Source organism: Absicoccus intestinalis, assembly GCF_033971885.1.
Classification (GTDB): domain Bacteria; phylum Bacillota_I; class Bacilli_A; order Erysipelotrichales; family Erysipelotrichaceae; genus Absicoccus; species Absicoccus intestinalis.
This window is the reverse complement of sequence record NZ_JALBUS010000007.1, coordinates 1-56,016: the sequence shown is the minus strand read 5'-3', so window position 1 is coordinate 56,016 and position 56,016 is coordinate 1. Positions and strand designations below refer to the sequence as shown.

Sequence of the window (56,016 nt, the reverse complement as noted above, 5' to 3'; positions counted from 1 at the left end):
TCGAATCAAGGACGTATACGAAGGCATGAACGTCAAGCCTGACAACCTGGAGAACATCGTGACATTGAACTTGAGAGGTATCAGCAGACCGCTTGATAAGCTTGCACCGATACTGGTCAATCGTATCAAGAAAACAAAAGTAGATATGGTCATACTTGACCCTATTTACAAGGTCATCACAGGTGATGAAAACAGTGCATCGGATATGGCCAATTTCTGCAACCAGTTTGACTATATCTGCAACGAAACAGGTGTATCCATGGTGTACTGTCACCACCATTCAAAGGGAAACAAATCCAATATGAATGCCATGGACAGAGCAAGCGGAAGCGGTGTATTTGCCCGTGACCCGGATGCGATACTGGACCTTTTAGAAGTCAAGACACCACTTGATGTATATATCAACGATCCACAAACGACCGCATGGAAATTGGAATTTACGCTTCGTGAGTTCGCAAAACCTCAACCTACATATATGTATTTCACGTATCCAGTACATATTATCGATACAGAAAATACCATCGTACAGGCAAACGAAAAACCGGAAAAAGATAAGAAATCCAAGGGTGAAAAGAAGCTTGAAGAGTTCGAAAGTTACGTGATGATGTGTGGTGATGAGGCCCCAACGGCAAGAGAAGCAGGTGACTGTTTCGGGGTAGACCCAAGGACAATTTACCGGTGGGCAAGCAAATCTGAAAGCATCGAAGTTGAGGATGGCAAGCTGATATATGTCATGAAATAGTGCTTGTGACACCTTTGACATCTGCGACGACATCAAAAATGTCACTGCGACATTCTTGACAAAATAGAAAATGTCAATGTCAAAAAGCTGCGACAAAAGTTGCGACATTCTTGACATTTTGTCAAAAAAAGTGTCCGACGACATGACATTTTCGCTTATATATATAAATGTCATGTCGCTCGCGTGGGTGTGTTGTGTACGACATGGGGTCGGAGGCTCCCCATGATCGTTACAACAACAACGCCAAACACCGGAGGAGGGTGTCTTTCATTGATGACAAATTAAAAATGTCACAATGTAACATAAATGGTTACATCAAACAAAAATGTCATGGAGATAAAAATGAGAACTTACGATGAAACAGAAAACTATGAACGTGGTATTAGAACCATACTGTGATGGATGTCCGAAATGGAACCCATCGCGAAATAAGGTTGTTGCAGCTGATGTATTTGTTGATGATGAATTAGCTGGAGACGAAATTGTGATAGCTGAATTTTTAGAATGTGACAATCGCGATCTATGCAAAGAGCTATACAAGCAGATAGAAAAATATCTAAAAAAGAAAGAGGAGAACAATAATGGAAATCAAAGACCCAATGTATAAACCGGATGATTATGTTGTAAATGGACAAGGAGCTACAGGTTTTGTCGTAAGAGTAAGAGATTATAACTTCGATGATAATGAATATACTTACATCGTTAAATTGGATGATGACTTTATCGGTGAGGAACCCTTTATCATTGAGTTTGAATATAATTTAGAACCATGCCAAGAACCACCTAAAGAGGGTGATGAATGCTTTTTCATCACTGCTATTGGAAATGTCTTCTCTAGAAAATGGGACGGTACTTATTACGATATAAGAAACATGGAAACAGGGAATGTATTCTTAACAAAAGAAGAAGCGTTAGTAGATTTAGAACGGCGCAAGGTTGAGACGGAAATGTTACGTCTCGGAGGAAGAAGAACATTCAAAAAAGGAGAAAATAATTGGTTTATTTATTACAATGACGGCTTAAACGTAACGGTTCTTAATGAATCCGCTCAAGGCGCAATCTATTTTGATTTAGAGAATGAAGCGTATAAAGCTATTAAAATAATCGGAGAAAGTAGAATCAAGAGATATCTCTTAGGGGTGAATAAATGATTTTCGATAAGTGCGGAAACTGTAAGTATTACCAGCCATTGGTAACAAAGTATAAATCTATTTTCTCAAAAAAGCCAAAACTGAAATCGTATCGAGGAATATGTAAATTGTTGCGTGATGAGCACCGTGTTCAAGATACAACAATAAAATTAGATTGGTGTGAAAAATACGAGAGGAAAGAAGAACGGAGGACGAAAAATGAATTTTCTGATTGAGTTTTCGGTATTTGGATTATTTCTTGTGTTGGATTATATCGTTGGAGACAAAAGAGCAAAAGAATTAAAAGAGCAGAACGAAAAATTGTGGAATATGTTGGAGAATTTGAGCGGAGTGAATAAACAAATTTTACAGAAGTATACTGTGAAGTTAGTTGAAATCATGAACGAAAATGAAAGAGGCTAAAAATATGAAAGAAGAAAGTAGCGAATTTGTGGTTAATTACACATGCCCGGTATGCCACGAGATCTTGAGCAATAACGAGGACTGTAATTATTGCCCGGCTTGCGGTACGAAATTAGATTGGAGCCAGAACGAAAAATGACAACACAAGATATTCTATTCTGGATGGACTTTCAAGATGAACTGGAAAAGTTTATGCCAGCAGATACGGCTAATGAGATCACGAGAAAACTTATCGAACGGGAAGATAAAAAACAAGGCGATATCGAAAGCCTAAAATGGTTGAACGATGACCTTGATGATGAATTGCAAGAATACAAAGACATGATCGACGAAATAAGGAGAATCGTGTAATGAAATTATACATGATCGAGGAGGATGAAAATGATCGATAGAAAAAAGACATGGCAATATAAACATATTTTGGAAGTCCTAAATAAATACTGGATCAATGAACCGGATGAAAAAAAGGTCATTGTTGATATGAGCTTTGAAAAAGAAAATGGAGAAACACAACACAAACACATCGTATGGACAAAGGAGCTTCCAAAAAGAAAAATCAATTTTGACTATGCCTGTCCGGCATCGACGCTTATTGAAAATTTCTCCATTTCCAAACAAAACCGGAATGAATGGATCAGCGTTAATGACCGATTACCGTCGCGAAAAGGCAAATATCTGGTACACGACGCGGGTGTAGATGGTGTAGATATCGTTGAATTTGACCCGAATGAAGATGGATGGGATCCATACTATGAAGAAGCCATCACGCACTGGATGGAATTACCGAAAGGACCGTACGAAGATGAAGATTAACGAACTTAACAAAGATATAAAAGAACTTGTCGAAGTATTGTTATCATGCGACTACGAGAAAGTGGAGGAGTTCTACGATAAAGTCGGTAGAGATGTACCTACGAGCCAATACGCGTTGTGGACAGACGTGGAACAGGCACTGACGATGTGCTACCTGCTAAGCTTCGCCACTCAACAGGCTGGCATCGATACCATAAGTATCAGTGATGAAGATTACTGGAGAGCGATCAATAAGATGCGCCAGATGGAAGATGAAGAGATCCGTTTCATGGTTGCATTGGGTGGAAATATGAATTGATCGAAGGAAAAAAGCAATGGAAACAAAAGAATTGAAAGAAAGCCTTGACTGGCTCATTGGAGATGATGAAGATGATTAATCAAGAAACACCACTAAGAACATTGTTAGACGATAAGCATCAGCTTAAGGTGCTTGATTACTACGGTATCGAGCATCAAAGTCTGATTGCTATGGAAGAACTGTCTGAACTGCAAAAAGCAATCAGCAAGGCGGCACGGTATGTGACGCTATATGATATACACGATCCGTATCTTCGCAATATGGCCGAAGAAATTGCAGATGTGTTGATATGCATCCGGCAGATGGAACTCTATTACGGTCTGCCTGATGATCTGATCCAGTATTTTGTTCACAAAAAAGTCGAACGAAACAGGGCAAGGCTTGAGGAAAAAATAGAAGAAATATATGCAGAATGTGGGGATAGTGGATTTGGAAGTACAGGAAAATAAACTACCAAAAATATATTTATGTGATCCATCAAAAAATAAAGATTGCAAAAAAACAGGTTGCTATTGGAATGGTGGCGATTGCCGACATACAAAAAAAGAAGAATATAAGGCAGAATACAATTTTGAAAAAGTTTGCGATAACTTAGATTGGCTCAAACGTATGGCCGACCGTTGGACCATGCATCAGAATGAATACTACAATGAAAAGACGGAAGAAGCATATAGAACATTGCTTGACTTCCTGGAACATCAGAAAGGGTGATACCGATGCACTTTTTCCTGCACCTGGAACCGCCGAGAACGACGGCACAGGAACATAAAGTAACCGTACGCAATGGGAAGCCCTGCTTCTACGATCCACCGGCCGTGGCACGTGCAAAAGCGTTGCTCACGGCCAACCTGGCCAGATACATACCGTCCGAACCCTATGAACATGGTGTCCGCCTGGTGGTAAAGTGGTGCTTCCCACGCGGCAAGCATAAAGATGGTGAATACAAAGAAACCAAGCCAGACACCGACAATCTGCAGAAAATGCTCAAGGACTGCATGACAAGGCTTCATTACTGGAAAGATGATGCCCTTGTCGTGTCCGAGATCGTTGAAAAGTTTTGGGCAGAGGTGCCGGGCATCTACATCGAAATAGAGGAGATATCATGAAAGAAGCTTTTGAAGGCAAGATGATCGGTACGAATGAGATCGTTAGAGGCGAACTGATCATCAATGGATTGATTTACTGGATACGTTCGGATCTTGGCTACGGTACATCTACCGTTGCCGTGTATCCGGATTCTGTTAGAAAGGTTGATACAGATGGCTTATGTAAAATCAACCGGCACGATTAAATACAACACGGCCATGGCCACACAGAAAAAGGTACAGAAACTTGGTATCTTATGCGCACAGAACGATATCAGTGAGTCGGACATCGAACGTATGACACGTGTCAAAAGATTCGGCAAGGAAGAAATCCTTGATTTCATTCTGGACCACGGGATGAAACTGAAAGACTGCGAAGAAGTTTTTCACAGATACGACATTCTTAATCTGAACATGCGAAGGAGAGCTCGATGAAGGACTACCTGGACACGAAAACAGACATCGTATGGTGTCGCTTCATGGACCGCTATAAATACATGCAGCATTGCGACACCATAAAAAAAGAACTGGAAAGTTTACGACAGAAAAAGAAGGACCTTGCCGATCCCAAGTCACCGAACCTGGAGAAGGTGGCACCGACAACTTCGTCCGGAAATGGGACCGAGAAGCAGATGCTCATGATCCTTTCAAAAGAGAGGGACCTGGAAGAGGAGCTTCACAAAACGGAGATCAAGATCATCGAAACAGACCGCTATCTGGACATGATGAAAAATTTTCCCAGTGAGTACTGCATGTGCGATTACAAGTTCAAGAAGCATCACACCTGGTACGAAACTGAAGAAAAGTTTTATCTTTCAAGGCGTGCCATGGAAAAGCGTATCAAAAAAGTTTTGAAGAAGCTTTTACAAGATACATCTGTATAGCTCAGAAATTAGGCGACAAGAGACGTAAACGATTAAACGCATATAAATACACGTGAAATAAATTTTACGTCTTAAATCGCTTAAAAAGTGCTATTTATGATATGATATAAAAAAGAGGTGTTATCATGGCTAAAGATGATTATCATGTGATCGTGTACAACATTCTGGCGTACCTGTATCAGTGTTTGAAACACGGCGAGAAGCCCGATGAGTCAAAGCTCAGATGCAACGGAAAGTTTTTGGATATCAATGAAACGTACTGGAAATACATATTTAAGAATCTTTATGAATACGGTTTTATCACCGGTATCATCATTGATGAAAATGACGATGGATATGATATTTACCGTCTCGATCTGGCGCAGATCACGCCAACCGGTATCGAGTATCTGACGGAAAACTCCACCATGCAGAAAGCCAAAAAGTTTTTCAAGGATACCGCGGAAGTTTTGATACCGCTAATAGAATGAGCACAAAAAAATGGCCCATGCTACTTGTTTGCAGCACGGGCTTTTTCTATGCGTTCGTTTTCGATATCTTCTTTTATGAGACGGCGGATATATTTTGACATAGGTTTTTGTCTTGCCAAATATTCATTTACTTTTGTGTCTGATTTAGGGATATAAAAAATTGTCCATCGGTAATTTTCTTTTCTATAATTTTTATCATATTCATATTTATCTTTCTTGTTTCGCATTATTTTTCTCCATGTCTTTTTTTATGAGATTGTAAATATATTCGCTTGCATTTACAGAATCTAATTTTTTAATCATTTCTTCATCGTCTTTTCTGATCATCACAACATGACGATTAAAATTTTCTTTTTGATACTTGTATATATACTTTGATCCGACTTTCTTTTCCTTTTCCATGTTCTTTTTTCCTCCAGGACCATTATAACAAAAAGGGCGGCGCCATGATGGCGCCAATTTCAAAAGTTTTAAAGTTTTCAACTAGGAATAAGTTAGTGTTTTGAGTGTTATCGCTTCACTCTTGATTGATAGGTTAGCCAATTTTTTTATTTAATATTATGCGCGTCCATAAACTCAATCACTTCCTCGATATGTTTTTTAATTTTATTTACTTTTTCTTCATCTTTTATAACTTGTTGTTTATCATCGCTACCACCGAAAAGTTCAAAGCACTTTTTACTATCTGATAATCTTTTTTCTGCTTTTCTTAATTGTTCATTCCACTGCATTAAAGTAATTTCTCGTTTTGTCCCTCTTAAAATCTGCATTTTTTCCTCCTTTGATCACATAATTTGGGTTTTCTCTATTAAATACTTTTTCTAATTTTCCAAAAAACTATATAGATCTTCCAATTCAATGGGATCTAAAGTATTTGCGTAATAATAAATTTTACCAAATTCATCTAATTGAACTTTGGCAATGGTTTTATCATAAGATCCGGAAAAAATATCCGGATCTGTTGTGGTTAGAACTTTTTGCCCTAACCACTTAGATAATTTTTTTAAATTCATTTTTTTTGGCCCTTAAGCAATCAACTCAAAATCGCTTTTTCTAGGTTTTAAGATACCTTTTTTGCCATAGCGCAAATGGATATTGAATAGTGGCTTTCCATCTTTTTTAACAATAAGTTTGTTCCAATCCACACGGACTTTGTTATCCGATGCATACAGCATTAAGCTATTTGGCATGTAAGAATTGTTGAAAAGCATACCGTAATTGTCCCGGTTGCGGCAGTTATCACAAGTTTCCAGGACATATTCCCAAAACAGGGAATCAAATTTATTTTTCATAATTCATTCTCCTTTAAAAATTCTTTTCCAATAAACTTTTTTCCTTCATTTGAAAGTTTTCCAGATCCACGTAAATGTAAACAATATTCTTTTATGAAATGGTATCGACCACCAAACCAGCAACTTTTACATTGCGGATCGGTAGCGATTGAATAAGTTTGATCATTGTATAGGTAGTAGTCCCAATTTCCATTGGTGTGCATTAAGAGCACACCATTTTGGATAATTTTATTTTTTTCTTGTAACTCCATATCTTTTTTTATAAGATCATATATGTAAGAATTTATAGAATCAACTGAATCAAGTTTTTTCATCATTTCTTTATCTTCCTTTTTTATCAATGCAATATAACGTCTATATTTTTTTTGCCTATAATTGTATATATATTCGGATGTGTGGCTTCTCGGTACTTTCTTTTCTTTTTCCATTTTTCTTTTCCTCCTAATCTCTAAGCCCATCCAACTTCAAAGCCATCTTTTTCGATATATCGTTGCAACATGGCATCTTTCAAGTTACATAACGTCATATGGATGATTGACGAATAGTAGTTTGGAATTTCACATGACTGATACTCGAAACTTTCAATGCATCCGAGAATTAATCCAGTATCAATTTTGCCGTTTTTCACGATCACTGGATCAATATATTGAAATTTATATTTACCCGATTCATTGTAACGATAATTATAGCTTGCGCAGTTGATATCAAGCAGAGCTTGACCCATTGCGCAGCGCATTTTATTTACGTCACGAATGGCGCCTAATGTTTTTTTGAAACATTCTGCTCGAAATTCAACTTGGTAAATCTCAAAAGCTTTTACGATAACACTTAAACTTTCATTTCCTAAAACATAACAAGACATAATTTTTTTCTCCTTTTCTTTTTCATTTAATAAGGCGTACTTTTTAGCACGCCTAAATTTCTTTAAAAGTTCCACAACTTTTAAAGCATTGATTTTATGCACCATTCTTCATAGCTAACAAAGCGGCGCGCCTCTTTGATAGTCGGGAACTTTAATAGATCCCAATTCAATTCATTGAAACATAAGTTATACGATCCATCTTTCATGACTTCTTGGATCATATATTTGTTTCCGTCTGTCTGATCTTGTTTTGGAAGATCAGCGACGTGAAATTCTCTATTGTGGAAGGAAAAGTTCCTTCCACTTGTAATTTTTAGGTATTCCATTTTATGCCTCCTTTAATCCGGCGCGGCGTTCAACTTCTGTTAAAAGCTTTTCCAGGTTTTCTGGCGTAACTTCCAACATCCAATCGAAGTTTACTTTTCCAGCTTTTTCAGTCGGGTTATATTTTCCGTGACATAAACCGCTTGGATCTGTCACGTAAACCATTAGATGGATCCAAGTTTCTAGTTCATGATCCATCCAGCCGTTTTTCTTCCATAACTTTGGAAGTGCATATTTACTTCCATCGTTTTCACAAATGGAAACTTCTACAAGAATGTTTTCGTCTAGGTGATTGTTACCTAAATCGATGTAATAGCGAATATTTGGCGCCATTTCTTCAACTTTTCCATGGCGTGCCATGACTTTTTCAAGATTTAACATTTTCTTTTTCCTCCTACTTTTTTTACTTTTTAAAGTTGTTTCCAGACTTTTTCTGGAAGACTTTTTTTAATGCTGCGCATTTGATCATCAATTTTTTCATACTCTTTTTTGATGATCGCTTTTTCTTCTTTATTAGCTTTTGAGTACTGATCCAATAAGGCATCCTTTTTATTTCTTAATGTTAAATATTTATCTATCATGATGTTTTTCCTCCTGTATTTGATTTAACTAATGCAATACCAAATGATGATCACGATGATCATCAGATTGATGATTGCGATGATCACTTGAATAATTAATTCAATGATCAATTCAATGATTTTCTGTTTCTTTTCTTTGTTCATATATGTTTCGACATGCTACAATAAAAGAGGCTTTATAATAAAGCCTCAATAATTTTAATGATCATGGCTATATATAAAACCATGATTATTAACTCTTTTAAGAGCTTGTTGATTAGTTTAGCCACTTTAACAAGCTCTTTTAATTTATCCATGTCGTTCACCTCCTTCTAGCACTGTTAACCGGTGCCGGTCAATACTCTTTCACAAGTCCATAGGTGTTACACTCTCAAGCTAGAAGCTCGATACTCTGAGGCCTAATCCCTTGTGTGCGCTAACGAGTGGACCCGCGCGCCATCCAAAGAGTATTTGATTTTCAAATATCCCAATCGATTAAGTCAATAGTTTAACTTAATTGATTGGCCTCTTTCTTGAGGCACTTTCAATGTACACCATCTAATTTATTAAGTCAATAGTTTTTTTGATTTTTTTTAAAATCTTTTTTTTGTTTGGTTTTTTTGCGCGATTTATTGAAACGCGTACGCGCGTATAGCACAACACAAATTACAAGTCAATAGCCAATTTGGTACCGGGTCATGGCAGGATATGAATAAGCATACGAAATCATATATTTTCGACCTTACAACGTGAACGGGTGGGTCATCGAATGACACACTGAAAGCCGTTGCCATACAAAGCCACGGTTCCGGGCGTGTCGAAATGACGAAAAACGGCGGATCACCCCCTATATTTCGTTGGAAATCCAACGTCTAAGGAACGGCTGCCCCAGTTTAGATTTACCGAACATTGAAAAATACGAGGGGGGATACCCTTTAAATAAGGCATATTTCAGTAATGACTCGCTAAAAAGTCGCAATCGGACCATTTTACCCGTGATATGATGTATACGTGGAGAATTGAAGAGAGACCTTTCTCCACGTGGGACTCTTCTTGTTTGGTTTTTTCGTTCTCTTTTTCTGGATGACTCGTTTTTATGACGGGTCATTTTTATATAGATATCACCAACCTTTTTTTCCATGTCTCTTTTTTCACTTTCTTTGCACGATACTTTTTTTGATTGGTGGTATCTATATGAAAAAATATTTTGGCGAAAAGATAACGAAGACAGGGGCAAGGAATTTTGCCCGTAAGTTCTACTCTAGCAAGACATGGACACAGAGAAGCATGGTATATCGAAAAATGCATCCGTGGTGTGAACGTTGCTTGAAACGTGGGATCTATAAACCGGCAGACTGTGTCCATCACAAGATCCATATCGACAAGACAAATTATATGGATGTGAAGATACTTCTCGATGATTCAAACCTGGAATCGTTATGTGACGACTGCCACGCAAAGGAACACGCAAAGAAAGAAACGATCTACTATGATTTTGATGAAAACGGAAGGCTCATAGATTATACGAAAGAGAGTGAATGAAATGGCAAAAAGAAAAGGCAGGAGCAAGACGGCGTACAAAAACTTCATTATTGAACAAATGATGTCTCTTGGCACCTATAAGGAAGAATATGACGTTCTTATCGATACGCTTGCAGAAACGTGTGCTTTACGTGATAAGAATCTTAGCGAATGGAACAAATGGACGAAAAAGACAGGGTATTCCATGGTGTTTCCATACACCAACAAGAATGGAAGCACGAACCTTACGCCGGTTCCTTTCTATACCAACAACATCAAGTTCAACGATACTATCCTTAAATACGGAAAAGAGCTCGGGCTTTCGCCATTATCCATCAAGAAATCGATGCTAAACGGCGAAGAAGACGATGAGCTTGATGCGTTCCTTAAAGAGTCGTCGAGCAATGATGCTTGATGCGATATCTTGATGAATATAAGGCCAGGATAGAGGAAGGAACAGATGTTGTAGGTAAATGGGTAAAGAAAAATATCGCTATGGTCGAAAATGGTTTGGCTAATGGCGATTTTTATTATGACGAAGCAAGAGCAGATCGCGCAATAAGGTTTATTGAGCATTTCTGCCACCACTATGAAGGAAGGACAGACCTTATCACGCTTGAACCATGGCAGAAATATTTTGTTGCCTGCATGTTCGGTTTGGTGGATAAGGACGGCACGAGACATTTTCGTGAACTTGTATTGATCATCGCTCGTAAACAGGGAAAATCACTGCTTGCGGCGGCGATACAGGTATATATATTGTTTTGCGACCGAGAGCCTGGTATGCAGATATATAACCTGGCGCCGAAATTGAAACAGAGCAAGATCATCTTTCAGGGTGCATTTAACATGATCGACCAGGTGCCATCGCTTTCCAAACGAGTAAGGAAACGTCGGGACGATGTATATTACCCAAAAACGAAAGGTGTCATGGCTCCATTGGCGTTCAATGGAAAGAAATCCGATGGTTTCAACCCTCATTTCTGCACATTCGATGAATTTGCAGCATGGGAAGGTGAACAAGGACTGAAGATGGCAGAGGTCATGCTTAGTGCGGTGGGTGCGAGAAGGCAACCCATTTTTTTATATACATCTACGGCCAATTACATTGATAACGGGCTTTATGACGAGATCATGAACCGTTCAACAGCTGTATTGCAAGGCACATCCGATGAAACACGGTTGTTGCCTTTTATTTATGCCATAGACGATGAAAACAAATGGGATGATATCGAGGAATTAAGAAAAGCGATGCCAAATCTTGGCGTTTCTGTTACTGAAAAATTCCTAGAAGATGAAATAGCGAAAGCACATGGGTCTCCAGTACACAAGTCGGAGTTTTTAACCAAATACTGCAATATCAAACAGAATGCAGTATCTGCATGGTTATCAAAGAAAGACATTCTTTCAATGACTGGAGATCCATTGCATATAGAAGATTTTGCACATATGTATGGTGTAGGCGGTGTAGACTTGTCGCAAACGACCGATTTGACAGCCGCTACCATACTTATACGAGTTGATGGACAGGATTATATATTTACGCATTTCTGGCTTCCTGCCAATCGTATAAAGGAAGCGGAAGAACGCGACATGATTCCTTATACAAGATTCATGCAGCTTGGATATTTGAGCCCAAGTGGAGAGAATTATGTTCAGTATTCCGATGTAACACAATGGTTCCTTGATATCAGAAAAAAATACAAGATTCATTGTTTGATCGTTGGATATGACCGTTATTCTGCACAGTATTTTGTTGATGAGATGAATAAATACGGATTTGAAACAGATGACGTTATACAGGGGACGAATCTTACACCAGTCATTTATGAGTTTGAAGGACTTGTGAAGGACGGAATCGTCCATACAGGATCAAATGGGCTTTTGCAGACACATTTTTCAAGTGTCGCTATACAGAAAGTCGCCGAAGATAATCGTGTAAGGATGCGCAAAATCGATGAAAGAAAACATATAGATGGCGCTGCAAGTGTAATTGATGCTTACACGGTACGTCAGAAATGGTACGACAAATACAAATACAGGCTTGAGAACAAGTCAAAAAAAGGAGGTGTGTAGAATGGGATTCCTAAACAGCGGATTATTTAAGCATTTTTTCGGGAAACCATCCAAAAAGGATACACACATGATTCAGAAGTATTTCACTCTCTTAAGCGGATATACACCTAGCCATACGAGCTATCAAGGGGCACTATATGAGATTGATTTAGTGCGTGCATGCGTGAACCGTATCGCATCTGAATGTGCGAAAACAACAGCCGTATTAGTCAATGATGATGATAAGATAAAGAATTTTATCATTTCACAATATCCGAATGACACTATGACGGCCTATCAATTCTATTATCGTCTGGCAACGATCTATCAGATGGAAAACAACGCATATATCGTTCCAGTGTACGCAGAAAAGGATAAATCAGGCGGAATCATTGGATTGATACCGATACAGCCACATTTTACCGAAGTGATTGAAGATGAAGAAGGCGATATGTGTTACCGTTTTACATTCAACGATGAAATCAAGGTATTTAAGTCATGGGAAGTCGGACATATCAAGCGAATGCAATACAAGAATGACCTTTTTGGCGATTCAAACGATGCTTTCACAAATACGGCAGATCTATTGGTCGCTCAGGAAAAAAGTTCTGCAAGTACGATCAAATCAAACAGTATTCTTCGCTTCATGGCAAAACTGAATACACCTATCGATGATGATGAAGATTATGAGCGTCAACAAAAGATGTTCATGAAGAACAACCTTGAGAACAATGAAAGCGGTGTATTGCTTTATGATCCGCGTTTTGAAGATGTAAAGCCAATCGAATCTAAACCGTTGATGATCGATGCAGACCAGAAAAAAGCCATTGAGAACAGTGTTTATACATACTGGGGAATCAATGAAGATATACTTCAGAACAAATACAGTGAAGATACGTGGAATGCATTTTATGAAAGCGCCATTGAAACGTTCTTTATTCAGGTACAGGAAGTAATTTCCAAACTGCTGTTTTCACGTGAAGAACTGATGGCCGGAAAATCAGTCAAGCTGACATCTGACCGTCTTGGATATGCTTCCAATAAAACGAAGATATCAGTGGCCACACAGTTTGTTGATCGTGGCATGGTTACGATCAATCAGGCATTAGATATCTTGAATATGCCGCCATTACCGGATGATGAAGGAAATGTACGTGTGATCCGGTCAGAATATATCAATGCCAAAGATGTTGGCAGTACATTGGCGGGGAAGGAGGTGAAAGGTGATGGCAAAAACGGATATTCCTCAAACAAGGATGATGGCATTCCAAATGAACCAGGACACGGAACAGAAAAGAATCGAGAGTGATTTTTATGTAGAAGGATATGCTACGACATTTGAACCGTATGTTCTGTTCCATGATGACAATGGAAACCCGATCTATGAACGCATTTCACCTCAAGCATTTGATGGGGCGAGAATGGATGATGTCATTCTTCAATATGACCATGAAGGACGCGTGTTCGCACGGCAGAGCAACGGGACTTTAGGTCTTGAAGTAAATGACAAAGGACTGTTTGTTTGGGCGGACCTGTCAAAGACAGAGGGAGCCAGACAGCTTTATGAAGACATTCGGTCGGGAATGGTAAACAAGATGTCATGGAGATTCCTTATCGCACCGAATGGAGATACGTTTGACGCATCAAGCCGAACATTTGTTGTCAACAAAGTAAGCGATGTATTCGATGTATCGGCAGTTTCCATTCCGGCAAACAATCAGACGTCTATCAGTGCAAGGAAAAAGAATATTGAAGAATTGGAAGCCAAAGTAAAGAAAGCCCAAGAGCTAAAACGAAAGAAGCTTGAACTGAAATTAAAACTAGGAGGACTATAAGATGAATATCGAAGATATCGTAAAAGAAATGAATCTTTCACAAATCAAACAACGTCGTAAAGAAATCTCCGCCGAATTGGAAAAAGAAGGTGCAGATATCGATGCATTAACAAAAGAAGTTGATTTGTTAGAAGCACGTGAAAAAGAAATCAATGAACAAATCGAAAAACAAGAACAATTACGTAAGAAATTGTCTAAAAAACGTTCTATCATTCAACAACCTGGAATGAATACACCAGAACTGACGGACGAAGAAAAGGCTTTAGAATCTCGTAAATCTATGGAATATCGTAAAGCGTTCCGTAAATATGTACAAACTGGTGTAAAATCTGATGTATTGCAATTTGAAGAACGTGCAGGAACAGCTGGTGTTGCATCTGACCTTGGTGTATTGTTGCCAGAAACGATCGTTCAACAAATCATTGAAGAATTAAAAGGAAAATACGGACAATTATATAACAAGGTATCGAAATGGAATTTCCAAGGTGGTGTAAAGGTACCAATCGGTTCTTTCGGTGCTACTTTCAAACGTATCGGTGAAAATGCCGTATCTGATCGTCAAAAAGCCGGTTCCGTTACCGGTTATGTACAATTCTCATACAATATTGGTGAGATCCGTATCGCACGTACCTTGTTACAGGATGTATTATCTGTTGATGCATTTGAACAAAAAGTGGCATCTGTTATTGTCGAAGCTTATGTAAAAGCCATGGACGTCGAATCATGACTGGAAAAGCAGAAAACAATGAATGCGAAGGTATCTTGACCGAAGCCGCTAAATCAAACAGTCGTATCAAAGCAGACCATATCATTGAATTTACAGCCGATGAGATGAAAGACTGGAAGACATGGCAAACTAAATTGTTTGCTAAGATTCCATTGGCAATGCGAGGAGAAAATCCAGAATTTGTCATGACGGCAAATACATATGAAGCCAATATCAAGACTTTGACAGATGCCAATAATCGTCCAGTATATACGGAAACATATAATCCAGTAGACGGTACTGAAGAATCCCGTTTTAAAGGCCATACTGTTACTTTCGTTGAAGACACGATCGTTAAGAACTTCAACGATGCATCAAATGGTGAATACTTCGGTATGTACTGGGTTCCAACAAAAGCATACGCAATTAATACAAATATGCAGTTTGCAGTAGTTCATTACTTTGATCAGGAAACAAACCAATATGTTGATAAAGCTTTGGTAATCAACGATGGTAAGGTCTTGGATCCACAATACTTGTACTTGTTAAAGAAAAAGGTATCTGGATAATTAGATGAAACTGAAAGTCATTTCAGAGTTCTTTGATAAATATACCGATGAATTGTATTCCATCGGTAAGGAAATCGAAGTAGATGAAAAAAGAGGGAAGGAAATATTATCCAACCCTCTTTCTTTGGTTGAGGAAATCAAAGAAACAAAGCCTAAAAGAACAAGTACAAAGAAAACTGCAACCAAATAGGAGGTTTTGATATGTCAAATAAATTACTGGATGCCGTAAGAAATGCAGAACGTATCCGCAGTACGGCATATGATCAGGAATTGCAGATATATATCAACTCCGCCTTATATGATATGAAACGTTTGAAAATCGTATTCAACGAGGAAGAACCAGAAGATGAAGTTATTTCTGCTGTTATCTGTTTCGTCAAGGCAAACATGGGAACATCAGATGTAAAGAACAAAGAACATTTTAAGGTGATGTATAACGATTTTATTGACCGATTGCGTTTGGATTCGTCAAAAGTGAAAGCTGGTGATTGATCATGGCATATGAATATACACGTGAGAATAATCTTCGCGACAGTGTATGCACATTGATCAAAAAAAATGTAGCCTTAGATGATGATGGTGTTCCAGTAGAAAATGAGCCAACAAAAACTGAAGTATTTTGCCGTGTCGGTTCCATCTATGAAAAAGAGTTCTATGATGCGATGCAGGCGGGCATTAAGGCACAATACAAGGTCGTTGTATTTGCCGGAGATTATCACGATGAAAAAGTTGTCGAGATGGAAGGTAATACATACTCCGTCTATCGACGGTATTACACTGGCGACAATATCGAACTATATCTTAGATCGGATGTGGAAACATGGAACTAAAAAGAAAGCAATTCGTAAGCGGAATGGTCAAGCTATTAGGCAATGGGCATTTTCGTTATGGCGCTTACAAATCGCAGCCTACAACACCGTATGGAATGTATATGCGTACAGGTAGCGACAATTTCACGTTGGATGACAAAGTATGTGTCAAGATTGATGATTACGAGATTCGTTTAGTAACGGATGAAAAGAATTTTGAGCTCGAATCCAAGATAGAAGCCATCCTCGATTCGCTTGAGATTCCATATGACGTGATCATGGAAGAAGATATCCAGTCTGAAAAGGTGCATGTCGTCGAATGGGCAGTGAGGTTTGGATATGAACGTTGATGACGTGATCATCGATCCCGATGAACTAGGCGAGACCATTATTCAGATGATGGAAGAATACGGTGTTGAGACGCGTGACAGGGTGGACAAAGCAACCACAGAGGTCACAAAATCATCAAAAGATACCGTAAAAGCAAACGCGAATATTGAACATCCGGACAAGAACGGACGTATCCGCCATCCAAATCGTATTGGAAAATACAAGAAATCCATCACTTATAAGATGGAACATCAATCATTGGTGACCATTGGACATGTCTATGCCAAAGGTCATGAATATTCATTGACCCATCTGTTAGAGAATGGACATAAAGTATGGAACGCGCCAGGTGTAAGGACGCGACCGTTCAAACATTGGAAATATGGAGAAGATAAAGCCGAGCATATGTTGATTCCCACAATGAAAAAATATCTCTCTAAATAGGAGGTCAATATGGCTGATAACAAAGTACAATATGGATTAAAAAACATCTATTATTCAAAAATCACAAAAACAGAATCCGGATTGGAATACGCAAAACCCGTAGCATGGCCAGGTGCTAAGAGCTTGAAAATTGATCCATCAGGAGATACGAATACATTCTATGCAGATGATATGGCTTATTTTACGACAAGCTCTGCTAATGGCTATTCCGGTACATTAGAAGTTGCCGAAATTCCAGAATCTGTGTTGATCGATGTGTTCGGATATGAAAAATCGGAAAATGGAATGACCGTTGAAGTATCAAATGCACAAACAGCAGATATTGCTTTGCTTTTTGAATGCCAAGGAGATGTAAAGGCAAGACGTCACATTTTCTTCCAGGTAACATTAGGGCGCCCTGGGTTTGAAGCAAATACAAAAGAAGATAAGACAGATCCCGACACAAAATCTTTGGATATCACTGTTACACCTATCAAAGTTGATGACAGAGAGATCACAAAAGCGGCGGCAAGCAAAGGCGATCCCGCTTATGATACATTCTTTACAACTGCACCAACGGCGCCTACCTTTAAAGCAGCTGCTGGTGCCGGTGCATAATCATATAACTGATTCAAGGTCAATCATTTCGATTGGCCTTTTTTGATTAAATGAGAGGAGAAATTATGGAAAAGACCGTAAAAATTGATGGTAAGCAATATACATTGGTTTACAAAGGAAAAACAGAACGTATCTATAGAGAGCAGTTCCATAGTGATATGACAGCTGATATTGCGGAGATTCAGTGGACACAGAACCAGATCATGGAGCGGACAAAGAAAGAACTGCCGAATGCAGATAATGAAATGATTGGTATCTTGCTTACTAGAAACATGCCTTCAGAGACATTGGAAAGAGTCATGTGGGCATCTATCAAGGCAAGCAATAAGAACAAGAAAGTAAAACCGTTTGAATCATTTGTGGATGATATTGAAGATTATATGTCGTTTCGTCAAGAAGCTATGACGTGGATTTATAACATTCTCATTGGTTCAGAATCAATCGTTGATATTGATGGAAAAGAAACATCTTCCGAGGAAGAAAAGGATACAAAAAAGCCAATCTGACGTTCTCCAATCTCTTTTATACGATGCATCAGATGGGGTTCACTCTCCATGAGATAGATGAAATGGATGTTGGATTCATGAAAGACATCATCGTTGAAAGATATAACCAGAACGTCAATAACAGTCAAATGGCAAACAATAATGAAGAACATGTAAGGATGGCTACACAAGAGGATTTTGACCGTCTTTAATCATATAAGGAGTGATACATATGTCATACAATTTAAAAGGTATCACGTTGAAGATTGGTGCCGATATAACCGGTCTTGAAAAATCATTGTCAAAGATCAAGGCAGAAACAGCCGGCCTTGATAAGACGATGAACAATCTAAAAAAATCAATGAAGTTTGATCCGAAGCTTGAAACTGAATATCGCAACCTTTCTGTTACGCAGGATTTACTTGCAACAAAGATTGGATCAGTATCAAAACAATGGAACGCAGCATCACAGCAAGTGATCAAACAGGAATCTGTATTGAAAAGCTTGAAACAACAGATGGCGGCCGTTGATACATCAACTGCAGAAGGAAGAAAACAGGCCAGGGCATTACAGAAAGACTATGATGCACTGTCTCAGAGCACGATGGCTGTAAAAGCAAAAGAGCAAGCACTGCATAATCAGCTGATAGAACTGCAGAATGGATTTATATCAACTGATTCAAAGGTATTGAAGACTTATTCTTCCATGGCAAAGCTTGAACGTGTAACAGATTCATTGTCAAAGAAGACAAAACTGTTATCTTTGGCAAGCGCTGGAGCATTGACCGCGGCAGGTGCATCTGCAATCAGTTTTGAAGATGCATTTACAGGTGTTACAAAGACAGTAGAAGGCACTCCGGAACAGCTGGAAAAGGTAAACCAGGGATTGAAGAACTTGGCAGTAAATACATCAAGTTCGTATCAAGCAATTGCACATTATGCAGAACTTGCAGGTCAGATGGGTGTCCCTACGAAAGCAGTTGTTGGATTTACCAAGACCGTTACTGAATTAGGAGATACCACCAACCTGGTTGGAGAAGAAGCAGCACAGACATTGGCTAAATTCTCCAATATCATGGTTTCAGATAGCAAGAAAACAAATAACTACTATTCACGCTTAGGTTCTACTATCGTTGATCTAGGTAACAAATTTGCGACTACAGAAAAAGATATCACACAAATGTCATTGCGTCTTGGTGTTGCCGGAAAACAAGTAGGTTTCAATTCAAACCAGGTATTGGGATTGTCAACGGCATTAAGTTCATTAGGTATCAAAGCAAATGCGGGTGGCGGTTCTATTTCCAAGATGTTGAAACGTATCCAGCTTGCTGTGTCAACCGGTAATGAAGATTTACAAAAATTTGCTCAAGTATCCGGAATGACATCTGAAGAATTTCAAAAAGCATGGGGCGAAGATGCGGCAGGTACGTTCCTTAAATTTGTAAAAGGAATTGGCAATACCAAAGACGTTACCAAGACGCTGGATGATCTTAACATCAAGGAAATCAGACAAGCACAGGCTATGGGTGCACTTGCTCAATCATCAAATGTATTGGAGCGCGCTCTCAACACATCGGCTACTGCATGGTCAAATAACAGTGCCATGGCGACCGAGGCAGAGAAACGATACAATACGATGAAATCGCAACTGATCCAGGCATGGGAAGCCATCAAACAGGCTTTTGCTTCACTTGGACAATCTATGGCACCAACTATCACTGCACTTGCCAAAGGTGTTAAGAACATCGCGCTTAATTTCACGGAACTGTCTGATGGAACGAAACGAACAGTAGGAAATGTTTTACTGTTTACAGCGGCATTATCACCTGCGTTGAAGTTGACTTCTAAATTTGCAGGAGGTGTTCAAAGCGTCCTTGGTTTTATGGGAACTTTAGGAAGCAAAGCGTTGACGTATGCTTCCAATATGCGTGCTATGGCAACCACGATGGAATCAGTATCAGGCGGTGCAACGATGGTATCTGCTAAATTGATGGAAAGTGCAACGTCGGCTGAATCTTTTGGAAAAAAGATGATTTCGCTACAAGGTGTCGTCGCAACAGCAACTCCAATTATTTTAGGTGTTGCAGCTGCATTAGGCGCGGCCGCTCTAGCTATCCATTTAGCGAAGCAAAGACACGAAGAACTCATGGAAAGTGCTCGTAAAGAAATGGAAACAAACGATGCATTATATGCATCTACACAGAAAGTTATCACTGGATATGATGATTATAAAAATCGTATCGATTCTTTGAAAAGCAGTGCCGATTCGGCTATGCAGTCATATGAAGAACAGGCTGCTAAAACAGATGTATTGATAGATCGTATTTCACAGCTTACTCAAGTAGAAAGCTTGAATACCACTCAAAAAGCGATGATGAAAGAAGCCGTCAACGAACTAAATTCCATCTATCCGGATTTTAAATATCATGTTGATGAGACAACCGGTAAGCTTGTTGACCAGGCTGGAAACGTCGTGACCAATACGCAAGACTTAAAGGCATATGCCGAACAATTAAAAGCAACAGCAAAACAACAGGCTGAGGCACAAGCTTATATTGCAGTGGTAACGGCATTTGCAGAACAGAAAGCCGAAGTCGATGCTCTGACACAATCGTTGCAGGACTTACGAGCTAAACAAAAAGAAATCATTCATGAAGAATCGAATGGAGATTTCTCACATGCAGCTCAATTGGATGCAATCAATCAAGATATCGATACTACAAATACAAAATTAAAAGAATCTCAAACCGAATTAAAAAACACTGGTAAGGAAGTAGAAAACTTAGGCCAAACGGTAAATGCTACTGATTTCGATGATACATTGAAAAGCAGATTGAATAACCTTGAAGCATCGGCAAAAGAAGCAGGTATCAAAATACCACAAGCATTGGCAGAAGCCATTAGAAATGGCAAAGGTGATGTCGATGCTGCTAAATCGTACCTTGATACATATGACAAATACCAAAGCATGATTGAGAATGCGAAAAAAGCAGGTACAGCTATTCCACAATCTCTTGCTAATGGAATCTTGAACAATAGTGGCACCATGCAAGAACAGGTCGATGCAATGAACGCATTGATTAGTTTCCAAAAGGCAGTAGATGATGCATCACAGAAAGGTTCTGAAATTCCATTGAAAGCGGCAGAAGGAATGATTACAAACCTTGGTACCGTACAGGAACAAATGAATGCGATGAATGCATTGATCACGTTCCAGCAAGCCGTTACAAATGCCGGTCTTGATGGTTCATTGATTTCAACTAATCTGATTCAAGGAATCATTACAGGTGCAAACGGTGGTGAAGGTGGTATCTCAATAGAAGCGGCAACGCAACGAATCAAAGATGCCGCCAAATTTCAGGGCATGGCCCAAGATGCAGGAAAAGCCGGTACTGATACTGTTAATAGCTTGACCCAGCAGATATTGAATGGACAAATTTCTGTTAATGATGCAGCAGAAAAACTAAAGGTTGTTGCACCTAAAGTAAAAGAAGACATGGATAAAGCATCTAAAAATGCAGATTCCGGTTCAAAAGAGGTTGCAAGCAAAATGGATAAATCAAAAGAAGCAAGCAGTGCAGCCGACTCGATGGGAAAATCGTTTGATGGCACATTAGTCGGATGGCTTGCTAGTACAGCCGCAACCGTTGCAAGCAAGATTCAAGAAATGTGGAACAATGCTACTGGAGATCACAGTGGTGGTGGCAGCAAAGGAAAGAAAGGTAAGCAACACAGATCATTATATAGTGCTGTTTCAGACCGCATATCAGAGCTTCCCTCTTACATAACAGCTCAATATGCGCTTCCAGAAATTCGTACTGTAGATTCATTAGTTGGTATGGCATCAGGACTTGACAGTCTGTCACCAAGACGAATGGCAATGCTTAGAGCGGCTACAGGAACGGCCGTACAAGTGGCAACCGCTACTGTATCGTCTATTCCTACATCGCTTAATTATGGTACGGCAGTAGGCAGTTCTAACAGTTATGGATTGTATGGATTGTTGAAGAACATCAGTGACCGATTGAGCAATATCGAAACAAGAACAGATGAATTGGAACGGCCGTTAAATACGACCGTACATGTGGTTTCTGTTCTTGATGGAGATAAGGTATCTGATACGGTCATCGAACATATTGAACGTATCGCAAGCAGAGAAGACAGAAACAGAGGTGGTTCGTAATGGGATGGATAATCAAGGAAAAGAAACCAAGTGAATACCATTTCATGATCGATGGCGTTTCTTCTTTCAAATATGGGATCCGGGTAGCTACGGTTGCCAAGATCGACACACCAAAGCCAAAGTACCACGACTTTGATGATGTCCTTGGGCGAAACGGTACGACAAGTTCATTTATGGGCACCTATGATAACAAGACGATGGAGTTTAGTTGTTCTTTCGTTAACGATAACAAACTCAAAGAGTCATGGTACAACCAGTATCGAAAGATAAAGAACTGGATCATGTCTGCCAATGATAACAGCATGGTGCATCGCTTGCAGCAAAGCGATGATGCCGAGTGGTACATGAACATCGAAAAGGCAGATATATCAGAATGTGAGAGAACTGGCCATATGGTCGGTTCTTTTACTATCACTTTTACACTGGACCCGTTTGACTGGTCTATTGGCGGTGAGAAATGGCGAACGATCGATGATATCAGATATAATCCGTACATCGAATGCTACCCATTGTGGCGTATCGTAAACCATACAGGTGTTAATAATGACTTTGCGATATCCGTGAATGGAAATGATCCTATCACCGTATTGAATTGTGAATCGGACAGGGAATATTACATCGATACGGAATTGCTTCTTACTTATAGCAAGTACCCATATCAGGAAGGTATCTATCGTGCCGGACGTTCAGGACTGGAAGAAAAAGCGCGACTGGCACCAGGAAGAAATGTAATTGATGTGACACCTGGATTCGTCGTTACATGCAAGCCTAGATGGAGGAGCCTATGACACAGATAGTAGCCATAAAAGCAAATGCCATCAATTTTGATACGGATGGCAGCTTTACTTATGATTCCGCAAGATCATGGCCGTTGTTTCCTACCAAGTGTACGGTATCCATGAAATGTAATGGCTTGTGGTCACTGGATATGCAGGTGCCATTTGATAAGAGCTTGAATGACTATATCGTCAAGGAAGGTATTATTGCCGTCACGATGCGGAAAAGCCTTACTGAATCGATTGGTATAAATAAGGTACAGGCATTCCGTATCACGAAAGCGGATAAAGGGCCTTACCTATTTACCGCAGAAGCTACGCAGGTGTTCTATGATGCACGGCAGTATATGGTAAATGATCATATCCATATCGTTGACAAGATGGCATCGGATGCAATCAAAGAACTGATAACAAGATGCAAGGCGCCCATTGGCTTCTCGATAGAACAGGATAAACAGACCGCTACGGCATACTGGGAATGGAAGAACATGCTCGAATGCATCAATGATGATGAAGACAATTCTTTCATCAACCGATGGGGCGGTGATTTTGTAACCGACAACTACCGTTTCCTATGGAGACGAAAACTTGACCGGTTCAGAAATTCTCCGGATGAAGAACTGATTCGTATCTCTGCTGGACTGTCCATGACCAATATCAAGTACACGATTGATACATCAAAGCTCGTAACAGAGATATGGCCACAAGCTTATAATGGCCATCATCTGGAACCAAAAGAAGGGGTCTTTACATCGGTACGGTCGCCGCATTTCAATGACTATGCGGTTGGTTATCCGACCATCATGAAGTATGAAAAGATACGTTTGAAAGAGGACGCCGGAAGCAGTGAAGATAAGGATATCATCGTATGCGACACAAAGGATAAGATGAATCAGGAACTGATCAAGGCATCTGAAAAAGAATTTACAGAAAACAAGGTCGATGTGCCGAGCATCACTTATGATGTAGATTTCAGTGACCTTACACAAGTGACTCGTTATAAGGGCTACGAATCACTGATCACATTGTGCCTTGGCGATTCGTGCATCGTGTATAACGAAGATCTTGACATCAATACCAAGGCTCGTGTCAAAGAGATCACATATGATTGTGTCAATGAGCTTGTCACCAAGATGACATTAGGCGATTACAACATTGATTATTATGCTGAACAGGCACGCCAAAACCGGACGGCAAGAAAGGTGTTGAATACACCTCTTGCAGCCGCCAATGCCGATACCGTTACCGGTGTCATCGATGGTCAGAAAGCGCAAATGGCTATCTCACTAGACAAAAATAATCAGAACGGGTATCAAGTCGTCAAAGTAGAAAACACGCTAAAAGGCACCGGATATGGAGCTATAGCGATAGGTTCTGATGGCGTACAGGCAACGACCGTGCAACAGGCAGATGGCTCCGGATGGAACTGGAAAGACTCTACTCTGTTCAATCAGAAAGGTATCTGGTTTGGCAAGGTCGGAAACAGTGATGGGTCAAAATATATCAAGTTCGACAAGAACGGTCTTCAATCATATGATGGCGGTGTATTTGGGAAAGGCATTACCGGTACATTTGTTGGCGACTCATTCCACGTAACCAATGGTATCGTGACCGGTCAGACGCAATGGAAACCAATAACTTATGAGCTAAGCGTTAATGACAACATGCTCACACTTTCAGATTCCAATGGAAATGCACAGACGGTAAAACTACCGGAAATGAAGACAATCATTACTGGTGATAAAGGTGAGACAGGCGCTCAGGGACCGAAAGGTGACAAAGGTGATACCGCAACAGTTACGGTCGGTACGGTCACTACTGGAAGTGCTGGTACAAATGCAATCGTTACGAATAGTGGCACGACAAACGATGCCATTTTTAATTTTCAGATTCCAAAAGGCGATAAAGGTGATTCATTAACGATAAAGAGCTATACCGTCGAGTATCAGGAAGGTACAAGCTCGGTTGAAGCGCCAATCGGTGCATGGATGACCAAACCAATGGATATCCTGCAAGGAAATTACTTGTGGACCCGTATCACATTGAATTTCAGTGATGGCACGACAGCACAATATTATTCTGTTGCAAGACAGGGAATCGATGGTGTCAAAGGTGCTACCGGAAAGACTGGAGATACAGGCAAAGGCGTAAAATCAATTACTCATTATTATCTGGCTACGGGGTTAAATACTAGTGTTACTAGAGACAGTGACGGATGGACCACAGATGTACAATTGACAGATTCAGTTAAGAAATACTTGTGGACTTATTCAAAGACCTTATGGACCGACAATTCTACCACAGTAACGGACCCTGTAATCATTGGTTCATATGGGACTAAAGGTGATACTGGTCCTCAAGGCAATCCTGGTGCTAAAGGTGATCCGGGCAAAAACGGTACAGACGGTGTATCCCCAATAGTTTCCGTATCCAAGAGCGGCGGTGTAACGACCATATCCATCACGGATAAGAACGGTACGCATACACAGACCGTGAGCGATGGAACAAATGGTACACCAGGTGCGAAAGGCGCAGATGGAAAGACACCGTACTTCCATGTCAAGTATTCCAACGATGGAGGAAAGACCTTCACAGGAAACAGCGGAGAAGATGTTGGTACCTACATCGGCACATGCACGGATTACAACTCGGCAGACCCTACGACAGTAAGCTCATATACATGGGCAAGAATCAAGGGCGATACGGGAGCTCAGGGCCAAAGGGGGCCATCTGGCACTTCCTCATTCCTGCATATTGCCTATGCCAATTCAAATGATGGAAAGATTGGATTCTCACATACGTGGTCAAAATCAAAAACATGGGTTGGACATTATGTTACAGATGTAAATGAAGCAGACAGTGATGATCCTACAAAATATACATGGGTTAAATGGGTCGGAGATGACGGTATAGGGATCACAGATATCATCGAATATTACAACGTCAATAGCAGTGCAACAACGGCTCCAACGTCATGGTCAACGACAGTGCAGCAACCAAATGCGACGAGCAGGTATCTATGGAACTATGAAGAAATAAAATTCTCATCCGGCGAATCACATAAATCGACTCCACGTGTCATCGGGGTGTATAGCAATAGCATCACCAAGATAACGCCATATTATTATTTGTCAAACAGTCGAGACACATTTACTTTGGTAAGTGGTCATTCATGGACGACAACGATACCGAATATTTCTGACGGTGAATATCTTTGGGAGAAGATGATCGTCACATTCGATAATGGTTCAACAAAGGAAACAGAACCGGTATTGCATGGCGAATACAACGCATTGTCAGAAGGAATGAACATCATCAGTTCAAATGTAGATAGTCAAATCGATAATGCACAGGATCATATCTTGCAGCAGGTATACAGTACCTATGCGACCAAAGATGCATTGAATGAATATAAGTCGTCCATGAATACACAATTTGGTATATATGATGGAAAGATATCAGCAAATATATCTGAATTGAACAGCGTCAAATCAAATGTTGCAGACCTTACCGAAACAGCAAACAATGTTAATAATTACATGACATTTGATAAAAATGGTCTATCACTAGGAAAATCAGACAGTGATTTCAAGACGAATATCACGAACGAAAAGTTGGCATTCCTTCAAAATGGAAATGAGGTTGCATATTTTGCAAACAATCAGATGTATGTAACAGATGGTAATTTTGCAAACAGCATGACCATTGGTAAATTCGCATTTGTGCCAAGAGCAAATGGATCATTGGATTTCAAGAAAGTAGGTAAATAGATATGCCAAGTCTAACAAAAGAAGTCAGCCTGGGATACTGGAAATTAAGATTTCAGGTAACAGAAAACTCAACGAGCGTAGCTAACAATACCTCAAATGTAGGATATTCGGCTACGCTTATTTCTACTGGCGGTACGGCACAGTACAACGGTGCGGGTGAGATACATATCTATATCAATGGAGCACATGTACTGGCCAAGGCCGTAAACATCAATGTCATGACTAATGGAGGTTCACAGTCACTTGGTTCTGGAACGACGACCGTTGGGCATGACGCAGATGGTTCAAAAAATGTAAGCGTAAGTGCCACTTATAAACAAGTAGGTACTGCTTATTATCTTCCTAAAGGTGGCACCGTATCAGGAACGCTTAAGCTAACTGATATTCCAAGGGCCACTGATATTACTGTAGATATATCAAATGGAACGACTTTAGGGAATTCCATCACGATAAAAGGGACACCTAATGTCTCATCATTTAGTCATAAGATAGCTTACTCATTGAATAATGGCGATCCAGTAGATATCAAGACGATTGATAGTGGTGCAACAAGCATCAGTGAAGCATGGGCCATTCCTACTTCGCTGGCATCAAGCATTACAGAGTCGGATTTGGCTACACTGAATCTTATTTTATATACCTATAATGGATCGACGCTAATAGGTTCAAAGCAAACAAGCATAACGGTAAAGATACCGGAATCGTATGTACCGACTATAGGTACCATATCGATATCCGAAGCAGTGTCTTCTATCGCATCTAAATTTGGCAAGTATGTAGCTGAAAAATCCCAGCTTAAATTTAATATCAGTGCATCCGGTTCAAATGGTTCCGCTATTGCTTCTTGCACTACAAACATTGATAAAAAGTCATATACTGGTCAATCGTTTACTACAGATGTGATAAATGGCCCTCTGACAAATTCAGATACGATCGATATTGAATATACTGTTACTGTTACCGATAGTCGTGGACGTACCGCATCAAAGACAGGAGCAGTATCTATACTTACATATTATAAGCCCATGTTTAGTATGTTTTCGGTGCAGAGAGCCAATAGTTCTTATACTGTAGATGAAAACAGTGGTACATATGCTTTATTCCGTTATACGTACGATATTTCTAAATTGGATAACAAAAATACGGCAAGCATGATCATCAAATATAAGGCTACGGATGCTGCATCATGGACAACATTGAATACAGTAACAAGTTCTCCGTATACGGCAATCAACACGGAATATCACGGTGGAAATATATTTGATGCGACCAAAGAGTATGAGGTCATGATCGGATTGAAAGACTATTTTATGAGCGATTATATTTACGCTTATGCACATGTCAATTCGACATACACGCTTATCAACTGGGCCAATTCGGGAAAGGCCATGTCCTTGTTCAAACAGTCTGATCTAAACTTATCAGGCAGTGAGACAGATGCAGTAAAGAGCGCGTATGAGAACTGGTTTGAGGTTCATGGCGATTCTTATTTTTCAGAGATGCCAAACGTCATGGAAGACAGCAGTAAGACAAGCTCTGAGATATCTGCACATAATACGAAATTAAACAATGCCAATAAAGGTACTCCACTGGATAAATATATCTTGAACAAGTTTCATCCGATCGGCTGTCTATATCTATCCACAAACAATGTTAATCCAGGCGACCTTTTTGGCGGGTCGTGGGTATCGTATGGAGAAGGCCGTGTATTGATTGGCGCAGGAACCGGAACAGATGCGAATGGCAAGCAGATGACGTTTACGGCAGGTGCAACTGGTGGCGAATATAGCCATCAGCTTACCGTAAACGAGATGCCGAGCCACAATCACTCCCCATCTAGCACTGGAAAAGTGCAAGTTGCAAATTTAGGTGGTGGGTCTTATGTTGTGGCCGACTTGAGTCAAAAAGGTAATACTAACTGGGCATATAAGACTGCATCAACCGGCGGCAATCAATCCCATAACAATATGATGCCTTATATCGGCGGATACATTTGGCGGCGGGTAGCTTAACCGATACGTCTCCACATATAGCCAACAATGTATGGGCCCATCAATGAAATAGCTTGATCACCGCCACTACTATCTGTACTAATTTTGTACTGCTTATTGTAGTTTCCATAAGTAGATCCGCCTGATGCAGCGGTTACCTTTTGAACAATTGGCGAATAATATTGGTGGCTATGAGATGGCATTTCATCGATTGTGATCCGATGGCTATATTCGCCACCAGTTTTTTTATAGGAGGAAAATTATGTCGCAAGCAAATGTATATGTGAAAGTAGGAGGAAATGGAAATATCGAAAATATCGCGATGCAGAAATCGGAAGATATCGATATCGAAGCGGTATGGGACGGTATGCCCGAAGGATGGCCGGAAGTCCATGCTTTCAAGACGTACACATCCAAGACTGATAAGAAGCTACATATCTACTTTTCAAAGGCAGATTATGAAAAATATATTGCAGACAAACAAGCCAAAGAAGAAAAAGAAGCACAAGCAAATCGCCGTCAAGAATTATTTGGTGAAATTACAGACCATATCGAAGAAAAAGAGGTTGAATCCGATAAGGAAGGATACAAAAAGACCGAAGTCAGATTAGGAGAACTAGTATTGTGGAGCTACTACACAGAAACCAGTAGCACTGCAGACAATGGCTAAAAAATACATGGACTTCTACAAGTCGCATCTTGCCGGATGGTATGGTTCTGGGCAATGCTATGCCGGTGCCGAAGAATACGTATCATGGGGGCTTGGCCGTACGGTACGTGTTCCTGGATACGCTACGGCATGGGAATGGGGTGTCAACTGGAGAAGCACGGTATTAGGATCATGTTGCACACAGGTATCATGGTCACAGGCAAAGCCTGGAGATATCGTTTTCTTCAGTTTCAACCATGTGGCCATCGTGCATAGTGGCAATACATTCTTTGGTCAAAATCAAAACACAGATGGGTATGGAGGCCCTTTTAATTTGATCAATTTAGGAGCGCCGCAAATCGTTTTGAGACCTAATTTTATTTCCAACTTAGCATGGATCATACCGGCAACTACAAGGGCATTGAACCAGGCAGAAATGAACAACAATGCAAAATGCTTATATGGTTATCTGCATCTGAAGCATGGATGGACGTTGCAGGCTTGCTGCGGCGTTCTTGGAAATGCTCAGTACGAAAGCTCAGTGAATCCAAACCGATGGCAATCGGACGCAACGGGTGTCGGTCCTGGATTCGGCCTTGTACAGTGGACACCATTTACCGTATGCACAGAATATCTGGCATCACGAAAAGCCAAATTAAGTGATTACGGGAACATGGAATGCGACTTGATCAACAGTGGCCCAGGATACTATCCAACGGCATCCTATCCGATTGATTTTGAGTCGTTCAAAAAATCGACAAGATCAGGCGGATATCTTGCTATGGCCTATCTGTACAACTACGAAAGGCCGGCAGACCCTGGAAGCCCGGCTTTCAGTCCGCGTGCTCAATGGGGCAACGACTGGCAGAAATATCTTGCGGGATGGGCACCGGAAATGCCGGATGGAGCAGGAGATGGCGGAGGGTCCTACGTCAATAAATTATGTATAAAAACAGTGAATGGCATCATAAAGCAGTATTACATGATAACGTTACCTGGCTAGAACAGTGGTATGCATGCCGTGATGCATGCCACTTTATACGTTGGTCAGAATGACCTAGAAAGGCGATTATGTATAAGATCACATTAGCGAACCATGAGGAAGCAACGATCCCAATGATGCAGGGCGATACAGATTACATCATCGAGGTAACTACATACGAATCGTTGAAATATATCATGGCAACGGTCGACGTAAATACGATCAGTGGAAACACTCTGAAGATACCTCACGACAAGGTGAAGATTGATGAAGAAAATAACACGATCACATTTACGGTAGACGCACAGACTACGGCATTGGCCGGAGATTACAAAGCACAGATCACTACATACAAGACATCCGATCCGGACAAGATGGTATCTTATTACCCATTGACATTGCATGTAAGCCCATCTGTAAAGCCAATTCAAAACCCTTATGAAACATCTGTATCAGAGGTAAAGGAATTGGTCAATGAAGGTTATAAGGAAGCAGAAAGCTATGCTCATGGTGGTACTGGTACACGTGCAGGAGAAGATACCGATAACGCTAAATATTTCTGCAATCTTGCAAAGACGGCGTATCAAGATATTTCCGATACCAATGAAGCAGTGCTTTCCAATCGAATCAGTGCATTGGAAACCGGCTATACACTGAATCAGATATTGCTTGGTACGATCAAACATGGCCTTGGCAGATATCCATGCATCAATGGATTCAAAGGTAAATATGGAGCCGGTATCATCGTAGGAGGCCCTGCCGGCGGAAGCGAGATCACTCACGTAAATATCCATTACATCTGCAAGGACCTTGATAACATTATGTTATATGCAGATAAGCATGCTTTATATGATGATAACGGGGCCACGATGGAACCGGATGCGATCAATAAAGTAGATGATAACCACTATACCGTGACGTTCAAAAACGGTGCTATCTATAGCTTGCAGATCATTTTATCTTAGGAGGTAATCAAAATGGCAGACACTACAAATACAACGAACACGATCGATTTAAGCCAATACAAATTAACAAAAGGCGAAGCAGACTGGCAGAATAAATACAACGCTCTGTTGGATGCCATTGGACCGATCATCATGGCCGCGTCCACATCAAGCATCAAATATGGTACTGGGGATCCATCTAACAGCGGATGGAAGCCTGGAGATATCTATGTGCAGATTGAGGGCTAGATATGGCTTGGGGAAATAGAGTTGACGTTGGATGGGTCAAATTTCACGAGTCATCCAACTATCGTTGCGAGAACTATATCTACTATCAATTGGATGCAGATGCTCGAAAGATAAGAGTGTTGGTCGATAATCAACGGGTGATATCAAAATCAAGCAGAGCATACTACTATTGGAGAGTAAATAATGGATATCAATTATTAGGTGGAACAAATGATAGTCAATATGGACGTATCCTCGATGTATTTGACACGATCAATGTTCCATACGGTGGCATATGGACAAGAGCTACGACTACAAAAGCGGCCTTAGACCAAACTAGAGCGGCCGTATATTCTTATAACAGTGATGGTACATTGAGCAATGTTGTTGTTGCATCTCAAATGATCATGCTATTGCCACAAGATAATCCTAGTTATAACGCCAACACATATGGCTTTATTGAGCAAAACTGGATTAGTAAAGATATTTCATCATTGCTTCCAAAATTGACGTCTACCGTGGATGCGCCGACAGGTGTAACGGTCAACCCGGATTATATTGGTGTGACCGGTGCAAAAGTAGAATGGGTAGCCAATGCAAAAGCCAAATCGTATGAGCTTACCATTTCCGGAGGTACTGTACAATCTACAGTGACCACTACTGATTCGTTCTATCAGTTTTCCAACCTGGAAGCTGGGACGGCATATAACGTCACGATCAAGAGCGTTGATGCAGATGGCAATAAATCATCAGGTGTATCCATTTCATTTACCACATCCACGCAGATCAAGGAATGGATCAATGACAATGGCACAGGTAAAAAAGGTACTATCTGGGTCAATATCGACGGTGAGAAAAAGCGCGCCATCAAGGCGTGGGTAAATGTCAATGGAGAAGCCAAACAGGTTATTTAGGGAGGTAATATCATGATCAACTGGAAACTTAGATTCAAGAACAAAACTACTTTAGTGGCTATGTGTGGTGCATTGGTCACTTTTATTTATCAAATGATGTCTTTGCTTGGTGTGACGCCAAAGGTATCACAGAATGAGATCGTCCAGCTAATCGGACTGATCATTAATATTCTTGTTGCTATGGGGATCATCACAGACCCTACGACAAAAGGCGTTGCAGACAGTGATACGGCATTAGGCTACAAGGAACCAAGATAATATGGATCAAAATGGAATGATCGATATCTTGATGCGGTTCCACTTTGTAAACGAAGGGTGGTGTCTTACGACACCACTTTTAATGATGGGCATCGATATCTTTGTAGGGACTGTCCATGCAATGGCGACCAAGACATTTCAATCGAGCCGCATGAGAATCGGACTGTCTAAAAAGACCGGAGAGATTGCCATTCTACTGATTGGCGAGTTGCTTAGCTTTTCCATGGGATTGCCAAGAGAGCTCATGTCATGCGTGTCTGCGTACATCATTTTCATGGAGTTCATGAGCATCATGGAAAACTGTGAAAAAAGTGGAGTTCCAATTCCTAAATTTATTAAAAACATAGTCAACAATGTGGATGAATCATTGACCGAAGATGATTACAAGGCATTAACAACTAGGTTGAATGAGGCATTAAAAACAGTAGAAGACCTTGAACAGGAAAGCAAGAAAAGGCGAGGTGATTAGTTATGATGGCTTACGCACAATTTAAAGCTATGGTATTGAATCGTGGGTATGATATAGATCATGCCTATGGTTTTCAGTGTTGGGATGGATACGCTGAATTTTGTATTGCTCAATGTGTGCCTTATGCTAGTTGTACAGCAACTAGATATGTACAGGACATTTGGACACAGAGAGCCACAAATGGAATGCTAAAATACTTCTACGAGGTTCGCGAACTACAGCCAGGTGACGTGGTGGTGTTTCGCCCTTGTTCGGTAACCCCTACATCACATATCGCAATTTTTGATAGTGATGCTGGTGGCGGATATGGAAATTTCCTGGGCCAGAATCAGGGAGGCATGTATACGCACCCTGCTGGCGGTTCGTCATTTAACGTGATCAAGCTTCCTTACCAGGCTACCTATGATACGGCATTTCGTCTAAAATCAAGTACAAGCACTATCGTCACATCAACGATTGGATATGCAGAATCCCAATTGATTAGCGAAAGTGGCATTGTGGTACTTACCCAACCCGTAAAAAAACGTAGAGATAGACCAGATGGACTGGCGGTAGAAACATTGCCGATTGGCAAGAAGCTTACCTATACGCAAAAATGGGTAGGTAATGGACATAGATATATTTCTTGGGTCGAACATCAAAATGACGGCTGCATGTATCGCTACTTTGTCGCGATTTCAGGAAGCGAAAAGCAAGGTGTAGATTTGTGGGCTACGATTGGTGAGAAACAATCACCAGTATCCAAAACGCAAGAGCACGGCTTTACAAAGTTCAAGGTAGACGGCGTCGCAATTCGTAAAGGATCATATGATGGAGTAAAAACGGGTACGGTCAATTCTGGTACTGTCGTTGAGTACACCGCTAAAGCTGTTACAGCTGACCATCGATATATCATATATGTCAAGGATGGTGTTGAATACTGGATTGCGTGCAGCCCATCTAATAGCCGTTCCACCGAATGGGCTGATTTCTATGCAACTGATCCACGAATTGAAACTAAAACAGAGAATAAAAATACTGACACCAAAGCTACAGTAAGGAACACAGCAGATACCAGCAATGTAAAGCATTGGGGAGTTGACTTGAGTTACGCAAATCCAAAAGGTTCTGTCAATCTCAAAAAATATGATTTTGCGATCATACAGTGTTGTTACGGCGAAGAAACAAGTAACCATGATTATCGTGACAAGTTGTTATATTATTGGGTTGATCAATGCAAACAAGCTGGCATACCTTATGGCGTATATTGTTATGACTATGCTTATACCGTAGATGGGGCACGTCTTGAGGCAGAGTATGCCGTTAAATTGGCACAAGAGGTTGGTGCTACGCTTGGTGTATGGATCGATATGGAAGATTCAGACAACTGGAAACGAAACCGCGGACTACTTTCCGCTGATCATTGTTTGCAAGTGTGTCAAGAGTTCTGCAAGACGGTAGCAGATCTTGGATGGTATACTGGCATATACAGTTCGACGTGGTGGTTCCAAAATTGGTTGACAACAGGATTAGATAGCTATGATAAGTGGATTGCTGCATGGGATGCTGACGATGGTGGATACCACTCAGATACAAGTATGCTCGGTACCATTCATCAGTACACGAGCATTGATAAAGCGACCGGTATTGCTTTAGACAAGAACGCTATGTACGTTGATTTTGACCATTACAAGTCTAAAATTGCGGATAATCCACAAAATGAGGCAGAAAACGTACAAAAAGATGAAAGTAATGAATCAGATATCAAAGAACTAAACGGGCTCATTGGCACACTGATCGGGCTTCTCAAAAAGCTTTTAAGCATTTTCGGAAAGTCGGGTGATTGAATTGGCGCTCCACTATCGCAAGAAACCAATCGTAATCGAGGCGATGCAGCTCAACTTCAGTAACCGTGACAAGATCATCAAATTTGGCGAAGGTAATTTGACACTGGTTTGGAGAGATGGCTACCTGGAAGGTGGCTATGTCAATACATTAGAAGGTGTAGATGGAGAATTCTACCCGTGCAAGCCATCGGTGTTTGAAAAGACGTATGAGCTTGCCGATGAATTATTTTGACACGTGTTTTATTGGTTTCTAAAAACCAAGTTCAACTATTTTCTTGCGAGTAGGCATGGGCATTTTGCCCATGCCTTTTTTAGTTTTGTGGGCGACATTATGGGCTATTTTTTTATTGAGATACATTTTGAGCTATAAAAAATGTACGAATTTATACATGAAAATAGAAGAAAAATAACGATAAAAGATATAAAAACATATAAAAATATAAATTTTAATAATCCCACCGTCCCCACCATCGATAATAAACCCTTTATTTAAAGGGTTTTTTATTTTAGTGGCCTACATTTGGCCTACTTTTGATTGCATTTTTCACTCACGATTTAAATAATTAATGTGTAACAAATGGAGTGGGGACTGATACGTTTCTGCCATTCACAAATGATTTACGATCATCTTTTTATTCGGATACAAATACCTATAAAGAGTGTGTTAGAGATTGGCTCGCAGCACACACCAACCTACAGTATGCAAGGTGGTAAAGCCAATATAATGGGGAATACCATGTCCTATCATCATGATAGGGCTTTTTTTGCATGGAGGAAAACAAGAACGTTCGCAACGCGATTAGAAACTTATCGAGATAAAAGAATTTGGTGATATTTAGAAGATGAACATACAAAAAAGGAATTTCTGCATCATTTTTTACATATGGAATCAAATACATACATACGATAGAGAAGTCTTTACGAATGTAGACTTAGGTAATCAGGATCCGAATAAAATTCATTTCATTGACGGAAGAATTTTATATGTATATTCTTGTCAAAAAAATACCGGATGTTTAAAGAATGTCGTATATATTGATTTCAAGAAATATTTAAACAATCGGTTTTGTTATATCGTGAGTAAAAAAGCAACGCATCAACGATTGTGTGTCTTTCCAAATGGTATTCAATATGTTGGATAATCCTTTTGATATTGTGAGAATGATTAAAAAAAATCGCTATGATTGATTCATAGCGATCATCGAAATTGTCGCATACAGATCTTGTTTCGGACTTGACCTACATAATACAAGGAGCCAAAGAAACAAACAATGGATGAAATCGAACGGGTTTGATCCACAATTTGATCCAATGATGAAACAATGGCAGGATGTCCCTTCGATTGGATGATATGAGCTAATGTTTGTGCATCCAAGGCTCTTGGATTGGGTGGTGTGATCGTATAGAAACAAGACGATATAGGACCTAGAATATCGATCATTACTTCATAGTCTTTATCTTCTAGAACACCCATCACAAAGGTTATTTTTTCCGCTTTGAAATAAGTTTCTAACGATTTTTTTAACTGGTATACACCTTGCACATTATGAGACCCATCGACAATACGAATGGGATCTTTTTGGATGATTTCAAAGCGACAAGGCCAAATCGTCATTTTAATACCACGATGGATATCAGCCGATGCAATTGGATATCCCTTTGTTTGTAGGATCTGAGCGGTTGTGATGGCCATCATTGCATTTTGCACCTGATATGTACCCAATAACTGTGTATGGTAGCCATGAAACGATTGACCCGATAGATCTTTTGTATCGGCTTGTATAGAAGGCACAATATACATTTTCGCATCCCTTTGTTGGCATTGGGAAGCAACGACTTCAAGGACCTCTTGGGTTTGCGGATAGACGATTACATCACAATGCGGTTTGATGATGCCCACTTTATGCGATGTGATTTCTGATAATGTATGGCCCAACAATTCCGTATGATCCAAACCAATGGCTGTGATCAAGGCACAAACAGTATGGGAAACGACATTGGTGGCATCGACATCTCCGCCCAAACCAACTTCCAAAATGACTAGGTCACATTGCTTATGTTGAAAATACAAAAACGCAATTGCACAAGTAACTTCGTACATGGAGGGATGCAGATCGTGTTCCTTCGCAATATTTCGTACTTGCGTGGCCAATTCAGCTAAAGAAAGAGGGTCAATCCATTGATTGTCTACTTGTATTTGTTCCTTCCAATCAAAAAGATGAGGACTCGTAAAAAAACCAATGTGCATAGAGGTTTGTGTTAAGATCGAATTGAGATAAGCAGCGCATGATCCTTTTCCATTGGTACCGGCAATATGGATATAGGAACAAGCATCTTGAGGATTTCCCAAATATGCAAGAAGAGCACGTATAGTGTTCAAATCCATACGTGCTTTTCCATGAATGACATTTTTAGGTTGAAAAACAGGGAAATGCATCAACCAATGCATTGTTTCTTCGTAATTCATTGTATCGATACACTTTGCTTAAAGAAGCTGGTGATGGATACCGGTTTTAATATAACCATCATCAATGCAGTATTGATAGGAATCATGATCAATTCTTTGGCTAGACGCATCATTAAGAAAGCCCAAAATCTATTCCCATACAATATGGATAACCATAGGGTATTAAATCCTAGCCCCACAATCAGCGTGTATAGAATTTCAGCCAACAATACGCGTTTGAGTGAGATTTCTTTTTTATATAGGACCAAGGAAAAAATCAAACCAGAGACGAGTCCACTGATCGTAAAACCAGGAAAATAAGGGCCTGTCGGCTTTACAATGTAGCCGCCAATATCGGCAAGAGCACCAACGATAGCGCCCAATATGGGCCCAAATAAAGCCGATTCCATCGCAATGGGAATTTGTGAAAAGCGAATTTCGATCACATTGGTAATGGGAATTTTAAAAAATCCCAATATGATTGCGATGGCAATCATCATGGATGTTGTCGTTAGAACGCGAACATTTTTTAATTTTGACATTAGAAAAACCTCCTTTGTGCAGTATAGGTCCTTTTACTACATAAGGAGGTTGGATACCAGAATATGTAGCAGCGGGATGCAGATCCGATATCGCAAGTTACTACTTTTCGTCCATCTGTCAACTCCCTGTTCAGATGGCACTTTACGCATGGGATCTTACTCTGCTTAATGTCTAGACGTATAGTATCACACTATATAAATAGGGTCAAACCAATTCCCGTGATCACACCGGTCAAGAAAAGAATAAGGATGACTCGAATCAGATTTCTTTTTCTTTCGCCATAACGAATCAAGACCAATAGAGCCAATCCAGAATTGGTCACAAGACCACTAAATAAAGAGCCTAAACTCAATGTTCCGGCAGCATACAATTGCGCCAATACAATGGTGGCTGCACAATTGGGAATAAACCCAATACAAGCGGATAAAATCGGTTGAAAAAGGGAATGATCCAAGAGTACGTTTTGAATCGTTTGTGGTCCAAGCCATTCGATCAACAAACTAATGATAAAGCTTGTCACAAATAAGAATCCAAAAATACGTAAGGATCGTAATAAAGCACTGAATGGCAATGGATAATCGGGATAGCAACAGTTACACCCATTCACAGCCGCACTGGATTGGTCATCATCGTACTCAGCATAGGCATCACTGTCTTCTTCTTCCATTTCTTCAAAACGAATAATGTGTTGTTGGTTTCGCAAGAGGAAATCAACCAGATAGCCAACGACAATACCTGTGACAAACTTGCCAACCAACACAAAACCAAGGGTTGAATAGAGGTCTGGATTGCTTAAAAGGATGGGTATCGCTTCATCACTGGTGGCAATCATGACAGCAACCAAAGTTCCTAAGGTGATATTTCTTTGCACAAAGAGCATGGCAGCTAAAACACTAAAACCACATTGCGGGATCAATCCCACAAGAGCACCAATCAATGGACCAAAGCGTTGTAGACCAAAGAAGATCTTTTCATCCGAAGCCGATGTTTGCTTCCGTTCAAAGAGCTCGATGATACAGTAGGTAATAAATAAAAGCGGTAACATGGCCCATGTATCATGGACACATTCTATGAAGATATCAATCAAAAATTTCATAACTTTCATCATACGGAATTCCACAAAAAAAGCAAGTCATATGCTTGCTTATGGTTCCAATCTCTTTTCATTGAGCTTATTATCGGTAAATTCCTGTAACGTTCGATAAATGAGTGCAAAAACAGGAACACCCAGGAACATACCAATGACGCCATAAAGCCCGCCACCGACAGTTACCGAGAATAAGATCCAGAATCCAGAAAGACCTAATTGATCGCCCAATACCAGAGGCTTTAAGATATTGCCATCAAATTGCTGAAGAATAAAAATGAAGATCAAGAAGATCAAAGAATAAATGGGATTGATCAACACCAATAAAATGGCACTGGGAATAGCGCCCAAGAATGGTCCAAAAACCGGAATCAAATTGGTAATGCCAACCGTAAATGAAATCATTTGTGCATATGGCAAGTGAAAAAGGGTGGTACCTATGTAACAAATGATACCAATGATCGTGGAGTCAATGATATTGCCAATGATGAAACTATCAAAGACATCTCTTGTCGTATGGGTAAAATGAACCAAATGATTCGCAATGCCTTCTGGAAAAAGGGCATAGGTCAAACGTTTGAATGTTTTACAAAGTGATTCTTTATCCAAAATGATGTAGAAAGCGGAAACGATGGCTAAGATCGTATTGATGATAAACCGGACAGCAGCAACAGAATAACTGGCAATCTTGTTTAAGTTTTCCGATACCAATTTCGATAAACGACCGGTCATATACGCTTCGGCATTGGATAGATCAATATGCATATTTTGTTCAATTTGTTTGATATAAAATTTGATATTGGACTGAAACATTTTTTGATTCGTCAATAATTGTTGAATGGAATGAATCAAATTCGGAAGGATCATAGAAATAACTAAGATCAATAAAAAGATAAAGATCAAAAATACTACCAAAGCAGACCAAAGTCTTTTTTTCTCAAAATTCTTAAATAATGATTTTTCTAACCAACGCACAGGAATGCGCAAGACAATGGCTAATCCCAATCCAAAAATAAAGGGGGATGCAGCTGCCGTAAAAGTTTGGATTCCCTTGACGATCGTGCCACAATTATAAATGATAATGCCAATGACAAACGCAATGATCAGGGATAAAGAATATACGATTATTTTTTTCTTCATTTCATTGTCGAAACGAACGTGCATGTTATCACCTCACACGGAGTTATTTTATCATCTAGAAGAATAGTTTCAAAACATATATAATAATTTTATGGACAAATTATACGAAGGAACGATTTCATGCAAGGCCATCTTAGAAAATCCCAACCGCATTTGTAGTTATTTATACGTCGATAAGAAAAAACGCACAAAGGATTTTCATTATATCATTCATTTGGCCCGACAAAAAAATTGTAAAGTAGAAATGATGGATCGCCATCAATTAGATCAAATGGCCACTTCAAAAACGCATGGGGGCATGCTGCTTAAAGCCAAGACCAGACAATTTGAAAAACCCCCTAAAATGGATGGATGGAGCGTCTATATTGATGGTTTAGAAGATCCATATAATTTAGGTAGTGTCTGCCGCACCTTATATGCAGCTGGATGTGATGGTTTGATCTTGCCTTTACGAGATTGGCAACATGCCGAAACGATCATTCTTCGATCGAGTGCCGGTGCGTTTGAAAAATTGCCCATTTATATGGTTGAAAATGATAAGGCTTTTATTCAATATATAAGGACAAACGGAATTCCTCTATATTGTGCCTATCGAAACCAAGCACAAAGTTTATATGAGGTGATATTTCCAAAAACATGTTGTATAGCGATTGGCGGTGCCTATCGAGGAATTAGTCGAACCCTATTAGATCATGCCACTCAAAATGTATATATTGAATATGGAAGAGAGTTTCGCAATGCGCTTGATACATCGAGTGCTTGTGCAGTATTTGGGTTTGAAATCATGCGACAAAGGAGGAAATAAAGATGCGAATCAATCGAGATCAATTAGTAAAAATAGCTGTGAATGGACAAGTGGATCATCCCCGTATGGGACATTTTTATGTTGGCTATGATGGGAAAGGCCGATTACCTGTAGGAACTGGTGGAATTGTATATTCCCATGCCATTGGCGACGCTTGTATGGGTATTGCGGGAGACCATGTCGAACCCGGTGTTACGATTGCCAATCCCAGTGATCGTGAAAACCATGCCCTTGAAACCTTAGCCTGTATTGGCAATGAAGTCATTTGTCTATCTGGTCCAGCACAGGGATCCAAAGGCATCGTGACCGGAACCCATGGTGGGGTAGATCATACCATGTGTTACTTTCCGCCAGAAGCGATTGAAAAAATGACAGGTCATGAACAATTCTTAGTGAAAGCGTATGGACAAGGATTAAAACTTTTGGACCATAAAGATGTGTATATGATGAATATCGATCCGGATCTTTTCGAGCAAATTCCCATCCAAGAAACCAAAACGACCATTCAATTTCCGGTTGTGTGCGTATTACCACCCTATTTAATGGGTGCCGGTTTAGGGAGTGATACGATGATGGAAGGCGATTACGATATCATGACCCAAGATAAAAAAGCGAATGACATCTATGGAATCAATCAACTTCGCTTTGGGGATTTCGTGGCCATTAAAGATCACGACAGTACGTATGGACCGCATTATAAACAGGGAGCTATAACCATTGGCGTTGTCGTACATAGTGATTCTTTTACCAGTGGGCATGGACCTGGATTAACCATTGTTGCCACAAGTGCAACACCAGCTATTGAACCAGTTATAGAAGCCCAGGCAAATTTGGTCCAATATAAAGATGCTTTATTGAAACGATAAAAGATGTGCTGTCTTTCGCGGCAGCTTTTTTTTGCATTCTAAAAGCTTGTATCTATAAACTCATGCGCATTTTGAAACTTCATGATGGATCGAATAGTTTTATCATTTGTCATGATATTTGACAGTTCTACTCACAAATCAGATAATAAAATCATGAATTATGTGCAAGTCTATATCGAACATAATAGTTTATCTCTAAATCAAACCTTCACGTATCAAACCGATCAGGAAGTATCCATAGGAAGTCGTGTCAAAGTGCCCTTTGGCCATCAAACTTTGATTGGCTTTGTCGATGCGATTTGTGATCAATGTGATCTAGAAAATGTGAAATCAGTACTTGAAGTATTGGATCCCGAACCTTTGTTGGATCCAGAATTGCTTCAGCTTGCCTCGTGGATGGCCGATCATTATGTGACTTCAAAAATAAGCTGTTTAAAAACGATGTTGCCACCAGCCTTGAAACCATCCTCGACCCATCGACCGATCGTTTATGAACAATGGGCTATGGCAGGGAAGGGATCGGGTTCTTTAACACCCAAACAAGCTGCTTTTTTAGCTTCCCTATCTTTTCCATGTAAACTATCCCAATTGCGTAAACGATCACGCACCATGACGCAACGATTGATCGACCAGGGATACATTATGGTTGAACAAAGACCAAAAGGCATGTCAAAAATTGTGTCTACCCATCCAGATCATGCTTTTACTTTGACACCGGAACAGAAACAAGCCGTCGCCACGATCTCGACATCATCCGATACGATTTTCTTATTACATGGTGTGACCGGTTCGGGAAAGACCGAAGTCTTTTTACAACTTGCCCAGCAAGTTTTGGCAACAGGCAAACAAGTTCTTTTCTTAGTACCAGAAATTGGTCTTACACCCATGATGATCGATCGCGTATCGGCCCGTTTTGGAAATCGAATTGCGATCTATCATTCCCAATTGAATGCGCAGGAAAAATATGATCAATACCGTCTGGTAAAAGAGAATAAAGTGGACATTGTCATTGGAACTCGTTCAGCCGTCTTCATGCCTTTTTCAAATTTAGGCCTGATCCTGATGGATGAAGAACACGATGCTTCCTATAAACAAGAAAATATGCCTCGTTATCATACGCGTGATATCGTAAAATGGCGTGCTCAGTATCATGGATGCAAAGTGGTGCTGGCCAGTGCCACGCCAAGTTTGGATTCGTATGCCCGTGCCTATAAAGGGGTCTATCATTTGGTTGAATTGACCCATCGTATTTCCGTTTCGATGCCAACGATCCACTTAGTGGATATGAAGACCCAAAAGAGTCAGGCAGGCTTATCCCAAGATTTGTTGGATGCGATTTCGACTCGATTCACGCATCAGGAACAAACCATCTTATTATTAAATCGCAGAGGATATCTGCCCATCATGCGCTGTATGGATTGTGGCCAGACCATGACCTGTCCTGATTGCGGGCTGGCTTTGTCTTATCATAAAAAAGATCATGTATTGATGTGTCATTGTTGTGGGAGGACCTTTGCGTATACGGATAGCTGTCCTACATGTGGCGGACATCATTTCTATCAGTCGAGCATGGGAACCGAAAAACTTGAAGAACAACTTCATTCGCTTTTTCCATCAGCCCATGTCGTTCGTATGGATGCAGATACGACTCGTAAAAAAAAGGCCCATCAAAAGTTGTTACAAGAATTTGAACGATCCGGCGATATTTTATTAGGAACCCAGATGGTTGCGAAGGGATTGGATTTTGCCCGTGTCAGTCTGGTTGGGATCATCAATGCCGATAGTGGCTTAGCTCGATTGGATTTTTCTTCCAATGAATTAGCCTATGATCTATTGGAGCAGGCTTCGGGACGCTCTGGTCGGCAATCCCAGCAAGGCGAAGTCTATATCCAGACCTTTGATCCGGATCAATATGTGATGCGCTGTGTACGTTATCATGATTATAAACGATTTTTTAAACAAGAAATGCAATTTCGTCATCTTGGTATGTATCCACCTTACGTATACATGTGCACGTTGATTTTTTCGGATAGTGATCCAGCTCGAGCGATGAAAAAAGCATCCCAAGCAAAAGCAATGGCGGTTTCGGTAAAAGTATTAGGTCCTGTGGAAATATCCATGCGACAGAAAAAGGTCCGCTATCGTCTGGTCTTAAAAGCAAGGAATCAAAACACTTTGCATGATTGTGTATGGCAGATTGCGAAAGCCATGAAGGGAAATGTCGATATCAATATGTATCCGATATTATTGGAGGAATAAAATGCGAGAATGGATCTTACGTGCATTGATTGCAGTCAAACTACATGGAGAATATTCAAATTTATATTTGCGGAAACATTTAAAATCGTGTGATCCAAAAGATCGAAATCTGGCCACACGGATATTTTATGGTACGATCCAAAGTTGGTCGTATTGCGAAGCGTGTTGGCAAATCTATGCCAAACGCAAAGTCAATGACAAAATCGCCGTTTTATTGACCATGAGCACCTATCAATTGTTGTTTTTAGATAAAGTGCCGGCTTATGCTATCATCAATGATGCGGTCAATTTAGCCGGTTTGATACAACCTCGATCGAAAGGCTTTGTGAATGCGATCCTTCATCAAGTAAAACCACTGGAAAATGAAAAGGATCCGATTGCGTTTGAAACATCGTGTCCATCTTGGGTCGTAAAAATGTGGACCAAACAATATGGAAAAACACAAGCCGAAAACATGGCTCGCTGCTCTTGTCAGATCTTGCCAGTGACGATTCGATGTAATCCATTACGCATGGATAAAGAAGAGATCGCACAATACAAAACGATCAAAAGTCCGGATATTTATATCGGCCATGATATCACATCCGATCCCTTATATATATCAGGAAAGATTAGTGTCCAGGATCGCGGCTCTTTAGCGATTGCCCAATTTATGGATGTACAAGCTGGAGATCGGGTATTGGATTGTTGCAGTGCACCGGGAACAAAAGCGATGGCCATGGCAGAAAGGATGAAGGATGAAGGACACATCGATTGTATCGATATTCATGCGCACCGTGTTCAATTGATCCAACAAGATGCCAAACGATTGGGATTATCTTGCATTCATGCACAAGTGGGTGATGCGACAAAATTGAATGGATTGGGCATGTATTCTAAGGTCTTATGTGATGTTCCTTGTAGTGGATATGGTGTATTGGCACGTAAACCAGACATTAAACTTCATATGCAGCCAAGTGATATGGATACATTGATCCCATTACAGGCACAAATTCTTTCTTGTGCCAGTACACATGTGGTCAATGGCGGTATTCTGGTCTATTCGACTTGTACGCTCAATAAGAAAGAAAATGAAAAACAAGTGGATCGTTTTTTGGCTTCACATCCAGAATTTATTTTATTGTCGCAAAAAACGATTTTTCCAAATTCAATGCATGATGGTTTTTTTATGGCAAAGATGCAAAAAAGCAAGAATTTGGTATAATATTGAAATGTATCAAAGGAGGCAGCATGCAAAGCTTATACGACTTGAATTATGAACAAATGGGTGATTTCGCACAATCGATGGGATGGAAGCGATTTCGCGGTCATCAGATCTTTCAGTGGCTGTATCGGGAACGAGTGACCGATGTGGATGCGATGACCAATTTATCCAAAGAAACACGATCAATCTTAAAGGAACGATTTGTGATCGATCCATTGAAGGTAGTTAAAAAACAAGTGTCTTTTGATGGCACCACCAAATTTCTCTTTCAAACCGAAGATGGTTCGTTGTTGGAATCCGTTATGATGGTGTTTGATTATGGCCGAAGTGTTTGTGTTTCAAGTCAGGTGGGTTGTAACATGGGCTGTGCTTTCTGTGCGAGTGGTCTAACCAAAAAACGACGCAATCTGACCAGTGGGGAAATGGTTGCCCAGTTTTTGAATATTCAACGAGAATTGGATAAAGAAGGACAACGCTTAAGCCACATTGTCGTGATGGGAACCGGAGAACCTTTTGATAATTATGAGAATGTGATGAATTTTTTAGCCACTGTGAATCATGATCGTGGCTTAGGGATTGGGTCACGTCATATCACGATTTCTACGTGTGGTGTTGTTCCACGCATTTATGAATTTGCGGATGAACACACCCAATATAACTTAGCCATTAGTTTGCATGCACCCAATGATGAATTACGATCCAAATTGATGCCCATCAATCAAGCGTATCCCTTATCGGAATTGATGAAAGCCATTCGATATTATGGTCAAGAGAACAATCGTCGTTTGACATTTGAATATATTTTATTAAAAGGTGTCAATGATCAGCCACAACATGCAAGACAATTATCACAACTGCTCCATGGATTGAATGCATATGTCAATTTGATTCCATATAATTCCGTGGATGAGAAACAATTCAAAAGTGTGACCAGACAAGAAGCGATGGTTTTTTATGATCTTTTGATGAAAAATAATGTTCGTTGTACGATTCGCAAAGAACATGGACAAGATATCGATGCGGCTTGTGGGCAATTACGAATCAATGAAATCAAGAAAGGATTGGGTCAATGAAAGCATTTGGAAGTACGGACATAGGTAATGTACGTCAAGAAAATGAAGATGATTTCTTTTACCTGGAAAATGATCGTGGTGACTGTATTGCGGTTGTTTGTGATGGTATTGGTGGCAGTGCGGCTGGTGAAGTAGCCAGTCATATTGCCGTTCATACCATTCGTGATGCTTTTATCCAGTCTCCTGTATTGGATCATGATTATGAAGTCGATGAATGGATCCAGACAACTTTGAATAAGGCCAATGATGCAATTTACTATAAAGCGCAACACAATAAAAATGAACGTGGCATGGGAACGACATGTGTTGGTTTTCTGATGACCAAAAAATCTGCTTATATTTTTAATGTGGGTGATTCTCGTGTATACGCGGATTATGCGGAAGGATTGATCCAAATGTCAGAGGATCACAATGTGGTGAGTCGTTTGTTGCGTAAAGGTGAAATCACCAAAGAAGAAGCACGTTGGCATAAACAAAAAAATACATTAACGAATGCATTGGGGGTTTGGCATGTGTTTCAAATTGATCTACATAAGATAGAAAACACCTTTCAATATATATTATTGTCGAGTGATGGTCTACATGGATATGTCTCCCATAAAGATATCCAAAATATTGTCGAAGATCCACAAATGAGTCTGGAAGAAAAAACAAAGGCACTCATTTCGAAAGCCAATCGGGCTGGTGGATATGACAATTGTACGGTTGTCATTGTTGAAAATGATAGGTTGTAAATATGCCATTAGCTATACAAGAAGTTGCCAATCGATATGAGATCATTTCGCTGATCGGTCAAGGGGGGATGGCTGATGTCTATAAAGCGAAAGATGTCATTTTAAATCGAATTGTCGCAATCAAAATATTACGCGAAAAATTAAGTCATGATGCCATGACGTTGGTTCGTTTCCAACGGGAAGCCAGTGCGGCTAGTCGTTTGTCACATCCCAATGTCGTTGATATCTATGATGTAGGTGAGTCCGATGGCATGCATTATATTGTCATGGAATTTATCCGTGGACGAACCTTGAAACAATTGATCCAACAGCGTGGTGCTTTGAGTGTCAGTGAATCCATTCAGATCATGACCCAATTAACCAGTGCTATCGATCATGCGCATAAGCACAATATCATCCATCGCGATATCAAACCACAAAATGTGTTGGTTAAAGACGACGGAACAGTCAAGATCACTGATTTTGGTATTGCGATTGCCAATGATGCTGTTCAATTGACTTTAAATAATGCCGTTATGGGTTCGGCTCATTATTTAGCGCCAGAAACAGCGCAGGGGAAAGAAGCAACGGCACAAGTCGATATTTATTCTTTGGGGATCGTATTTTATGAATTATTGACAGGGGATGTTCCTTTTCATGGGAAGACGCCAACGGAAATTGCCGTCAAACATTTGCGGCAGCCTATGCCTTATGTGCGTGATTTTAATCCAACGATTCCTCAAGCCGTAGAAAATATTATTTTAAAAGCAACCGCCAAAGATCCAAAAGATCGTTATTCATCGGCTTTGGCGATGTTAGAAGATCTTCAAAATTGTATGAATTGGGAAATGCGCAATGTCGAACGGATCACATTCACAACCCCAAATATTGCTAAAGTCGACGTGAATGATGGACATGTGGAAGTGGAATATTCGGATGAGCCCATCGAAATAGAAGAGAAGAAGCCATTTCCATGGTTTACCTGGATCATTCGTACCATTGTCATCCTTATCATCTGTTTGATCATATTATTGGGTTTAGTTGCCGGACATATCATTCAGGTGGATGGTTTATTGGGATATTATACAGTGCCGGATGTTGTGAATCTTTCTACATCGCAAGCCAAACAGAAATTACGAGCCAAAAGCTTTACCCATATCACGATCAAAAAAGTATTAAGTGATCAGGTAGATAAAGGCAAGGTGATTTCTTGTAACTATGATGCTGGACAATCGGTCTATCATGGGAATACTATTGTTTTGAAGGTTTCCAAAGGACCTGGGTATCTTGTAGCAGATTTTACCGGACTTACTCTTGCTGAAGCCGAAAACACCTTGGATGAAGAGGGCGTGAAACTCAATATTGAAGTCAAATATAAAAACGCGGCCGATACCAATCCAGGTGTTATCTTATCGCAAAAGAAATTAAAAGCAGGTACTCGTATTGATCCAAATGCGAATGAAACGATTCAGTTTGTGGTAAGTCAAAATCCCACTATCGTGATTCCTTCGTCTTTGATTGGTATGGATGTGAATGAGGCCAAGACGTATTTAAATGATCAAGGCATTGCGGTGGTTTTATCGGGAAGTGGCGATACCGGTATCGTTGTAGGCGTAAGCCCAAGTGTGGGATCAACATATACACAGGAAGGATCAGACAGTGTGGTCACACTGTATTATCAGTAGTATGCAAGGCAGAATTATAAAGATCATCTCGAATCAATATACAATCGAATATGAAAATCAGTTTGTTGTGGCTTGGCCACGCGGAAAAATGCGAAAAGGACAAGCCCCGGTTGTCGGTGATTGGGTTGAATTTTCAGCTGTCCATGATCGGTATGTGATTGAAAAGATCATACCCAGAACCAATCGTTTGTTGCGACCAGCTATTGCCAATGTGGATCAAGCGTTGATCGTGACCAGCATGAAAGATCCGGATTATTCTTGTCATTTATTAAATCGATTGATTTTTTTGGTTAGTTTATCGCATGTGGAACCAATCATTTGTATTACGAAGTCGGATCTTGTTGATATGACCAAGTATCAAACCGAAATGGCATGGTATGAGAAAGCAGGCTACACCCTTATTTATACCTATCCAGGTAGTGATGATATGGATTTGAAGAGGATATTGAAAGATAAGATCAGTGTATTGTGCGGTCAATCGGGAGCTGGAAAGAGTTCTTTATTGAATCGGTTGGATCCTTCCTTTTCTTTACAGACACAAGAAATTTCCAAGGCCTTAGGACGAGGAAAACATACGACGCGGTTTTGCCAGCTTCATTCAGTTGCGAATGGATGGGTAGCCGATACGCCAGGTTTTTCTAGTTTGGATTTTTCACGAATCGATGTATCGCATCTAGATACGCTCATCAAGGATTTTCAACCGTATGTCGGTCAGTGTCGGTTTTCCGATTGCCGGCATGAAAAAGAACCAGGTTGTGCTATAAAGGAAGCTTTGGAACACGGTTTGATCAATCCCAGTGTTTATGAAGATTATATACAAATAAAAAGAGAGGAAAAACAGTATGGAAAATAGTCGTATTATTTCGCCATCGGTATTATCGATGGATTATTCAAAAATGCCAGAACAAGTCGCACAACTCAATGCATCTTTAGCGCAGTGGTTGCATTTTGATGTCATGGATGGACATTTTGTTCCCAACCTTACCTTTGGACCCGATATTCTAAAAGGTTTCTGTAAGTTGAGCGATTTAGTTATGGATGTTCATTTAATGGTTTCAGATCCCGTTAAATATGCGCCCATCTTTATTGATGCCGGTGCCAATATGGTTACCTTCCATGTGGAAGCATTGGATAATGATATGAACAAAGTACGATCGTTGTTGGATGAAATTCATCACTTAGGTGCCATGGCTGGTGTGGTTGTTAAGCCAAAGACGGATATAGAAATCATCCAACCTGTATTAAAGAGTTGTGATATGGTTTTGATCATGACGGTTGAGCCTGGTTTTGGTGGTCAATCCTTCATGGAAGATATGATGCCAAAGGTCAAGTGGTTGGCCCAACAAAGAGAGGCACTCCATCTTTCGTATCGAATTGAAGTGGATGGTGGAATTAATGGCACAACCTACAAGAAAGCGGTTGCCGCCGGTGCTGACACACTGGTTGCTGGTAGTTTTGTATTTAAGGGAAATATTGCTGAAAATGTAAAGGCGTTGTTGAAATGAAAACAGCGCTTTTAATTACACCAAAATCACGCATGGTGCCACACATGGAAAATGTCGATTACATTGGTGTTGATGCCGGTGCTTTATTGATCGAAGAAGCCGGTTATGATTGTCGATTGGCGATTGGTGATTTTGATTCGATGGATGCCAACGCTTTGGCTTCGTTAAAAAAGCGAATGGAAGTCATTGTACACCCAGTCAAAAAGAATGAAACCGATAGTGAACTGGCCATTCGTTTATGTAAGGAAAGAGGATATCCAACCATTATTTTATGGGGTGGTCTATCCAGTCGTCTGGATCATACATTATTGAATATTCAATTGTTGAAAAAGGATCCAGAACGTGTCATTCTGCAAGATGAAAAACAAAAGGTAATCATCCTTCAAAAAGGGGAACATCTTCTTGAAAATGCCTATCGGCATATTTCTTTTTTTCCTTTGGAAGAATCTATCCTTACTTTAGATGGGTTATTGTATCCATTAACACATCGTTTGATCAAACCGAGCGATCTCTATTTGACATCCAATTCATTTGTCGATAAAATGGCACATGTCGTTGTGGAAAAGGGAAGTTTACTTTGTGTAGAATCCAATTTTCAATAGAAAAGAGATCGTTATGAAAGAATTTGCATATGGCTTGGTTTATCTGTTTTGTGGTATCTTTATGATTGTTTGGCCACTTCGAATGCTAAAGATGATTGATGCATTCATGGTCTTTATCTTTTTTATTAATGGTACAAAACAGTTGTTGAAAGCGGGGAGGCATCCAAAGGTCATAGATATTGAATGGGGTCTGCTTTCGATTGGGTTTGCTTTTTTCATTTCCAATTATCAATATTTTTCAAATGGGATCGTTCGCTTAGGCACAGCGATTTATATGTGGATGTATTGTGTTAGCTGTTTGGTTCAATTTTTCATCGATATCCATACCAAGGAAGGACATTCTTTGGTCGATCTAGGAAATGGAATCTTTTGTTTAGTCATTGGGAGTTATCTTTTCTTTCATAAAAACTTTGATGTGAATGTCTTGATTCTTTTGTTTGGCCTCTATTGTATCGCTTTAGCGGGGCGTTCGTTCTTAGATGGCTGGTTGGGTATTCGTTCGGATTATCATTGGCAACATAAACATTATTTAATGTTACCAGCTATTGTATTGGCTTTTTTACCGGGTCAGTATATTCAACGTCTAAAAAAACAAGATAAGACCGAAAGAACGGATAAGAAGACCGATGCGACAACGGATTTAAGAGTAATGGTGCATGTGGGTCCAAAAGGCTTGCAGAAAGTGGGACATATCACTTTTGCTTACAAAGATTGTGTGTATAGCTACGGTAATTACGATATCGCATCATCAAAATTAAATGGAACCATGGGTGATGGTGTCTTTTTTATGCTTCCTTTTGACGTATATTTAAAACAAATGCTACATACCGAAAAGAATTCTGTTTTTGAATATGGTATCCATGTGAACCAAAAACAAGCCAAATGGATCGAACATGAAATCGAGGCACTCAAGCAACGTTCCAAAATTTGGTTATGCGCGATTGAAAGAGAAAATGGCTTTTCTCATCCACAAGATTATATGAATGATTATCCTAGTCGTTTGCGTAATGCAACGCAAGTCCAATTTTATAAGATCATAAATGGTAAGTTTAAAACCTATTGGGCATTGGGCGATAATTGTGCGCAATTCACCAATATGGTATTTTCTAAATTAGGATCGGCCATATTAAATTTGAGAGGTGTCGTTTCACCGGGTGCTTATTTTGTCTGGCTGGAGCATGAATTCAAAAAGTCAAAAAGTCCCATCGTTTATCGTAAGATACATATCGCTGCATAAAAAAAAGATGGATCTTCATCCATCATTTTTTTGTCCTTATTAAATAGCGCCTTGTTTCTTCAATGTTCTCAATTCACGAGCACTTACGCGAACTGTCTGAGGTTTTCCGTTGACGTTGATTCGAACCTTCTGTAAATTCACATTCCATTTACGACGAGTAGCACGTAATGAGTGAGAACGTCTATTTCCTGATAAAGGACCACGTCCAGATACTGCACATCTTCTTGACATCCTGATTGGCCTCCTTTTTCTCATTGAATCTTGCTTACGCAATTGCTTAATAATATTAGCATTGATTTATTGGTATTTCAAGTAGAAATTTAATTTGTTTGGATATTCGTATAATGTTATAATAACGGCGTCGATTGGAGAAGGAAATATGCAGATTTCAATATATACATATATATTTGGTGCGATTCTTTGTTTAGGGTTGATGCTTTTGATCATGCCTCATTTGATCACTTATCTACATAAGATCAAATTTGGTCAAACCGAAAGAGAAGAGGGATTAGCTTCTCATAAAGTGAAAAATGGTACACCAACGATGGGAGGTATTGCTTTTATTCTTATACCTACCGTGGTTTATTTGGTTTTTGCTCTCTGCCATTGGGTACCTATCGATATGCGATCTGGCATTATCTTATTAGCTTTTATTGGATATGGGATCATTGGTTTTATCGATGATTATATCATTGTTGTACAAAAGAACAATGAAGGATTAAAGCCAGGGGCTAAGTTTGCTTTACAAAGTGTCTTAGCCATTGTTTTCTTTTTGTTATATATGCAAACCGATGTTGCAATGGATCTTTGGATCCCCATCGCAAACATTCACATTCCTTTAGGCCCTTTCTATTTTGTGATCATTTATTTCATGTTTACAGCCGAAACCAATGCCGTCAATCTAACCGATGGCTTGGATGGATTATGTGCCGGCCAAATGATCATTGCCTTGGTGCCTTTTGTGATCTTTGCTCAACGGGCCAAGATGGATCATATTGCTTTCTTGATTGTCTTGTTGATTGCTTCTTTGCTTGGATATTTAAAATTTAATAAACATCCCGCACAGATCTTTATGGGAGATACCGGTTCTTTGGCTTTAGGCGGTTTCTTTGCGGCCATGGCCATGGTCTTAAAACAAGAAATCTTATTGATCTTGATTGGTGGGGTATTCGTTGTTGAAGTATTGAGTGTTGTGATTCAAGTCACCCATTATAAGCGAACGCACAAACGTATTTTCCGTATGGCCCCTCTACATCATCATTTTGAAAAAGGTGGTATGTCCGAAACGCAAGTGGTCCATCGATTTTGGCTGGCTGGAGTTGTTTTATCGATTCTTGGATTTATCATAGGAGTGATGTAAGATGGAAAAAGTTCTTGTGATTGGAGCAGCCCGATCGGGTGTTGCCGTTAGTAAATTATTGAAGAAAAATGGATATGAGGTCCTATTGACCGACGCAAAAGAAGTTCCTGAAAAAGAAGCATTGGAAGATTTGGGTATTCAAGTGATCGATGGTGGTCATCCCAATTGGCTATTGCATACGGATTATGCATTTGTGGTCAAAAATCCGGGCATTCCGTATCGTGTGCCTATCATCAAATATTTTGTCGATGAAAAGGTGCCGGTCTATACCGAAATTGAAGTGGCTTATCGTTTTGCCAAGCATTTTCATTATGGTGCGATCACCGGAACCGATGGCAAGACTACGGTCACTACGTTATTGTATGAAATGTTAAAGAAGGCAGGTCCTGCTTTGAGTGCTGGGAATATTGGGATTCCATTGAGTGAGCAAGTTTTGTTGCATGATGATCAAGATACACGCGTTGCTTTGGAACTCAGTAATTTCCAATTATTAGGAATCGATACGTTCTGTCCTTTTGTTTCTACGATTACCAATCTAGCTCCTGATCATTTGGATTATATGGATTCATTAGAAGATTATTACACATCAAAAATGCGAATCTACAAAAATACGACCAAAGATAATTATTTTATTCGCAATGTGGATGATCCAAACATCATGAAATATGCGCAACCTATTCCTTGCCAAGTCATTGATTTTTCTTTACAAAGAGAAGATGTCGATTTATATGTCAAAGATGGCCAAGCATGGTATCAGGATCTTTCTTTATTTCATGTGGCGGATCTGAAAATCGTAGGTGCATTTAATTGTGGCAATGCCATGATGGCAGCTTGTATGGCCTATTTGATGGGGGTATCAATCGATGATATTCAAGCTGTGATCCAAAACTTTAAAGGTGTGGAACATCGAATTGAATATGTCGATACCATTGATGGGGTACGTATTTATAATGATACCAAAGCGACAAACACACATAGTGCCTGTGCAGCTTTGAGTGCATTTAAAGAAAATGTGATCTTGTTATGTGGTGGTAAAGATAAACATATTTCTTTTGATGATCTGAAACAATACGATGATAAGATCAAGCATTGTTTCTCTTTTGGTCAAACTAAAGATCAATTTAAAGATATTTTCACGCATCAAACATCGGTAGAAACGATGCAAACAGCTTTTGCGGAAGCATGTAAGATTGCAAAACCAGGCGACACGATTTTATTGAGCCCGGCTTGCTCAAGTTTTGATCAATTCAAAAATTATGAAGTGCGTGGTGAAATTTTCAAAAATATGGTTCATGCCTACGCAAAAACAAGGAGATAATTTATGACCTTTCTATTTGATCTTATCAAGACAATTTGTTTGGGTATCATTCAAGGTATTACAGAATGGTTGCCAATTAGTAGTACCGGCCACTTATTGATTTTCAATAGTATTTGGCCGATGTTACCAGCTGAATTCTTTGATGTATTTAAAGTTGTCATTCAGTTTGGTTCCATTTTAGCTGTATTGTATTTATTTCATCATCGTCTGAATCCTTGGGATAAATCAAAAAGTGAAAAAGAAAAGGTCCGGACCTATAATTTATGGATCAAAGTAATCGTGGGTGTCATTCCTGCTGCCGTGATTGGCTTGTTGTTGAATGACATCATCGACCAATATTTATCACAGAACTTTGTGATTGCAGTCACCTTGATTGCGTATGGTATCATTTTTATCATTGTGGAGCAACATCCGAAAAAACCAACGATCAAAAGTATCTATCGTATGGATTATAAAACCGCTTTAGAAATTGGTTTCTTCCAATGTCTTGCATTGATTCCAGGAACATCTCGTTCTGGGGCTACCATTTTGGGTGGTTTATTGCTGGGTTGTTCACGTACCTTGGCAAGTGAATATTCGTTCTTTATAGCGATTCCAACCATGTTTGGTGCTTCCTTATTAAAAGTTGTTAAATACTTGACACATACGGGCATGTTTACACTATCTCAATTGGTTTTATTACTAGTAGGAACCGGTGTGAGTTATGTTGTCAGCTTATTTGCGATTCGTGCATTATTAAATTATGTAAAGAACCATGATTTCAAAGTATTTGGTTGGTATCGCATCATTTTAGGTTGCTTTATTATCCTATTCTTCTATATCTTATAAAAACCACTAATAAAAATTAGTGGTATTGAATGCCCTATAAGGGCCTGTTGTTGCGCAGGTCCTTCGACCATTGAAACCTCGCCAGTCGCAACCCCGTTACATGCTGCCTCTAAAAGAGGCG

At 39.9% G+C, this 56,016-nt stretch carries 70 protein-coding genes, 1 pseudogene and 1 riboswitch (1 of these 72 only partly in view); of the genes and pseudogenes, 55 read left to right on the top strand and 16 right to left on the bottom strand.

Translation table 11 applies throughout. From position 1 onward, the window contains the following. From MOZ64_RS06035 to MOZ64_RS05975, 13 genes are all read left to right on the top strand, one after another. Nucleotides 1–742, top strand: partial view of an AAA family ATPase gene (locus tag MOZ64_RS06035; protein WP_320325692.1) — the 3' portion only. Its footprint begins 1,253 nt before the window's first position; only the last 742 of its 1,995 coding nucleotides appear in the window; its start codon lies beyond the left edge, outside the window; its stop codon occupies nucleotides 740–742. Between the two features lie 355 nt (nucleotides 743–1,097). Continuing rightward, nucleotides 1,098–1,349, top strand: coding sequence for a hypothetical protein (locus MOZ64_RS06030; protein WP_320325691.1), 252 nt, complete (start codon nucleotides 1,098–1,100; stop codon nucleotides 1,347–1,349). Continuing rightward, nucleotides 1,324–1,893, top strand: a complete 570-nt coding sequence (locus MOZ64_RS06025; protein ID WP_320325690.1) for a hypothetical protein — start codon at nucleotides 1,324–1,326, stop codon at nucleotides 1,891–1,893. Before MOZ64_RS06030 ends, MOZ64_RS06025 begins: the two co-directional genes overlap by 26 nt. 198 nt (nucleotides 1,894–2,091) lie before the next feature. After that, complete coding sequence (locus MOZ64_RS06020) at nucleotides 2,092–2,295, top strand: hypothetical protein (protein ID WP_320325689.1); 204 nt, start codon at nucleotides 2,092–2,094, stop codon at nucleotides 2,293–2,295. Between the two features lie 135 nt (nucleotides 2,296–2,430). Then, nucleotides 2,431–2,646, top strand: a complete 216-nt coding sequence (locus tag MOZ64_RS06015; protein WP_320325688.1) for a hypothetical protein — start codon at nucleotides 2,431–2,433, stop codon at nucleotides 2,644–2,646. 30 nt (nucleotides 2,647–2,676) lie between these two features. Beyond that, nucleotides 2,677–3,108, top strand: coding sequence for a DUF551 domain-containing protein (locus tag MOZ64_RS06010; RefSeq protein WP_320325687.1), 432 nt, complete (start codon nucleotides 2,677–2,679; stop codon nucleotides 3,106–3,108). Further along, nucleotides 3,098–3,406 (top strand): hypothetical protein, encoded by a 309-nt coding sequence (locus MOZ64_RS06005; protein WP_320325686.1) that lies wholly within the window; start codon nucleotides 3,098–3,100, stop codon nucleotides 3,404–3,406. Before MOZ64_RS06010 ends, MOZ64_RS06005 begins: the two co-directional genes overlap by 11 nt. A gap of 71 nt (nucleotides 3,407–3,477) precedes the next feature. Further along, a complete protein-coding gene (locus tag MOZ64_RS06000; protein ID WP_320325685.1) occupies nucleotides 3,478–3,855 on the top strand; it encodes a nucleoside triphosphate pyrophosphohydrolase family protein in 378 nt (125 codons plus the stop codon). After that, nucleotides 3,836–4,117 carry a hypothetical protein gene (locus tag MOZ64_RS05995; protein ID WP_320325684.1) on the top strand — a complete coding sequence of 94 codons (282 nt, stop codon included), beginning with the start codon at nucleotides 3,836–3,838 and terminating at the stop codon, nucleotides 4,115–4,117. The genes MOZ64_RS06000 and MOZ64_RS05995 overlap by 20 nt, the downstream gene beginning before the upstream one ends. A 5-nt stretch (nucleotides 4,118–4,122) precedes the next feature. After that, entirely contained in the window at nucleotides 4,123–4,512 is a 390-nt protein-coding gene (locus MOZ64_RS05990) for a RusA family crossover junction endodeoxyribonuclease (protein WP_320325683.1), read from the top strand. Continuing rightward, nucleotides 4,509–4,697: a hypothetical protein gene (locus tag MOZ64_RS05985; RefSeq protein ID WP_320325682.1), complete on the top strand. Its 189-nt coding sequence runs from the start codon at nucleotides 4,509–4,511 to the stop codon at nucleotides 4,695–4,697. The genes MOZ64_RS05990 and MOZ64_RS05985 overlap by 4 nt, the downstream gene beginning before the upstream one ends. Nucleotides 4,698–4,922: 225 nt before the next feature. Beyond that, the gene (locus MOZ64_RS05980; RefSeq protein WP_320325681.1) at nucleotides 4,923–5,375 is read left to right on the top strand and encodes a hypothetical protein; all 453 of its coding nucleotides are present in this window, start codon (nucleotides 4,923–4,925) and stop codon (nucleotides 5,373–5,375) included. 125 nt (nucleotides 5,376–5,500) lie between these two features. After that, nucleotides 5,501–5,845, top strand: a complete 345-nt coding sequence (locus MOZ64_RS05975) for a YjcQ family protein (protein ID WP_320325680.1) — start codon at nucleotides 5,501–5,503, stop codon at nucleotides 5,843–5,845. A 20-nt stretch (nucleotides 5,846–5,865) separates the two neighbouring features. Here MOZ64_RS05975 and MOZ64_RS05970 read toward each other — a convergent pair whose 3' ends face one another. The 10 genes from MOZ64_RS05970 to MOZ64_RS05925 all read right to left on the bottom strand — a co-directional run bounded on the left by MOZ64_RS05970 (nucleotide 5,866) and on the right by MOZ64_RS05925 (nucleotide 8,904). After that, the gene (locus MOZ64_RS05970) at nucleotides 5,866–6,072 is read right to left on the bottom strand and encodes a hypothetical protein (RefSeq protein WP_320325679.1); all 207 of its coding nucleotides are present in this window, start codon (nucleotides 6,070–6,072) and stop codon (nucleotides 5,866–5,868) included. Then, complete coding sequence (locus MOZ64_RS05965) at nucleotides 6,053–6,247, bottom strand: hypothetical protein (protein ID WP_320325678.1); 195 nt, start codon at nucleotides 6,245–6,247, stop codon at nucleotides 6,053–6,055. The genes MOZ64_RS05970 and MOZ64_RS05965 overlap by 20 nt, the downstream gene beginning before the upstream one ends. Before the next feature lie 146 nt (nucleotides 6,248–6,393). Next, nucleotides 6,394–6,615 (bottom strand): hypothetical protein, encoded by a 222-nt coding sequence (locus MOZ64_RS05960; protein WP_320325677.1) that lies wholly within the window; start codon nucleotides 6,613–6,615, stop codon nucleotides 6,394–6,396. A gap of 51 nt (nucleotides 6,616–6,666) precedes the next feature. Continuing rightward, nucleotides 6,667–6,858: a hypothetical protein gene (locus MOZ64_RS05955; protein ID WP_320325676.1), complete on the bottom strand. Its 192-nt coding sequence runs from the start codon at nucleotides 6,856–6,858 to the stop codon at nucleotides 6,667–6,669. 12 nt (nucleotides 6,859–6,870) lie between these two features. Next, entirely contained in the window at nucleotides 6,871–7,137 is a 267-nt protein-coding gene (locus tag MOZ64_RS05950; RefSeq protein ID WP_320325675.1) for a hypothetical protein, read from the bottom strand. Beyond that, the gene (locus MOZ64_RS05945; protein ID WP_320325674.1) at nucleotides 7,134–7,565 is read right to left on the bottom strand and encodes a hypothetical protein; all 432 of its coding nucleotides are present in this window, start codon (nucleotides 7,563–7,565) and stop codon (nucleotides 7,134–7,136) included. The genes MOZ64_RS05950 and MOZ64_RS05945 overlap by 4 nt, the downstream gene beginning before the upstream one ends. 20 nt (nucleotides 7,566–7,585) lie before the next feature. Next, entirely contained in the window at nucleotides 7,586–8,104 is a 519-nt protein-coding gene (locus MOZ64_RS05940) for a hypothetical protein (protein ID WP_320325673.1), read from the bottom strand. Beyond that, nucleotides 8,080–8,325: a hypothetical protein gene (locus MOZ64_RS05935; protein ID WP_320325672.1), complete on the bottom strand. Its 246-nt coding sequence runs from the start codon at nucleotides 8,323–8,325 to the stop codon at nucleotides 8,080–8,082. Before MOZ64_RS05935 ends, MOZ64_RS05940 begins: the two co-directional genes overlap by 25 nt. A 1-nt stretch (nucleotide 8,326) precedes the next feature. Next, the gene (locus MOZ64_RS05930; protein WP_320325671.1) at nucleotides 8,327–8,704 is read right to left on the bottom strand and encodes a hypothetical protein; all 378 of its coding nucleotides are present in this window, start codon (nucleotides 8,702–8,704) and stop codon (nucleotides 8,327–8,329) included. Nucleotides 8,705–8,733: 29 nt separating this feature from the next. Beyond that, a complete protein-coding gene (locus tag MOZ64_RS05925; protein ID WP_320325670.1) occupies nucleotides 8,734–8,904 on the bottom strand; it encodes a hypothetical protein in 171 nt (56 codons plus the stop codon). A gap of 1,173 nt (nucleotides 8,905–10,077) precedes the next feature. On the opposite strand from MOZ64_RS05925, the gene MOZ64_RS05920 reads away from it, so the two are divergent. From MOZ64_RS05920 to MOZ64_RS05830, 19 genes are all read left to right on the top strand, one after another. Then, nucleotides 10,078–10,425: an HNH endonuclease signature motif containing protein gene (locus tag MOZ64_RS05920; protein ID WP_320325669.1), complete on the top strand. Its 348-nt coding sequence runs from the start codon at nucleotides 10,078–10,080 to the stop codon at nucleotides 10,423–10,425. A gap of 1 nt (nucleotide 10,426) precedes the next feature. Then, nucleotides 10,427–10,819 (top strand): P27 family phage terminase small subunit, encoded by a 393-nt coding sequence (locus MOZ64_RS05915; RefSeq protein WP_320325668.1) that lies wholly within the window; start codon nucleotides 10,427–10,429, stop codon nucleotides 10,817–10,819. Continuing rightward, nucleotides 10,819–12,480 (top strand): terminase large subunit, encoded by a 1,662-nt coding sequence (locus MOZ64_RS05910; protein WP_320325667.1) that lies wholly within the window; start codon nucleotides 10,819–10,821, stop codon nucleotides 12,478–12,480. Before MOZ64_RS05915 ends, MOZ64_RS05910 begins: the two co-directional genes overlap by 1 nt. 67 nt (nucleotides 12,481–12,547) lie before the next feature. Further along, entirely contained in the window at nucleotides 12,548–13,768 is a 1,221-nt protein-coding gene (locus MOZ64_RS05905; protein WP_320325666.1) for a phage portal protein, read from the top strand. Continuing rightward, nucleotides 13,686–14,294, top strand: coding sequence for an HK97 family phage prohead protease (locus tag MOZ64_RS05900; RefSeq protein ID WP_320325665.1), 609 nt, complete (start codon nucleotides 13,686–13,688; stop codon nucleotides 14,292–14,294). The genes MOZ64_RS05905 and MOZ64_RS05900 overlap by 83 nt, the downstream gene beginning before the upstream one ends. A gap of 1 nt (nucleotide 14,295) precedes the next feature. Continuing rightward, a complete protein-coding gene (locus tag MOZ64_RS05895) occupies nucleotides 14,296–15,021 on the top strand; it encodes a phage major capsid protein (protein ID WP_320325664.1) in 726 nt (241 codons plus the stop codon). After that, nucleotides 15,018–15,569, top strand: a complete 552-nt coding sequence (locus MOZ64_RS05890; RefSeq protein WP_320325663.1) for a phage major capsid protein — start codon at nucleotides 15,018–15,020, stop codon at nucleotides 15,567–15,569. The genes MOZ64_RS05895 and MOZ64_RS05890 overlap by 4 nt, the downstream gene beginning before the upstream one ends. Before the next feature lie 4 nt (nucleotides 15,570–15,573). Then, nucleotides 15,574–15,759: a hypothetical protein gene (locus tag MOZ64_RS05885; protein WP_320325662.1), complete on the top strand. Its 186-nt coding sequence runs from the start codon at nucleotides 15,574–15,576 to the stop codon at nucleotides 15,757–15,759. 11 nt (nucleotides 15,760–15,770) lie between these two features. Further along, nucleotides 15,771–16,061 (top strand): hypothetical protein, encoded by a 291-nt coding sequence (locus MOZ64_RS05880; RefSeq protein ID WP_320325661.1) that lies wholly within the window; start codon nucleotides 15,771–15,773, stop codon nucleotides 16,059–16,061. 2 nt (nucleotides 16,062–16,063) lie between these two features. After that, entirely contained in the window at nucleotides 16,064–16,399 is a 336-nt protein-coding gene (locus tag MOZ64_RS05875) for a phage head closure protein (protein WP_320325660.1), read from the top strand. Further along, nucleotides 16,390–16,728 (top strand): hypothetical protein, encoded by a 339-nt coding sequence (locus MOZ64_RS05870; protein WP_320325659.1) that lies wholly within the window; start codon nucleotides 16,390–16,392, stop codon nucleotides 16,726–16,728. The genes MOZ64_RS05875 and MOZ64_RS05870 overlap by 10 nt, the downstream gene beginning before the upstream one ends. Continuing rightward, a complete protein-coding gene (locus MOZ64_RS05865) occupies nucleotides 16,718–17,152 on the top strand; it encodes an HK97 gp10 family phage protein (RefSeq protein ID WP_320325658.1) in 435 nt (144 codons plus the stop codon). Before MOZ64_RS05870 ends, MOZ64_RS05865 begins: the two co-directional genes overlap by 11 nt. Before the next feature lie 9 nt (nucleotides 17,153–17,161). Next, a complete protein-coding gene (locus tag MOZ64_RS05860; protein WP_320325657.1) occupies nucleotides 17,162–17,749 on the top strand; it encodes a major tail protein in 588 nt (195 codons plus the stop codon). 65 nt (nucleotides 17,750–17,814) lie between these two features. Beyond that, on the top strand, nucleotides 17,815–18,255 hold the full coding sequence (locus MOZ64_RS05855; protein ID WP_320325656.1) for a hypothetical protein: 441 nt from the start codon (nucleotides 17,815–17,817) through the stop codon (nucleotides 18,253–18,255). A 62-nt stretch (nucleotides 18,256–18,317) separates the two neighbouring features. Then, nucleotides 18,318–18,446, top strand: a complete 129-nt coding sequence (locus MOZ64_RS05850; protein WP_320325655.1) for a hypothetical protein — start codon at nucleotides 18,318–18,320, stop codon at nucleotides 18,444–18,446. Between the two features lie 20 nt (nucleotides 18,447–18,466). Then, nucleotides 18,467–22,417, top strand: a complete 3,951-nt coding sequence (locus tag MOZ64_RS05845) for a phage tail tape measure protein (RefSeq protein WP_320325654.1) — start codon at nucleotides 18,467–18,469, stop codon at nucleotides 22,415–22,417. Beyond that, the gene (locus MOZ64_RS05840) at nucleotides 22,417–23,205 is read left to right on the top strand and encodes a phage tail domain-containing protein (RefSeq protein ID WP_320325653.1); all 789 of its coding nucleotides are present in this window, start codon (nucleotides 22,417–22,419) and stop codon (nucleotides 23,203–23,205) included. The genes MOZ64_RS05845 and MOZ64_RS05840 overlap by 1 nt, the downstream gene beginning before the upstream one ends. Then, complete coding sequence (locus MOZ64_RS05835) at nucleotides 23,202–26,963, top strand: phage tail spike protein (RefSeq protein ID WP_320325652.1); 3,762 nt, start codon at nucleotides 23,202–23,204, stop codon at nucleotides 26,961–26,963. Before MOZ64_RS05840 ends, MOZ64_RS05835 begins: the two co-directional genes overlap by 4 nt. Before the next feature lie 2 nt (nucleotides 26,964–26,965). Further along, nucleotides 26,966–28,975, top strand: coding sequence for a DUF859 family phage minor structural protein (locus MOZ64_RS05830; RefSeq protein ID WP_320325651.1), 2,010 nt, complete (start codon nucleotides 26,966–26,968; stop codon nucleotides 28,973–28,975). Here the strand turns inward: MOZ64_RS05830 and MOZ64_RS05825 are convergent. After that, a pseudogene (locus MOZ64_RS05825) lies at nucleotides 28,972–29,202 on the bottom strand (phage baseplate protein); the annotation flags it as partial. The gene MOZ64_RS05830 and the pseudogene MOZ64_RS05825 sit on opposite strands and share 4 nt — an antisense overlap. Before the next feature lie 14 nt (nucleotides 29,203–29,216). On the opposite strand from MOZ64_RS05825, the gene MOZ64_RS05820 reads away from it, so the two are divergent. From MOZ64_RS05820 to MOZ64_RS05780, 9 genes are all read left to right on the top strand, one after another. Further along, a complete protein-coding gene (locus MOZ64_RS05820) occupies nucleotides 29,217–29,624 on the top strand; it encodes a hypothetical protein (protein WP_320325649.1) in 408 nt (135 codons plus the stop codon). Between the two features lie 7 nt (nucleotides 29,625–29,631). After that, nucleotides 29,632–30,606: a phage tail tip lysozyme gene (locus MOZ64_RS05815; RefSeq protein WP_320325648.1), complete on the top strand. Its 975-nt coding sequence runs from the start codon at nucleotides 29,632–29,634 to the stop codon at nucleotides 30,604–30,606. Between the two features lie 68 nt (nucleotides 30,607–30,674). After that, the gene (locus MOZ64_RS05810) at nucleotides 30,675–31,550 is read left to right on the top strand and encodes a hypothetical protein (protein WP_320325647.1); all 876 of its coding nucleotides are present in this window, start codon (nucleotides 30,675–30,677) and stop codon (nucleotides 31,548–31,550) included. Between the two features lie 12 nt (nucleotides 31,551–31,562). After that, on the top strand, nucleotides 31,563–31,778 hold the full coding sequence (locus MOZ64_RS05805) for a hypothetical protein (protein ID WP_320325646.1): 216 nt from the start codon (nucleotides 31,563–31,565) through the stop codon (nucleotides 31,776–31,778). Nucleotides 31,779–31,780: 2 nt separating this feature from the next. Beyond that, nucleotides 31,781–32,671 carry a fibronectin type III domain-containing protein gene (locus tag MOZ64_RS05800; protein ID WP_320325645.1) on the top strand — a complete coding sequence of 297 codons (891 nt, stop codon included), beginning with the start codon at nucleotides 31,781–31,783 and terminating at the stop codon, nucleotides 32,669–32,671. Nucleotides 32,672–32,683: 12 nt separating this feature from the next. After that, nucleotides 32,684–32,929, top strand: a complete 246-nt coding sequence (locus MOZ64_RS05795) for a phage holin (protein ID WP_320325644.1) — start codon at nucleotides 32,684–32,686, stop codon at nucleotides 32,927–32,929. Between the two features lies 1 nt (nucleotide 32,930). Further along, nucleotides 32,931–33,398, top strand: a complete 468-nt coding sequence (locus tag MOZ64_RS05790; protein WP_320325643.1) for a phage holin family protein — start codon at nucleotides 32,931–32,933, stop codon at nucleotides 33,396–33,398. Nucleotides 33,399–33,400: 2 nt separating this feature from the next. Next, on the top strand, nucleotides 33,401–35,224 hold the full coding sequence (locus MOZ64_RS05785) for a GH25 family lysozyme (RefSeq protein ID WP_320325642.1): 1,824 nt from the start codon (nucleotides 33,401–33,403) through the stop codon (nucleotides 35,222–35,224). A gap of 1 nt (nucleotide 35,225) precedes the next feature. Next, complete coding sequence (locus MOZ64_RS05780) at nucleotides 35,226–35,456, top strand: hypothetical protein (RefSeq protein WP_320325641.1); 231 nt, start codon at nucleotides 35,226–35,228, stop codon at nucleotides 35,454–35,456. A 966-nt stretch (nucleotides 35,457–36,422) separates the two neighbouring features. On the opposite strand, the gene MOZ64_RS05775 is transcribed toward MOZ64_RS05780, so the two are convergent. The 4 genes from MOZ64_RS05775 to MOZ64_RS05760 form a co-directional block, all read right to left on the bottom strand. Then, entirely contained in the window at nucleotides 36,423–37,691 is a 1,269-nt protein-coding gene (locus tag MOZ64_RS05775) for a bifunctional folylpolyglutamate synthase/dihydrofolate synthase (protein ID WP_320325640.1), read from the bottom strand. After that, nucleotides 37,688–38,212 carry a folate family ECF transporter S component gene (locus tag MOZ64_RS05770; protein ID WP_320325639.1) on the bottom strand — a complete coding sequence of 175 codons (525 nt, stop codon included), beginning with the start codon at nucleotides 38,210–38,212 and terminating at the stop codon, nucleotides 37,688–37,690. The genes MOZ64_RS05775 and MOZ64_RS05770 overlap by 4 nt, the downstream gene beginning before the upstream one ends. 67 nt (nucleotides 38,213–38,279) lie before the next feature. Further along, a riboswitch (THF riboswitch) is annotated at nucleotides 38,280–38,378 on the bottom strand. Between the two features lie 25 nt (nucleotides 38,379–38,403). Further along, nucleotides 38,404–39,309, bottom strand: a complete 906-nt coding sequence (locus tag MOZ64_RS05765; protein ID WP_320325638.1) for a putative manganese transporter — start codon at nucleotides 39,307–39,309, stop codon at nucleotides 38,404–38,406. Nucleotides 39,310–39,357: 48 nt separating this feature from the next. Then, on the bottom strand, nucleotides 39,358–40,464 hold the full coding sequence (locus tag MOZ64_RS05760; protein ID WP_320325637.1) for an AI-2E family transporter: 1,107 nt from the start codon (nucleotides 40,462–40,464) through the stop codon (nucleotides 39,358–39,360). A gap of 67 nt (nucleotides 40,465–40,531) precedes the next feature. On the opposite strand from MOZ64_RS05760, the gene MOZ64_RS05755 reads away from it, so the two are divergent. From MOZ64_RS05755 to MOZ64_RS05705, 11 genes are all read left to right on the top strand, one after another. Beyond that, the gene (locus MOZ64_RS05755; RefSeq protein WP_320325636.1) at nucleotides 40,532–41,245 is read left to right on the top strand and encodes an RNA methyltransferase; all 714 of its coding nucleotides are present in this window, start codon (nucleotides 40,532–40,534) and stop codon (nucleotides 41,243–41,245) included. 2 nt (nucleotides 41,246–41,247) lie between these two features. Then, nucleotides 41,248–42,111, top strand: a complete 864-nt coding sequence (locus MOZ64_RS05750; RefSeq protein WP_320325635.1) for a DUF4438 domain-containing protein — start codon at nucleotides 41,248–41,250, stop codon at nucleotides 42,109–42,111. 153 nt (nucleotides 42,112–42,264) lie between these two features. Next, nucleotides 42,265–44,370: a replication restart helicase PriA gene (gene priA, locus MOZ64_RS05745; RefSeq protein WP_320325634.1), complete on the top strand. Its 2,106-nt coding sequence runs from the start codon at nucleotides 42,265–42,267 to the stop codon at nucleotides 44,368–44,370. A 1-nt stretch (nucleotide 44,371) separates the two neighbouring features. Next, nucleotides 44,372–45,574 (top strand): 16S rRNA (cytosine(967)-C(5))-methyltransferase RsmB, encoded by a 1,203-nt coding sequence (gene rsmB, locus MOZ64_RS05740; protein ID WP_320325633.1) that lies wholly within the window; start codon nucleotides 44,372–44,374, stop codon nucleotides 45,572–45,574. A gap of 26 nt (nucleotides 45,575–45,600) precedes the next feature. Further along, nucleotides 45,601–46,647: a dual-specificity RNA methyltransferase RlmN gene (gene rlmN / locus MOZ64_RS05735; RefSeq protein ID WP_320325632.1), complete on the top strand. Its 1,047-nt coding sequence runs from the start codon at nucleotides 45,601–45,603 to the stop codon at nucleotides 46,645–46,647. Continuing rightward, complete coding sequence (locus tag MOZ64_RS05730) at nucleotides 46,644–47,381, top strand: Stp1/IreP family PP2C-type Ser/Thr phosphatase (RefSeq protein WP_320325631.1); 738 nt, start codon at nucleotides 46,644–46,646, stop codon at nucleotides 47,379–47,381. The genes rlmN and MOZ64_RS05730 overlap by 4 nt, the downstream gene beginning before the upstream one ends. 2 nt (nucleotides 47,382–47,383) lie before the next feature. After that, a complete protein-coding gene (gene pknB / locus MOZ64_RS05725; protein ID WP_320325630.1) occupies nucleotides 47,384–49,045 on the top strand; it encodes a Stk1 family PASTA domain-containing Ser/Thr kinase in 1,662 nt (553 codons plus the stop codon). A 1-nt stretch (nucleotide 49,046) separates the two neighbouring features. Further along, on the top strand, nucleotides 49,047–49,898 hold the full coding sequence (gene rsgA, locus MOZ64_RS05720; protein WP_320325629.1) for a ribosome small subunit-dependent GTPase A: 852 nt from the start codon (nucleotides 49,047–49,049) through the stop codon (nucleotides 49,896–49,898). After that, nucleotides 49,888–50,550, top strand: coding sequence for a ribulose-phosphate 3-epimerase (gene rpe, locus MOZ64_RS05715; protein WP_320325628.1), 663 nt, complete (start codon nucleotides 49,888–49,890; stop codon nucleotides 50,548–50,550). The genes rsgA and rpe overlap by 11 nt, the downstream gene beginning before the upstream one ends. Next, complete coding sequence (locus tag MOZ64_RS05710; protein ID WP_320325627.1) at nucleotides 50,547–51,152, top strand: thiamine diphosphokinase; 606 nt, start codon at nucleotides 50,547–50,549, stop codon at nucleotides 51,150–51,152. The genes rpe and MOZ64_RS05710 overlap by 4 nt, the downstream gene beginning before the upstream one ends. 13 nt (nucleotides 51,153–51,165) lie before the next feature. Further along, nucleotides 51,166–52,389 carry a DUF308 domain-containing protein gene (locus tag MOZ64_RS05705; protein ID WP_320325626.1) on the top strand — a complete coding sequence of 408 codons (1,224 nt, stop codon included), beginning with the start codon at nucleotides 51,166–51,168 and terminating at the stop codon, nucleotides 52,387–52,389. 39 nt (nucleotides 52,390–52,428) lie between these two features. On the opposite strand, the gene rpmB is transcribed toward MOZ64_RS05705, so the two are convergent. Next, nucleotides 52,429–52,620, bottom strand: coding sequence for a 50S ribosomal protein L28 (gene rpmB / locus MOZ64_RS05700; RefSeq protein WP_128519675.1), 192 nt, complete (start codon nucleotides 52,618–52,620; stop codon nucleotides 52,429–52,431). Nucleotides 52,621–52,768: 148 nt separating this feature from the next. Between rpmB and mraY the strand changes: the two genes are divergently transcribed. The 3 genes from mraY to MOZ64_RS05685 are packed head-to-tail and all read left to right on the top strand — an operon-like array spanning nucleotide 52,769 to nucleotide 55,895. Next, nucleotides 52,769–53,749 carry a phospho-N-acetylmuramoyl-pentapeptide-transferase gene (mraY, locus tag MOZ64_RS05695; protein ID WP_320325625.1) on the top strand — a complete coding sequence of 327 codons (981 nt, stop codon included), beginning with the start codon at nucleotides 52,769–52,771 and terminating at the stop codon, nucleotides 53,747–53,749. A gap of 1 nt (nucleotide 53,750) precedes the next feature. Then, the gene (gene murD / locus MOZ64_RS05690; protein ID WP_320325624.1) at nucleotides 53,751–55,067 is read left to right on the top strand and encodes a UDP-N-acetylmuramoyl-L-alanine--D-glutamate ligase; all 1,317 of its coding nucleotides are present in this window, start codon (nucleotides 53,751–53,753) and stop codon (nucleotides 55,065–55,067) included. A 3-nt stretch (nucleotides 55,068–55,070) separates the two neighbouring features. After that, complete coding sequence (locus tag MOZ64_RS05685) at nucleotides 55,071–55,895, top strand: undecaprenyl-diphosphate phosphatase (RefSeq protein ID WP_320325623.1); 825 nt, start codon at nucleotides 55,071–55,073, stop codon at nucleotides 55,893–55,895. The last annotated feature ends 121 nt before the right edge of the window (nucleotides 55,896–56,016 follow it).

Bases quoted from the DNA above. Each gene is read 5' to 3' on its own strand.
- MOZ64_RS05845 (WP_320325654.1), top strand. From the start codon at position 18,467: ATGTCATACAATTTAAAAGGTATCACGTTGAAGATTGGTGCCGATATA.
- MOZ64_RS05750 (WP_320325635.1), top strand. From the start codon at position 41,248: ATGCGAATCAATCGAGATCAATTAGTAAAAATAGCTGTGAATGGACAA.
- MOZ64_RS05875 (WP_320325660.1), top strand. From the start codon at position 16,064: ATGGCATATGAATATACACGTGAGAATAATCTTCGCGACAGTGTATGC.
- pknB (WP_320325630.1), top strand. From the start codon at position 47,384: ATGCCATTAGCTATACAAGAAGTTGCCAATCGATATGAGATCATTTCG.
- rlmN (WP_320325632.1), top strand. From the start codon at position 45,601: ATGCAAAGCTTATACGACTTGAATTATGAACAAATGGGTGATTTCGCA.
- mraY (WP_320325625.1), top strand. From the start codon at position 52,769: ATGCAGATTTCAATATATACATATATATTTGGTGCGATTCTTTGTTTA.
- MOZ64_RS05885 (WP_320325662.1), top strand. From the start codon at position 15,574: ATGAAACTGAAAGTCATTTCAGAGTTCTTTGATAAATATACCGATGAA.
- MOZ64_RS05895 (WP_320325664.1), top strand. From the start codon at position 14,296: ATGAATATCGAAGATATCGTAAAAGAAATGAATCTTTCACAAATCAAA.
- MOZ64_RS05815 (WP_320325648.1), top strand. From the start codon at position 29,632: ATGGACTTCTACAAGTCGCATCTTGCCGGATGGTATGGTTCTGGGCAA.
- MOZ64_RS06030 (WP_320325691.1), top strand. From the start codon at position 1,098: ATGAAACAGAAAACTATGAACGTGGTATTAGAACCATACTGTGATGGA.
- MOZ64_RS05965 (WP_320325678.1), bottom strand. From the start codon at position 6,247: ATGGAAAAGGAAAAGAAAGTCGGATCAAAGTATATATACAAGTATCAA.
- MOZ64_RS05850 (WP_320325655.1), top strand. From the start codon at position 18,318: ATGGATGTTGGATTCATGAAAGACATCATCGTTGAAAGATATAACCAG.
- MOZ64_RS05860 (WP_320325657.1), top strand. From the start codon at position 17,162: ATGGCTGATAACAAAGTACAATATGGATTAAAAAACATCTATTATTCA.
- MOZ64_RS05760 (WP_320325637.1), bottom strand. From the start codon at position 40,464: ATGCACGTTCGTTTCGACAATGAAATGAAGAAAAAAATAATCGTATAT.
- MOZ64_RS05685 (WP_320325623.1), top strand. From the start codon at position 55,071: ATGACCTTTCTATTTGATCTTATCAAGACAATTTGTTTGGGTATCATT.
- MOZ64_RS05810 (WP_320325647.1), top strand. From the start codon at position 30,675: ATGTATAAGATCACATTAGCGAACCATGAGGAAGCAACGATCCCAATG.
- MOZ64_RS05925 (WP_320325670.1), bottom strand. From the start codon at position 8,904: ATGATAGATAAATATTTAACATTAAGAAATAAAAAGGATGCCTTATTG.
- MOZ64_RS05915 (WP_320325668.1), top strand. From the start codon at position 10,427: ATGGCAAAAAGAAAAGGCAGGAGCAAGACGGCGTACAAAAACTTCATT.
- MOZ64_RS05890 (WP_320325663.1), top strand. From the start codon at position 15,018: ATGACTGGAAAAGCAGAAAACAATGAATGCGAAGGTATCTTGACCGAA.
- MOZ64_RS05705 (WP_320325626.1), top strand. From the start codon at position 51,166: ATGAAAGAATTTGCATATGGCTTGGTTTATCTGTTTTGTGGTATCTTT.
- MOZ64_RS05775 (WP_320325640.1), bottom strand. From the start codon at position 37,691: ATGAATTACGAAGAAACAATGCATTGGTTGATGCATTTCCCTGTTTTT.
- MOZ64_RS05730 (WP_320325631.1), top strand. From the start codon at position 46,644: ATGAAAGCATTTGGAAGTACGGACATAGGTAATGTACGTCAAGAAAAT.
- MOZ64_RS06000 (WP_320325685.1), top strand. From the start codon at position 3,478: ATGATTAATCAAGAAACACCACTAAGAACATTGTTAGACGATAAGCAT.
- MOZ64_RS05820 (WP_320325649.1), top strand. From the start codon at position 29,217: ATGTCGCAAGCAAATGTATATGTGAAAGTAGGAGGAAATGGAAATATC.
- MOZ64_RS05910 (WP_320325667.1), top strand. From the start codon at position 10,819: ATGCGATATCTTGATGAATATAAGGCCAGGATAGAGGAAGGAACAGAT.
- MOZ64_RS05950 (WP_320325675.1), bottom strand. From the start codon at position 7,137: ATGAAAAATAAATTTGATTCCCTGTTTTGGGAATATGTCCTGGAAACT.
- MOZ64_RS05970 (WP_320325679.1), bottom strand. From the start codon at position 6,072: ATGCGAAACAAGAAAGATAAATATGAATATGATAAAAATTATAGAAAA.
- priA (WP_320325634.1), top strand. From the start codon at position 42,265: ATGAATTATGTGCAAGTCTATATCGAACATAATAGTTTATCTCTAAAT.
- MOZ64_RS05985 (WP_320325682.1), top strand. From the start codon at position 4,509: ATGAAAGAAGCTTTTGAAGGCAAGATGATCGGTACGAATGAGATCGTT.
- rpe (WP_320325628.1), top strand. From the start codon at position 49,888: ATGGAAAATAGTCGTATTATTTCGCCATCGGTATTATCGATGGATTAT.
- MOZ64_RS06005 (WP_320325686.1), top strand. From the start codon at position 3,098: ATGAAGATTAACGAACTTAACAAAGATATAAAAGAACTTGTCGAAGTA.
- MOZ64_RS06020 (WP_320325689.1), top strand. From the start codon at position 2,092: ATGAATTTTCTGATTGAGTTTTCGGTATTTGGATTATTTCTTGTGTTG.
- MOZ64_RS05855 (WP_320325656.1), top strand. From the start codon at position 17,815: ATGGAAAAGACCGTAAAAATTGATGGTAAGCAATATACATTGGTTTAC.
- MOZ64_RS05805 (WP_320325646.1), top strand. From the start codon at position 31,563: ATGGCAGACACTACAAATACAACGAACACGATCGATTTAAGCCAATAC.
- MOZ64_RS05770 (WP_320325639.1), bottom strand. From the start codon at position 38,212: ATGTCAAAATTAAAAAATGTTCGCGTTCTAACGACAACATCCATGATG.
- MOZ64_RS05980 (WP_320325681.1), top strand. From the start codon at position 4,923: ATGAAGGACTACCTGGACACGAAAACAGACATCGTATGGTGTCGCTTC.
- rsgA (WP_320325629.1), top strand. From the start codon at position 49,047: ATGCAAGGCAGAATTATAAAGATCATCTCGAATCAATATACAATCGAA.
- MOZ64_RS05785 (WP_320325642.1), top strand. From the start codon at position 33,401: ATGATGGCTTACGCACAATTTAAAGCTATGGTATTGAATCGTGGGTAT.
- MOZ64_RS05710 (WP_320325627.1), top strand. From the start codon at position 50,547: ATGAAAACAGCGCTTTTAATTACACCAAAATCACGCATGGTGCCACAC.
- MOZ64_RS05755 (WP_320325636.1), top strand. From the start codon at position 40,532: ATGGACAAATTATACGAAGGAACGATTTCATGCAAGGCCATCTTAGAA.
- MOZ64_RS05800 (WP_320325645.1), top strand. From the start codon at position 31,781: ATGGCTTGGGGAAATAGAGTTGACGTTGGATGGGTCAAATTTCACGAG.
- MOZ64_RS05955 (WP_320325676.1), bottom strand. From the start codon at position 6,858: ATGAATTTAAAAAAATTATCTAAGTGGTTAGGGCAAAAAGTTCTAACC.
- MOZ64_RS05930 (WP_320325671.1), bottom strand. From the start codon at position 8,704: ATGTTAAATCTTGAAAAAGTCATGGCACGCCATGGAAAAGTTGAAGAA.
- MOZ64_RS05865 (WP_320325658.1), top strand. From the start codon at position 16,718: ATGAACGTTGATGACGTGATCATCGATCCCGATGAACTAGGCGAGACC.
- MOZ64_RS05905 (WP_320325666.1), top strand. From the start codon at position 12,548: ATGATTCAGAAGTATTTCACTCTCTTAAGCGGATATACACCTAGCCAT.
- MOZ64_RS05960 (WP_320325677.1), bottom strand. From the start codon at position 6,615: ATGCAGATTTTAAGAGGGACAAAACGAGAAATTACTTTAATGCAGTGG.
- MOZ64_RS05880 (WP_320325661.1), top strand. From the start codon at position 15,771: ATGTCAAATAAATTACTGGATGCCGTAAGAAATGCAGAACGTATCCGC.
- MOZ64_RS05830 (WP_320325651.1), top strand. From the start codon at position 26,966: ATGCCAAGTCTAACAAAAGAAGTCAGCCTGGGATACTGGAAATTAAGA.
- murD (WP_320325624.1), top strand. From the start codon at position 53,751: ATGGAAAAAGTTCTTGTGATTGGAGCAGCCCGATCGGGTGTTGCCGTT.
- MOZ64_RS05935 (WP_320325672.1), bottom strand. From the start codon at position 8,325: ATGGAATACCTAAAAATTACAAGTGGAAGGAACTTTTCCTTCCACAAT.
- MOZ64_RS06010 (WP_320325687.1), top strand. From the start codon at position 2,677: ATGATCGATAGAAAAAAGACATGGCAATATAAACATATTTTGGAAGTC.
- MOZ64_RS06025 (WP_320325690.1), top strand. From the start codon at position 1,324: ATGGAAATCAAAGACCCAATGTATAAACCGGATGATTATGTTGTAAAT.
- MOZ64_RS06015 (WP_320325688.1), top strand. From the start codon at position 2,431: ATGACAACACAAGATATTCTATTCTGGATGGACTTTCAAGATGAACTG.
- MOZ64_RS05990 (WP_320325683.1), top strand. From the start codon at position 4,123: ATGCACTTTTTCCTGCACCTGGAACCGCCGAGAACGACGGCACAGGAA.
- MOZ64_RS05920 (WP_320325669.1), top strand. From the start codon at position 10,078: ATGAAAAAATATTTTGGCGAAAAGATAACGAAGACAGGGGCAAGGAAT.
- MOZ64_RS05870 (WP_320325659.1), top strand. From the start codon at position 16,390: ATGGAACTAAAAAGAAAGCAATTCGTAAGCGGAATGGTCAAGCTATTA.
- MOZ64_RS05835 (WP_320325652.1), top strand. From the start codon at position 23,202: ATGACACAGATAGTAGCCATAAAAGCAAATGCCATCAATTTTGATACG.
- rsmB (WP_320325633.1), top strand. From the start codon at position 44,372: ATGCGAGAATGGATCTTACGTGCATTGATTGCAGTCAAACTACATGGA.
- MOZ64_RS05975 (WP_320325680.1), top strand. From the start codon at position 5,501: ATGGCTAAAGATGATTATCATGTGATCGTGTACAACATTCTGGCGTAC.
- MOZ64_RS05795 (WP_320325644.1), top strand. From the start codon at position 32,684: ATGATCAACTGGAAACTTAGATTCAAGAACAAAACTACTTTAGTGGCT.
- MOZ64_RS05765 (WP_320325638.1), bottom strand. From the start codon at position 39,309: ATGAAATTTTTGATTGATATCTTCATAGAATGTGTCCATGATACATGG.
- rpmB (WP_128519675.1), bottom strand. From the start codon at position 52,620: ATGTCAAGAAGATGTGCAGTATCTGGACGTGGTCCTTTATCAGGAAAT.
- MOZ64_RS05840 (WP_320325653.1), top strand. From the start codon at position 22,417: ATGGGATGGATAATCAAGGAAAAGAAACCAAGTGAATACCATTTCATG.
- MOZ64_RS05900 (WP_320325665.1), top strand. From the start codon at position 13,686: ATGGCAAAAACGGATATTCCTCAAACAAGGATGATGGCATTCCAAATG.
- MOZ64_RS05940 (WP_320325673.1), bottom strand. From the start codon at position 8,104: ATGGTGCATAAAATCAATGCTTTAAAAGTTGTGGAACTTTTAAAGAAA.
- MOZ64_RS05790 (WP_320325643.1), top strand. From the start codon at position 32,931: ATGGATCAAAATGGAATGATCGATATCTTGATGCGGTTCCACTTTGTA.
- MOZ64_RS05945 (WP_320325674.1), bottom strand. From the start codon at position 7,565: ATGGAAAAAGAAAAGAAAGTACCGAGAAGCCACACATCCGAATATATA.